This window comes from Enterococcus haemoperoxidus ATCC BAA-382, from assembly GCF_000407165.1.
Taxonomy (GTDB): Bacteria; Bacillota; Bacilli; order Lactobacillales; family Enterococcaceae; genus Enterococcus_L; species Enterococcus_L haemoperoxidus.
This window is the reverse complement of sequence record NZ_KE136480.1, coordinates 865,073-922,743: the sequence shown is the minus strand read 5'-3', so window position 1 is coordinate 922,743 and position 57,671 is coordinate 865,073. Positions and strand designations below refer to the sequence as shown.

General features: G+C 36.0%; 50 protein-coding genes and 2 pseudogenes (2 of these 52 running past the window's edge). 19 read left to right on the top strand and 33 right to left on the bottom strand.

The features are described 5' to 3' along the window. Positions 1 to 258, bottom strand: partial view of a VOC family protein gene (locus tag I583_RS14910; RefSeq protein WP_010762242.1) — the 5' portion only. Its footprint begins 723 nt before the window's first position; the window shows 258 of its 981 coding nt (coding positions 1–258); it begins with the start codon at positions 256 to 258; the stop codon falls past the left edge of the window. A 40-nt stretch (positions 259 to 298) separates the two neighbouring features. On the opposite strand from I583_RS14910, the gene I583_RS14905 reads away from it, so the two are divergent. Then, the gene (locus I583_RS14905; protein ID WP_010762241.1) at positions 299 to 910 is read left to right on the top strand and encodes an alpha/beta hydrolase; all 612 of its coding nucleotides are present in this window, start codon (positions 299 to 301) and stop codon (positions 908 to 910) included. A gap of 23 nt (positions 911 to 933) precedes the next feature. On the opposite strand, the gene I583_RS14900 is transcribed toward I583_RS14905, so the two are convergent. Genes I583_RS14900 through I583_RS14890 form a run of 3 tightly spaced genes read right to left on the bottom strand, consistent with a single transcriptional unit; the run spans position 934 to position 3,052 of the window. Further along, positions 934 to 1,500 carry an NADPH-dependent FMN reductase gene (locus I583_RS14900; protein ID WP_010762240.1) on the bottom strand — a complete coding sequence of 189 codons (567 nt, stop codon included), beginning with the start codon at positions 1,498 to 1,500 and terminating at the stop codon, positions 934 to 936. A 12-nt stretch (positions 1,501 to 1,512) separates the two neighbouring features. Next, entirely contained in the window at positions 1,513 to 2,592 is a 1,080-nt protein-coding gene (locus I583_RS14895) for an LLM class flavin-dependent oxidoreductase (RefSeq protein ID WP_010762239.1), read from the bottom strand. A 34-nt stretch (positions 2,593 to 2,626) separates the two neighbouring features. Beyond that, a complete protein-coding gene (locus I583_RS14890; protein ID WP_010762238.1) occupies positions 2,627 to 3,052 on the bottom strand; it encodes a MarR family winged helix-turn-helix transcriptional regulator in 426 nt (141 codons plus the stop codon). Positions 3,053 to 3,275: 223 nt separating this feature from the next. Between I583_RS14890 and I583_RS14885 the strand changes: the two genes are divergently transcribed. Next, positions 3,276 to 4,271 carry a tRNA dihydrouridine synthase gene (locus tag I583_RS14885; RefSeq protein ID WP_010762237.1) on the top strand — a complete coding sequence of 332 codons (996 nt, stop codon included), beginning with the start codon at positions 3,276 to 3,278 and terminating at the stop codon, positions 4,269 to 4,271. A 347-nt stretch (positions 4,272 to 4,618) separates the two neighbouring features. On the opposite strand, the gene I583_RS14880 is transcribed toward I583_RS14885, so the two are convergent. From I583_RS14880 to I583_RS14850, 5 genes are all read right to left on the bottom strand, one after another. Then, positions 4,619 to 6,109 (bottom strand): helix-turn-helix domain-containing protein, encoded by a 1,491-nt coding sequence (locus I583_RS14880; protein ID WP_010762236.1) that lies wholly within the window; start codon positions 6,107 to 6,109, stop codon positions 4,619 to 4,621. Between the two features lie 984 nt (positions 6,110 to 7,093). Next, on the bottom strand, positions 7,094 to 7,804 hold the full coding sequence (locus tag I583_RS16935) for a DUF6287 domain-containing protein (protein WP_244264888.1): 711 nt from the start codon (positions 7,802 to 7,804) through the stop codon (positions 7,094 to 7,096). Positions 7,805 to 7,953: 149 nt separating this feature from the next. Continuing rightward, positions 7,954 to 8,763, bottom strand: a complete 810-nt coding sequence (locus tag I583_RS14860) for a phosphatase PAP2 family protein (RefSeq protein ID WP_010762234.1) — start codon at positions 8,761 to 8,763, stop codon at positions 7,954 to 7,956. Between the two features lie 3 nt (positions 8,764 to 8,766). Further along, the gene (locus tag I583_RS14855; RefSeq protein WP_010762233.1) at positions 8,767 to 9,876 is read right to left on the bottom strand and encodes an alpha/beta hydrolase; all 1,110 of its coding nucleotides are present in this window, start codon (positions 9,874 to 9,876) and stop codon (positions 8,767 to 8,769) included. A 26-nt stretch (positions 9,877 to 9,902) separates the two neighbouring features. After that, positions 9,903 to 10,820 (bottom strand): ROK family protein, encoded by a 918-nt coding sequence (locus I583_RS14850; RefSeq protein ID WP_010762232.1) that lies wholly within the window; start codon positions 10,818 to 10,820, stop codon positions 9,903 to 9,905. A 130-nt stretch (positions 10,821 to 10,950) separates the two neighbouring features. Here I583_RS14850 and I583_RS14845 point away from each other — a divergent pair, with 130 nt between their 5' ends. Together I583_RS14845 and I583_RS14840 are read left to right on the top strand one after the other, a co-directional pair. Beyond that, positions 10,951 to 12,051: a helix-turn-helix domain-containing protein gene (locus tag I583_RS14845; protein WP_010762231.1), complete on the top strand. Its 1,101-nt coding sequence runs from the start codon at positions 10,951 to 10,953 to the stop codon at positions 12,049 to 12,051. Positions 12,052 to 12,063: 12 nt separating this feature from the next. Then, positions 12,064 to 12,933 (top strand): AraC family transcriptional regulator, encoded by an 870-nt coding sequence (locus I583_RS14840; protein ID WP_010762230.1) that lies wholly within the window; start codon positions 12,064 to 12,066, stop codon positions 12,931 to 12,933. A gap of 951 nt (positions 12,934 to 13,884) precedes the next feature. Here the strand turns inward: I583_RS14840 and I583_RS14830 are convergent. Both I583_RS14830 and I583_RS14825 read right to left on the bottom strand, forming a co-directional pair. After that, entirely contained in the window at positions 13,885 to 14,982 is a 1,098-nt protein-coding gene (locus tag I583_RS14830) for an ABC transporter permease (protein ID WP_010762229.1), read from the bottom strand. A 1-nt stretch (position 14,983) separates the two neighbouring features. Then, entirely contained in the window at positions 14,984 to 15,673 is a 690-nt protein-coding gene (locus I583_RS14825; RefSeq protein WP_010762228.1) for an ABC transporter ATP-binding protein, read from the bottom strand. 221 nt (positions 15,674 to 15,894) lie between these two features. On the opposite strand from I583_RS14825, the gene I583_RS16345 reads away from it, so the two are divergent. Beyond that, positions 15,895 to 16,293: a hypothetical protein gene (locus I583_RS16345; protein WP_010762227.1), complete on the top strand. Its 399-nt coding sequence runs from the start codon at positions 15,895 to 15,897 to the stop codon at positions 16,291 to 16,293. A 283-nt stretch (positions 16,294 to 16,576) separates the two neighbouring features. Further along, positions 16,577 to 17,143 (top strand): annotated as a pseudogene (locus I583_RS14815) (tyrosine-type recombinase/integrase); the annotation flags it as partial. Between the two features lie 146 nt (positions 17,144 to 17,289). Here I583_RS14815 and rpsI read toward each other — a convergent pair. Together rpsI and rplM are read right to left on the bottom strand one after the other, a co-directional pair. Next, positions 17,290 to 17,682 (bottom strand): 30S ribosomal protein S9, encoded by a 393-nt coding sequence (rpsI, locus tag I583_RS14810; RefSeq protein ID WP_010762225.1) that lies wholly within the window; start codon positions 17,680 to 17,682, stop codon positions 17,290 to 17,292. Positions 17,683 to 17,695: 13 nt separating this feature from the next. Beyond that, a complete protein-coding gene (gene rplM / locus I583_RS14805; RefSeq protein WP_303393681.1) occupies positions 17,696 to 18,142 on the bottom strand; it encodes a 50S ribosomal protein L13 in 447 nt (148 codons plus the stop codon). A 364-nt stretch (positions 18,143 to 18,506) separates the two neighbouring features. On the opposite strand from rplM, the gene I583_RS14800 reads away from it, so the two are divergent. Beyond that, the gene (locus I583_RS14800) at positions 18,507 to 19,709 is read left to right on the top strand and encodes an argininosuccinate synthase (protein ID WP_010762223.1); all 1,203 of its coding nucleotides are present in this window, start codon (positions 18,507 to 18,509) and stop codon (positions 19,707 to 19,709) included. Between the two features lie 290 nt (positions 19,710 to 19,999). Continuing rightward, positions 20,000 to 21,385 (top strand): argininosuccinate lyase, encoded by a 1,386-nt coding sequence (gene argH, locus I583_RS14795; protein ID WP_010762222.1) that lies wholly within the window; start codon positions 20,000 to 20,002, stop codon positions 21,383 to 21,385. Between the two features lie 52 nt (positions 21,386 to 21,437). Here argH and I583_RS14790 read toward each other — a convergent pair whose 3' ends face one another. The 3 genes from I583_RS14790 to I583_RS14780 all read right to left on the bottom strand — a co-directional run bounded on the left by I583_RS14790 (position 21,438) and on the right by I583_RS14780 (position 24,375). Further along, positions 21,438 to 21,926, bottom strand: coding sequence for a Dps family protein (locus tag I583_RS14790; RefSeq protein WP_010762221.1), 489 nt, complete (start codon positions 21,924 to 21,926; stop codon positions 21,438 to 21,440). 120 nt (positions 21,927 to 22,046) lie between these two features. After that, entirely contained in the window at positions 22,047 to 22,784 is a 738-nt protein-coding gene (locus I583_RS14785; protein WP_010762220.1) for a DUF5105 domain-containing protein, read from the bottom strand. 61 nt (positions 22,785 to 22,845) lie between these two features. Beyond that, a complete protein-coding gene (locus I583_RS14780) occupies positions 22,846 to 24,375 on the bottom strand; it encodes a gluconokinase (RefSeq protein ID WP_010762219.1) in 1,530 nt (509 codons plus the stop codon). A 101-nt stretch (positions 24,376 to 24,476) separates the two neighbouring features. Here I583_RS14780 and I583_RS16595 point away from each other — a divergent pair, with 101 nt between their 5' ends. Continuing rightward, positions 24,477 to 25,166: a prepilin peptidase gene (locus tag I583_RS16595; RefSeq protein WP_010762218.1), complete on the top strand. Its 690-nt coding sequence runs from the start codon at positions 24,477 to 24,479 to the stop codon at positions 25,164 to 25,166. A gap of 883 nt (positions 25,167 to 26,049) precedes the next feature. On the opposite strand, the gene I583_RS16340 is transcribed toward I583_RS16595, so the two are convergent. The 9 genes from I583_RS16340 to msrA form a co-directional block, all read right to left on the bottom strand. Beyond that, complete coding sequence (locus I583_RS16340; protein WP_010762216.1) at positions 26,050 to 26,454, bottom strand: thioredoxin family protein; 405 nt, start codon at positions 26,452 to 26,454, stop codon at positions 26,050 to 26,052. Beyond that, on the bottom strand, positions 26,451 to 28,499 hold the full coding sequence (locus I583_RS14770) for an ATP-binding cassette domain-containing protein (RefSeq protein ID WP_010762215.1): 2,049 nt from the start codon (positions 28,497 to 28,499) through the stop codon (positions 26,451 to 26,453). The genes I583_RS16340 and I583_RS14770 overlap by 4 nt, the downstream gene beginning before the upstream one ends. A gap of 19 nt (positions 28,500 to 28,518) precedes the next feature. Then, on the bottom strand, positions 28,519 to 29,064 hold the full coding sequence (locus tag I583_RS14765) for a hypothetical protein (protein ID WP_010762214.1): 546 nt from the start codon (positions 29,062 to 29,064) through the stop codon (positions 28,519 to 28,521). 27 nt (positions 29,065 to 29,091) lie between these two features. Then, entirely contained in the window at positions 29,092 to 29,607 is a 516-nt protein-coding gene (locus tag I583_RS14760) for a thioredoxin family protein (RefSeq protein WP_010762213.1), read from the bottom strand. A 13-nt stretch (positions 29,608 to 29,620) separates the two neighbouring features. Beyond that, complete coding sequence (locus tag I583_RS14755) at positions 29,621 to 30,349, bottom strand: ABC transporter permease (RefSeq protein WP_010762212.1); 729 nt, start codon at positions 30,347 to 30,349, stop codon at positions 29,621 to 29,623. 1 nt (position 30,350) lies between these two features. Further along, the gene (locus I583_RS14750; RefSeq protein ID WP_010762211.1) at positions 30,351 to 31,253 is read right to left on the bottom strand and encodes an ATP-binding cassette domain-containing protein; all 903 of its coding nucleotides are present in this window, start codon (positions 31,251 to 31,253) and stop codon (positions 30,351 to 30,353) included. Between the two features lie 27 nt (positions 31,254 to 31,280). Further along, positions 31,281 to 31,487 (bottom strand): hypothetical protein, encoded by a 207-nt coding sequence (locus tag I583_RS14745; RefSeq protein WP_010762210.1) that lies wholly within the window; start codon positions 31,485 to 31,487, stop codon positions 31,281 to 31,283. Between the two features lie 723 nt (positions 31,488 to 32,210). Further along, entirely contained in the window at positions 32,211 to 33,122 is a 912-nt protein-coding gene (locus I583_RS14740) for a helix-turn-helix domain-containing protein (protein ID WP_010762209.1), read from the bottom strand. Between the two features lie 197 nt (positions 33,123 to 33,319). Continuing rightward, entirely contained in the window at positions 33,320 to 33,859 is a 540-nt protein-coding gene (msrA, locus tag I583_RS14735) for a peptide-methionine (S)-S-oxide reductase MsrA (RefSeq protein ID WP_010762208.1), read from the bottom strand. A gap of 137 nt (positions 33,860 to 33,996) precedes the next feature. Between msrA and I583_RS14730 the strand changes: the two are divergent. After that, positions 33,997 to 34,717: pseudogene (locus tag I583_RS14730) on the top strand (glucosamine-6-phosphate deaminase). 46 nt (positions 34,718 to 34,763) lie between these two features. Here I583_RS14730 and rpoC read toward each other — a convergent pair. The 3 genes from rpoC to I583_RS14715 form a co-directional block, all read right to left on the bottom strand. Then, positions 34,764 to 38,417 (bottom strand): DNA-directed RNA polymerase subunit beta', encoded by a 3,654-nt coding sequence (gene rpoC / locus I583_RS14725; protein ID WP_010762205.1) that lies wholly within the window; start codon positions 38,415 to 38,417, stop codon positions 34,764 to 34,766. A gap of 159 nt (positions 38,418 to 38,576) precedes the next feature. Next, positions 38,577 to 42,194 carry a DNA-directed RNA polymerase subunit beta gene (gene rpoB, locus I583_RS14720; RefSeq protein WP_010762204.1) on the bottom strand — a complete coding sequence of 1,206 codons (3,618 nt, stop codon included), beginning with the start codon at positions 42,192 to 42,194 and terminating at the stop codon, positions 38,577 to 38,579. A 365-nt stretch (positions 42,195 to 42,559) separates the two neighbouring features. After that, complete coding sequence (locus tag I583_RS14715; protein ID WP_010762203.1) at positions 42,560 to 43,132, bottom strand: hypothetical protein; 573 nt, start codon at positions 43,130 to 43,132, stop codon at positions 42,560 to 42,562. Between the two features lie 492 nt (positions 43,133 to 43,624). Here I583_RS14715 and I583_RS14710 point away from each other — a divergent pair, with 492 nt between their 5' ends. The 3 genes from I583_RS14710 (at position 43,625) to I583_RS14700 (ending at position 46,437) form a co-directional block, all read left to right on the top strand. Next, on the top strand, positions 43,625 to 44,602 hold the full coding sequence (locus tag I583_RS14710) for an ABC transporter substrate-binding protein (protein ID WP_010762202.1): 978 nt from the start codon (positions 43,625 to 43,627) through the stop codon (positions 44,600 to 44,602). 81 nt (positions 44,603 to 44,683) lie between these two features. Then, positions 44,684 to 45,634, top strand: coding sequence for an ABC transporter permease (locus I583_RS14705; RefSeq protein WP_010762201.1), 951 nt, complete (start codon positions 44,684 to 44,686; stop codon positions 45,632 to 45,634). Next, complete coding sequence (locus I583_RS14700; RefSeq protein ID WP_010762200.1) at positions 45,634 to 46,437, top strand: ABC transporter ATP-binding protein; 804 nt, start codon at positions 45,634 to 45,636, stop codon at positions 46,435 to 46,437. Before I583_RS14705 ends, I583_RS14700 begins: the two co-directional genes overlap by 1 nt. A gap of 63 nt (positions 46,438 to 46,500) precedes the next feature. On the opposite strand, the gene I583_RS14695 is transcribed toward I583_RS14700, so the two are convergent. Beyond that, positions 46,501 to 46,713: a zinc ribbon domain-containing protein gene (locus I583_RS14695; protein ID WP_010762199.1), complete on the bottom strand. Its 213-nt coding sequence runs from the start codon at positions 46,711 to 46,713 to the stop codon at positions 46,501 to 46,503. 195 nt (positions 46,714 to 46,908) lie between these two features. Here I583_RS14695 and I583_RS14690 point away from each other — a divergent pair, with 195 nt between their 5' ends. Together I583_RS14690 and I583_RS14685 are read left to right on the top strand one after the other, a co-directional pair. Then, complete coding sequence (locus tag I583_RS14690; protein ID WP_010762198.1) at positions 46,909 to 47,895, top strand: biotin--[acetyl-CoA-carboxylase] ligase; 987 nt, start codon at positions 46,909 to 46,911, stop codon at positions 47,893 to 47,895. A 134-nt stretch (positions 47,896 to 48,029) separates the two neighbouring features. Beyond that, positions 48,030 to 49,001, top strand: a complete 972-nt coding sequence (locus I583_RS14685; protein WP_010762197.1) for an LPXTG cell wall anchor domain-containing protein — start codon at positions 48,030 to 48,032, stop codon at positions 48,999 to 49,001. Positions 49,002 to 49,083: 82 nt separating this feature from the next. Here the strand turns inward: I583_RS14685 and menA are convergent, their stop codons facing one another. The 3 genes from menA to pplA all read right to left on the bottom strand — a co-directional run bounded on the left by menA (position 49,084) and on the right by pplA (position 52,590). Next, positions 49,084 to 50,037 (bottom strand): 1,4-dihydroxy-2-naphthoate polyprenyltransferase, encoded by a 954-nt coding sequence (menA, locus tag I583_RS14680; RefSeq protein WP_010762196.1) that lies wholly within the window; start codon positions 50,035 to 50,037, stop codon positions 49,084 to 49,086. Positions 50,038 to 50,048: 11 nt separating this feature from the next. Continuing rightward, the gene (locus tag I583_RS14675; RefSeq protein ID WP_010762195.1) at positions 50,049 to 51,122 is read right to left on the bottom strand and encodes an FAD:protein FMN transferase; all 1,074 of its coding nucleotides are present in this window, start codon (positions 51,120 to 51,122) and stop codon (positions 50,049 to 50,051) included. Positions 51,123 to 51,660: 538 nt separating this feature from the next. Next, positions 51,661 to 52,590, bottom strand: coding sequence for an extracellular electron transfer flavoprotein PplA (gene pplA, locus I583_RS14670; protein WP_010762194.1), 930 nt, complete (start codon positions 52,588 to 52,590; stop codon positions 51,661 to 51,663). A gap of 265 nt (positions 52,591 to 52,855) precedes the next feature. On the opposite strand from pplA, the gene I583_RS14665 reads away from it, so the two are divergent. From I583_RS14665 to I583_RS14650, 4 genes are all read left to right on the top strand, one after another. Beyond that, positions 52,856 to 54,763 (top strand): NAD(P)/FAD-dependent oxidoreductase, encoded by a 1,908-nt coding sequence (locus I583_RS14665; RefSeq protein ID WP_010762193.1) that lies wholly within the window; start codon positions 52,856 to 52,858, stop codon positions 54,761 to 54,763. Positions 54,764 to 54,871: 108 nt separating this feature from the next. Continuing rightward, entirely contained in the window at positions 54,872 to 55,294 is a 423-nt protein-coding gene (locus I583_RS14660) for a NusG domain II-containing protein (RefSeq protein ID WP_010762192.1), read from the top strand. A 16-nt stretch (positions 55,295 to 55,310) separates the two neighbouring features. Then, the gene (locus tag I583_RS14655) at positions 55,311 to 55,871 is read left to right on the top strand and encodes a Gx transporter family protein (protein ID WP_034683622.1); all 561 of its coding nucleotides are present in this window, start codon (positions 55,311 to 55,313) and stop codon (positions 55,869 to 55,871) included. A 39-nt stretch (positions 55,872 to 55,910) separates the two neighbouring features. After that, on the top strand, positions 55,911 to 56,897 hold the full coding sequence (locus tag I583_RS14650; protein ID WP_010762190.1) for a polyprenyl synthetase family protein: 987 nt from the start codon (positions 55,911 to 55,913) through the stop codon (positions 56,895 to 56,897). A gap of 38 nt (positions 56,898 to 56,935) precedes the next feature. Here the strand turns inward: I583_RS14650 and gor are convergent, their stop codons facing one another. After that, positions 56,936 to 57,671: the 3' portion of a glutathione-disulfide reductase gene (gene gor / locus I583_RS14645; protein ID WP_010762189.1), read on the bottom strand. Its footprint extends 617 nt past the window's final position; the window shows 736 of its 1,353 coding nt (coding positions 618–1,353); its start codon lies off the right edge, out of view; it ends in the stop codon at positions 56,936 to 56,938.

Here is a 57,671-nt window from a genome sequence, read left to right as displayed (position 1 = left end):
CACCGTTGGTACTTTTAAAACTGTTCGTTCAATCGTATTCGTTCCAAATGTCTGCTCTACACCTTCTCTGATTTCAAAAAAGGTCAGTTCTGTACCTACTCTTTGACGGTCATCTGAAAAAAATAAGTGATACATCTTATGGTCATCTTGATTGATCGTTTTTAATAGTAATTTCAATCCAAGTATATTATGATAAAAGTTAAATGTTGGCTCGATATAACGGTTTATAATCGAAATATGATGAATACGTGCAGGCATAGATTATTTTCCTTTCTATTACATAATCGGAGGTTTTTTAATGAAGTATTTTTTTCAAAAAGGAGCAGACTCAAAACAATTAATTGTGGCTTTTCACGGTACTGGTGGAAATGAATATCAGTTACTTACAACTGTTGCAAAATTGTTTCCTGCAGCAAGTTTACTAAGCTATCTAGGTTCAATTGGAACAGATAAAAATAGACGATTTTTCCCACCGTTAGAAAACGGGAAACTAAATAGAGAGGCATTTGATCAAGCGGTCTCAAGTTTTCTAACAGAAGATTGGGCAACGGTTGTTACACACGAGTATGAAGAAATCATCTTTCTCGGCTATTCAAATGGAGCCAATTTTATTTTAGGGCTTTTAGAGCAACAACCTACCATAGCAGATACAGTTATTCTACTTCATCCAAGTAACTTAATCTACCAATATACACAAGCTTCAGCTGACACAAAACTGATCTTAACAACAGGTGCCCAAGACACGCTAAGCATTGCTGGGGACGTCTTAAAACTATCTTACCAACTCGAAACAGCATTTACTTGGGTAAAACTTCTTCTTGTAGACGGTGGACATCAACTTTCTCCACAGGAACTAGACGACGTTCAAGCAACGTTAGCAGAAATAAATGACTCAACACCAACTCTTTAATTAAAAAGAAGTAGCGTATGATTTTAAAAATCATACGCTACTTCTTTTTGCTGAATCATTGTTTGATACGTATCCAGCAATAAGAAAAAGTCATCCACAAATCGATCCAATCGAAATTCAATATCGGGATTCTTGATTTCTTGGCGAATAATATCTTGATCGGTAATAAACACATAATTTGGCACTAAATTAGCTTTCATATAGCTTAGTACAGGACGGATTTGTTGCTCAGGAATCAAAAAATGTTTCTCAGACCCCGCAGTGACGATCATTCCTGCTACCTTATTTCGGAAAGCGTTAACTGGCAATATATCAAACAAATTCTTCAATGTTCCTGGCATCGATGCTTGGAAAATCGGCGTGCCAATGATCAAGCCATCTGCCTCCATGATTTTTTTCAAGGCTGCCCCAACTTCGCCTTCATGCTGAAGGTATTCCCGTCCGTCAGCGAAAGGAAATTGTATTTCTGAAAAATCAATAACATCCACAACAGCCTCTTTGCGCACTTCTTTTATTTTATTGACCGTATAATTAACAGCCACTCTTGATTTACTACCAAAAGCGGATCCGATTATTGCAACGATTTTCATAAAAATCCCACCTTATTCTTTGGTATACTTTTTAACTTCCGGCATCACTTTTGTCGCAATCAATTCAATATTTTTCTTCACTAGATCAAGCGGCACACCACCAAAATCGATTTGCGCCATAAAACGTTGATGTCCGTATAACTCGTATTGATAAAGCATCTTCTCGATAATTTCATTGACGCCTCCAACCATTAGCGTATCTCTGGTATCTTGTGATTGAGCAAAATGTTGTTTTGGATACGTTCCACCACGAATCGCTGACCAACCGGCATTTAAGAATGGATACATTTCTTTCCGCGCTTGGCTACCAGTCTCTGCAACATAAAATAAACTTGTTGTTGCAAGTGGAAATTCTTTTTCATCATACCCTGCTTCTGTTAGAGATAAACGATACGCATCCACTGCCCGCTTGAAAATCGGTGCAGGTCCTGCTAATGTCGTCAACATCATTGGAATACCATCTAATCCAGCCTTGATAGCACTATCTGCTGGACCACCCACTGCACGCCAAACAGGTAATTGGCCACGAAGCGGTTGAGGTAAAATTTCTGCATTTTGTAGCGGCGCACGAAATGCACCTTCCCAGTTCATTCGTTCATTTGGTGCCGCTTCATTCAATAATTTTAACAAGTGCATTTTTTCTTCAAACAATTCTTCATAATCTTTTAAATCAAATCCAAGAAGTTCATAAACACCCACACGTGAACCACGACCAGCCACGATTTCAGCGCGACCATTTGAAATTAAATCTAGCGTGGCATATTCTTCATACACTCGGACTGGATCGTTAGTACTTAAAACTGTCACTGAGCTAGAAATTTTAATATCTTTTGTTTGCGCTGCGATTGCCGATAAAATCACTTGGTTCGCTTGTCCGATAAAATGACTTTGATGACTTTCGCCAACACCAAACACGTCGATACCTGCTTCATCAGCAAATTTTGCCGCTTCGATAATGTCATTGATTCGTTGTTGCTCGCTGATCAGCTTCCCTGTCATTGGATTTTTAACGTGATCTCCTAATGAATATAACCCGATTTCCATGCCTTTTGAAGAATCGATTCCGAATTTTTCGTTCATTTTTTTATTCATTTTCCTACACTCCTTTTTTATTCTCTAACTATTGTTATGATTTCATCAATTTTTTACTGATTTTTGCTAATTGAAGGACTTCTTGTTTCGTTAAATTATCAAATGCGGATGCTTGCAGCTTACTTTGGGCAATAAAACAATTATCTAGTTGTTCTTGCCCTCTAGCGGTCAAGGAAATGTATTTTTCCTTCCACTCCTGTTGGCGTGTGATCCAGCCATCCGCTTCAAACTGTTTGATCATTTGCGAAACACCACCCTTGGAGATAAGTAATTTCTCTCCTAGCTCCTTTTGCGTGATTGGTTGATTTTCCTGAATCTGATGAAGCATATCGAATTTTGAAGCATTTAGGTCATATTGTTTTAGAAACTCATTGGACTGAAGATTACTCTTTTGAACAAACTGCAAGATGGACATCCAACAACTTAATTTTACTTTTTCTGTAAGTGATAGTTTTTCCATTTTTCTGAACCTCTCTTTAGTTTAGAACTAAACTGATAACGCTAGTATAATATACTTACTAAAAATAAGCAAACTATTTTTACTTTCTATCTTTAACTTGTATTACGACTAACACTAACCTTAGCTGAAGTACAGTTCTTCCCTTTGATTCTTTCTAGTATTATTAGTATAATGAGTATGTTTTTCAGAACATAACCGAAAGCAATAGAGTGGAGAGTATAGAATGATGAATAATTTTTGGGCAGAACTACCAAAGCCTTTTTTTATTTTAGCACCGATGGAAGATGTGACCGACGTTGTCTTTCGCCATGTTGTCAAAGAAGCAGGCGCACCTGATGTCTTTTTTACTGAATTTACGAATTCGGATAGTTATTGCCACCCAGATGGTAAGGAGAGCGTGCGTGGACGTCTCATTTTTACCGAAGATGAACAGCCGATGGTCGCTCATATTTGGGGTGACAAACCTGAGTTCTTTAGAGAGATGAGCCTTGGATTAGCCGAAATGGGTTTTAAAGGTGTCGACATCAATATGGGGTGTCCTGTCCCTAATGTAGCCGGACGCGGAAAAGGGAGCGGTCTTATTTTACGACCAGAAGTAGCAGCTGAACTGATTGAAGCAGCCAAAGCTGGTGGATTACCTGTTAGTGTAAAAACACGGATCGGCTATGCGGAAATTGCTGAAATGGAGGATTGGATCACACACCTATTAAAGCAGGATATTGCCAATCTTTCTGTTCACTTACGGACACGGAATGAAATGAGTAAAGTCGATGCCCATTGGGACTTGATTCCTCAAATCATGGAAATCCGTGATCGCATTGCGCCACAAACACTGATTACAATCAATGGTGATATTCCTGATCGTCGAACAGGATTAAAGCTGGCAGAACAATATGGTGTAGATGGCATTATGATCGGCCGCGGAATTTTTAAGAATCCATATGCGTTTGAAAAAGAACCAAAAGAGCATTCGCCGAAAGAGTTGCTTGGATTATTAGAGATGCAACTTGATTTACAGGATCATTATGCAGAAATGGTTCCACGCTCGATCGTTGGTTTGCACCGTTTCTTTAAGATTTATGTGAAGGGATTTCCTGGCGCTAGTGATTTGCGTGTTAAATTGATGGGGACGAAATCGACGGATGAAGTTCGTGAGATTTTGGGGGCATTTTACATGGATGACTCAAGTGATTCGTTGCCCGAGCAACTAGAGAATTAATTCTTGTTATGATGAAAGTTCATACACTTTTCAGAAATGGAGAGTGTTTTTTTATCTACATAGATTGATTCAAAAAAGCTTATCAAAAGACTTTAAGGACTTTTGATAAGCATAGAATTAAACAAATATAGAGTAAGAATAAGTTGGTCCAAAGTTCAATCATAATACTTGATTTAATTTTTACGATTCTCTTTATCAGGCATACTTAGCTAACTTGCTCTATTTAATTTTGATCGCTTCAAATAAATTTTTTCCTTGCATTGTACTTATTTAACAATTCAAAATAATCGACGGCTCAATAAAGAACTATATTTCTTTTAAAAATGAATGATCATTTCTTATGTATTTTAAAGTTCCCTCTTTTCCTTACTATGTTTTTCTAGTATCTTTCGTTCTATATTTTCTACCAAAAAATCAAATTCTGATACCCTATTAATATAAACTTGTTCTACTTGCTTGTCAGCAAAGACTATATTTGTATCTGTAATTATAAGATCTGGATTTAAATCTAATCGATCTACACACTTTACTTTACTCCCAAAAAAGCAGCTGATTTTTTGTTTTAGCAAATTACTCATAGTAATATCTGCATCTTGAACAAAAATTTTAATAGACTGGGATTCTGAATTTTTCAACTCAACAAACAATGCGTAAATGGAAAAATATATGTAATCAATCAAAGCTGTTTCTGTGATATATTTAGGAATCTGTTTAAAAAATTCACTATAATGTGTTTTTTTTAACTGCTGAAAAATCCTTATTGTTTTTTCTCGTATTGTTTTTTCAAATTGATCCATGTTCGTATATACTCTTTCATCATAAACATAATCAAACTTTTTTGAGTCGATAAAGCAAGTTTTTACAATCAGATGATATAAATCGATCTCTTGCCTGACTCTTAAATATAAATATCTATCAGTCGATTCATCAAAAAAAGCATTTATAATTTTTTTGACAAAAATATTACTATGTTCTATGAAAGAAAAGTGCTCTTTTGAAAAAAACATTTCATACTGCTCTACTTCTAAAGGGTCGTTAAAAATTTTTTCCTTATAAAGAATAAACAATGTTGCACTTGCTTCAGACCAAATTTGTTCATTCGTTTTATTTTTACTTTTTGAGAAATAATCAAATAGCGTTTTTAAATTAGGAGAGTTTATCCTTTTTTTTGAGAGTTCTATTAATTTTTTATTATTCGTAAAATTTCGTTGTTTGGATCGAACAATACTAATATACGTAATTAAACTAATATGATACTGTTGAATCACACTTTTGTTTTCCCATTCAACAATTCTTTGAGAAAAGTAATCATTTAATTCGTGAAACTCTTGTGGCCTAAATAACCATGTGTTTGACGCTTTAGAAAAAAATTGAAAATAAAAATTTCTTATCCGTAATTCCTCTCCGATAATTCTATTTTCCCTGGATAGATTTAATCCACACTCTTGAAGAATTTTTTTTAATTTTTTTCTACGCCTTGAAAAAGTTGGCTGACTTATATACTCTGTCTCACAAAATTTGCTAACATCAATTTTTTCATAAAGAAATATTTGTTCAATGATTTTGTACATTATTGATTGTAGTAGGTACTTACGTCCTATCGCATTTATATCTATATTCGTAGCGTAAACATTTTTAATTATGTTATTCGTGTAGTTAACTTTAAACACATCTTCATCCAGCTCTTGTTCAAATTGCTTAACTATCATTGAAACCGTTCTTGACACTAAACCCGTTTCATTTACAATATCTTTAATGCTTACTTCTTGTTTACTATTGTTAATCATGCTAAGTATTTTCATTTTTCTATCATAAATATCATCTAAAAATAATCTCATTTTCTAGTCACCTTCTTTATTATATCCATTTTCCAAACACACTATACTAAATATACACATTAGATTTTTAAACGAATTTCTTTTTTTTCACTCTAAGAATACTTTATTGAAAAACTTATTTATCATGATACAACATTTCTTTATTTAAAAATCCTTTTTTTTTAAAATTTTTTCTAAAAAAAATAATAATCTCTCTATACAACTTATCTCAACAAGGAATCTAAGCTATTCGATTTTAAAACTGACAAAAAAACCTTCAAGTAATTGAAGGCTTTTTATTTTCCTCATTCATTTTGATGCATTTATCTGAAATAGTATATTATTCGTTTGATTGAATAACTACTTTTTATTCTAACAACTGTGCTCTTTATCCATTCCTCACATGACTATGCAATTTCAAATACGCTTTCCATAACCATGGATGAACTACCTGAATGTCATGATTTAATAGATAGTCGATATAACAATAGGCAGCCTCTTCTAAAGAATTATCTAAAGCCGTCATAAGTTGAGTAAGATGTTGAAATATTAATCTCATAATACCATTTTACAGGTGTTCTCGCTGCCATTTTTATACTATATAAAAGATATATTCTTTCAAAAAGAAGAGAGTACAAACTCTATCAGTACCTCTTAAAAATCATATTTGGCTTCTTTTTGTTGAATCATTATTTGATACATATCCAGCAATAAGAACAAGTCATCCACAAATTGATCCCATCGAAATTCGATATCAGGATTTTTGATTTCTTGATAAAGTGCGAGAGATTTTAGGGACGTTTTATAAAGTGAAACCAAATGAGCCTTTATCAGAATAATACGGTTATATAGTTGTTTTAAGCGCATCTAGAAATAGAGCGCTTTTTCTTTTTTACTACCGAGATTTAGTAAGTACGAAAAAAACAGTATAAAAAAAGCACCCACTTTTTGTAGGTACTTCATATAAGATATCCCACTGTTTTGTTATCAAGGTATCCTAACAACTTAGTCAGCTTTATAATAGACATACTCTGCTCGAACTGATGTCGCGGTATTTTGCGTACCCACCGCAACAATTTTATCCCTGCTTATATCTCCCTCTATTATATCGCCCATTACACCTTTGGGCAAAAATGATACATAGATTACTGCACCAGGGAGATTACTTCTTAAAGAAATAAATCCTTGATTTTCTTCAAGTCCTAATTGCTGTTCATAGGACTTAACTTTGTTACTATCGCCCATATATGATACTAAATTAGGTGTTCCATCTGCTGAGTTTAGATTGGGAATATCTACGTTTAGCCCTGTTATTTCTCCTGCTTGCTTCTGGTTAGAAATGTCTGTAAAACTCATTGTAGCGTTTTCCACAAAAATTGTATTCCCTAATCCATTTACCCAAGTTCCATTGAGGCTTGTGAAATCACCTTGTTGAATTTGAGAAAGGTCCATCGATTCAATGACTTCGTTTGTTTGCTCTTCTCCTGCTTGTTCCTGTGATGCATCTGTTTCTTTTGTCTCCTGAACTATGCTAGATTGCGTAGTTGTTCGTTCTGTGGTTTCTGTGGTTTCTTTAATACTAGTAGTCAACTCTGTAGTTTCTCTACTGCTAGATGATGTTGTAGCCGTATCCACGCTTGATTTACCGGAATTATTACACCCTACTAGCACCCCCAGAAATACCAGGCTCAAACCTAACAAAATAGTTCTCTTCATTTTTTCCACACCAAACCCTCCAAGTCTTTTGTATATCGTTATAAGTCTCATAGTAATATACATTATGAGTTCCGTCTACATTGACCGAAAGAAAACAGGTATGGCTTTGCGAGAAATGGGCAAAGGTATGCCTGTTTTCATGCAAATTTTTAATGCGTCCCAAATTCAATAGAAGGATACCATTTCTTCTTTAAATACATATTTAAAAACAACACGATCGCCGCTCCCATTAACACATCACTAGCAAAGTGAGCCCCCATAATGACACGACTTAGCATCACACAGATGATCCATATACCAGAAATAAGAGATAGCAGCGTCTCTCTCCCTTTTAATCTTTCTAGCCATAACGGTAACCAAGTGATCCAAATGATGGTAGCACTATTGGCCGAATGTCCCGAAGGAAAAGACATAAAATCATCATTCATGGTAAATCCGTTTATCACATACCAAGGCGTAAACTCGGCTGCTGGATCGAGCATTGAGCGGAAACGTTGCCGTCCCCACAGCATTTTGACTAACGTCACGATGAGGATCGGAGCAAGGGAAATCACAACACCTGCTTTGGCTATTCGCCGAACCACTTCAAAATCAGCAGGTTGAATGTTAAACCCAATTAAAGGGAAGATAATCACGCAACAAATTCCTAATAACCCCATAGCAAAAGTTGGTAATTTTAAATAATGCGTAATTAAAAAGCTTGCCATAAAGGTATCAAACAAAAATAGAGTTCCTAATAGAATAGTGCCAACAGACCATTTTTTCCCACTTGTTCTGATCATTCCAACTGTACTAAAACAACCAATCAATGCGATAATCACTTCTCCAAACGATTCAAAGAACCAACCAAACGTGCTCTTTGGATTGTAAAGCATTTCAGAAATCTGTAAATCAGTAAAAGTAAAGATAAGTAGTAAACAAGCAACGAAACCAAAAAAGATTTTTGTTTGTTTTTTCATCTTCTATCTCCTATTTTTCTTAATAAATTCACTAATATCTTGCATGCAATCTTCTGCCTGTGGATAATTTCCTACGTGATCAATGTATGCATGCCCCATACCTTTGTATAAAGTAAAAGTCGTATCCACTCCTAAATCAACCAATTTTTTAGCATATGCTAAACTTTCAAAGGTTAAGAAATCATGCTCTCCTGAAGTGATCATCGTTGTTGGCATTTTTTCACTGACTGACATATAGGGTGTTAAGTATTTATTTAAAATATCTTTTGTCCCTAAAATATCGGATAAACTGGTCGTCATTTCACCAAAAATCTCAATACCGGGACGAATAACATTGGCTTGTTTCGCGTAAATCGCTACATCCTGATCAATATCAAATTCAGTATATTGATCCTTAATCCCACCCATGTTAAGCGTCGGATAAAGTAAAATTTGACCACAGACATCGTCACGATTTTCTTCAATATTTCGGTTACTACAATAGGCTGTTAAGTTCCCACCAGCGCTATCTCCCGCGACGAAAATACTCCGTTTATCAGCTTCCCATTCTTCCACATGGTCGGCTAACCACCTTAAGCCAGTGTAACAATCCGTATGCCCAATTGGGAAAGGATTTTCAGGTGCTAAACGATAATCGATACTGACCGCAATCATATTGGTTTGACTAACAAATAACCTCAAGGCTTCTCTCACAACATCCGTACTGCCAGCAAAGAAACCACCGCCATGAATAAAATAGAGAACAGGTGAATGAGTCATCGGTTTTTCCGATTGAAAACGAGTCATGGGAATATCAAAACCATCTTCCGCTTTAATCGTAAAAGTCATTTCTTTAATGTCTGCTTCAACCATTGGTGTTGAATCTACGCTATTAAACATTTTTCGCAAACGTTTGATCGATTTTGGACTACCATCCATTTTCAGCATACTTTTGGGGATAAATTTCATCAGTAGACTCATTTTTTTAGCCCCTTTATACACCCGTGGATCCATCGCACCATCAATATCGCAATCTGGAATTGGTTTTACGATGACCGACACATCACGACGTATTTCTGTATATTGCTTATTTTTAATCGCTTCTACTAATTTTAGATCGTATTCCCGTGCCATTATGATTCCTCCCAAAAGTGAAATGATTAATTTTCTTCTAATTCTTCAAGTAAATGATACAAAGCTCCCAACAATCCAGCTTCATTTCTAAAATGACAAGGAACAATTTCTACTGGCGTCAACATCGTCTCTAACACTGGAGCAGAGGCAAGTAATTGTTGATATTGTTGCTTTATTTCTTCCACAAGAATTGGTTGTGCGCTGATACCGCCACCAATAGCGATTCGTTGTAAATCAACGACTGATTGAACATTCATGATGACAATGACCACATTGCGACAGAATTCTTCAAATAATGGATAAATCAATTCATTTTTCTTTTCTAATTCTTCGAATACTTTTTTACCATCTAAAGGGTCTTCTAACTTCAATAAGTTTGACGCTTGTCGAATGAAATTTACTGCCGAACCTTTCGCTCCCGCCACAGTCTTTAAACTGATTGGAGCATCGGTTGAAAGGAGCATGAAGCTTAATTCCCCTGCTTGGAAATGGCTACCCGAGTGAAGTGATTTATTTAAAACAAGACCGCCGCCAATGCCTGTACCAAGCGTCATCACACCGCCATTTTCGATGTCTTTTAATTGTCCTAACCACAATTCAGCAAGTGCAGCTGATTTGCCATCGTTCATTATGGCACATCGCAGGTTCATATAAGATTCAATAAATTCTTTCAAACGGAATTGATGTAAGTAAACCAACGCTCCACCATGATAGACAACTCCTTCTTTTGAATCGATTTTACCTGGACAGCTAACAGCTACCGCTTTAACTTGTCCTTTGTATTGATCAAGAATACCAGTTAAACAGCTTTTGAACTCTTCAATATTCTTTGGTGTCTCTTCTTTTTTCACAAAAATAATTTGGCCACTACGATTAATTAAGGCATGCTTAATGTAGGTGCCTCCAATATCAATACTTAAAAAATGAGTGGTTAATTCAGTCATTCGGGTTTCCTCCTATTATCTCTTGAAAAGATTTTAACAGCGCTTTCAATTGTATTCTACTCATTTCAGAGAGAAATAATAGTATAATTTTATGATTAATGGTATTTTTATATCAAAGGAGCTGAAAACGATGATAGCGCTTATAAAATTTTTGAATCATCTATCCGATATCGCTATTTTTTCTTATATTGTTGTGGATAAAACAAATGGACAGATCAGCCACCAGAAGAATCTTACGAATCATCAGTTGACAGCTAAACAAATTCAACGAATAATCACGCAAACAAGTGTCATTCATAATTATTATTTCAAAGAGCAGAAATTGCTGCTATTCGCTTACGATACCGACGAGTTAAATCAATTGGTTTGTCTATTCATTGATGATGAAGTCGGCAATTTCATTTCTCACAACGACCGGTTATTGAAGATTTCTGAAACCATTCATCTATTTATGAAGGAAAAAGAATTCACAGCTAAAGAAGTTCAGTCTCTCAATCAAAACATTCTCTACCTAAGAGAAACGATCATTGAAAAAGTGCTAAGTGAGCAAATCGAACAACAACTGTATCATCACGATTTCGAAAGCGAAGAGGCTATGTTTATCGAAGTCATGAACGGTAATGAAGAAGGATTAAAAAGATACTATTACGCTTTTCAAAAAAATAGCCAGACAGGCATACTTTCAACTGAATCAGAATTGAGAAATCAAAAAAACATCTTAATTGTAGCCGTAGCGGTTTCCACAAGATATGCGATTAAAGGCGGCGTTCCGTATGAACGAGCGTATACTTTAAGCGACAACTTGATTCAAGACATTGAACGAAAAAATCACTTTCATGGAGCCCAACCGCCCGTATTAGAAATACTCCTATTATTTTGTAAAGAGGTACGTAAATACAACTATATCAAGTACTCTACCACTGTCAAAAAAACATGTGAGTTCATCCATAAAAATATCTACTCGAATTTATCTGTCCCGATGATTGCGGCTTACACCAATTACTCTGTCCCTCATTTATCTAAATTGTTTAAAAAAGAAGTCGGGCTTTCTATCAATCAATATGTGATGAAGCAGAAAATAGAAGAAAGTAAACGACTATTGGAATTTAAACAGTACGATTTAAATATGATCAGTTCCTTGCTTCACTTTAATGATGCGAGTTATTTTATCAAAGTATTCAAAAAATATGAACATATGACTCCAAAGAGCTATTGGCATGAAAAAAATTAAAGAGGTGCAATTATGGTTTTTGAGCATGAATTTATTGAATATACACACGAATTGATCCCCGTCAATTGGATTATTCATGGCGCGGATCATTCAGCAGGAACGGTGTTACCTCATTGGCATACTTCTTTTGAAATCTCCTACACTTATTCTGGAAAAATCGAAAACTATACGATCAATAATGTGACATATCAAACAGAACCTGGCACCATTTTATTCATTAATTCAGCAGAGGTTCACGGTGCTGTTTCCAGTTATTGCGCTGATCTAGAAGCATTGACGATCCAGATTCCTTATGAGTTTTTAAGTAAGCTGATTTCTAACTTTGAGTATATGCGTTTTGATCATCTACCTTCAGGAAAACTTGCACAACTCAATCAATTACGGGAAGTTCTCAGTCAATTTTATCATCTGGTCAGACGGGAACCGGAAGCGTTTTTAGAGCTGCAATTGATCCGTTTAACTTACGAATTAATCTATTTAATGGCAAAAGATTGGATGCACCGCGAAAAAATGCCGATCAATTCTAATGTCTATCAGCAACATTTAGGTCAAATACAGCCAATCATCTCTTTCATTCAAAAAAATTATCAGCAAGAATTATCTGTCGGGAGCCTAGCTGATCATTTTCACGTATCGACAAATTACTTAAGTAAACTTTTTAAGAAAAGTCTTGGATTAAGTGTTATGAAATACGTCCAGTTGGTTCGAATCAATCGAGGACAAGAACTATTACTTCATAGTGACAAACCAATTCATGTGATTTCTGATATCGTTGGGTTCCCCAATGAGAAATCATTCAGAAGAACCTTCGAAGATGTTTTTCATCAAACACCAAAAAAATATCAATTGGACTATCGAAAAAAACAAAATGGCAGAAAATGACCTTTTTTCCGATAGCTTCCGCCCTTTTTAATGAGTAAATTCGTGATATCCTTTCCTTGTAATCGATTACAATAACCTTTCGGAGGAGCTATCATGAATAAAAACAGCTTTTTATTTAAACCGTAGGATGACATAAAGACAAGATCAAGGATTGAACCTGATTCCCAGATTAAAAGTCTCGTGCGCTACCGTTTACGCTCTTAGCTATGATTATCAAGAGAAACATTAGATAGACGATTATTTTTGTGTGAATAGTCTAACTTTTTTAACCCTCTCGTAGACAAGCGGGAATGGTTTACAAGATTTCAGATTTTTAGAAAAGTGAAATTTGATGTCCGAATTCAAAATACCGATCAATTTTATTTTTTATTCTTTGAGACATAGATTTTACAGTTCCAACTTCAATTTTCATTTCTTTAGCAGCTTCCCCATAGGTCATGCCAACAGTATGAATATAATAAAATAAGTCTTCTTTTCTTTTGCTAAAAATTGAAAAAATCTCTCTTACTTGAACCCATTGATCTTTTTTCTTTCACTATAAACTTCCTGTAACTGAAACAAAGTCTAAAAAAACAGTGGATGATTTTGCAAAATTTATGGATATTTAGAAGAGTTACATTTTTTATGCATTCAATAAACTTAAAATGATAAAAAAAAGGCACCCTCTCTTAATGAGAAAGCGCCTTGAAATGTTGATATATAAAGATATATTAACGTTTAGAGAACTGTGAAGCTTTACGAGCTTTTTTAAGACCTGGTTGTGTGTCAGAGATTTTGACAGAGTTGAAAAATCCTTTAGTAGAAATGGATTGAGTAATATTTTAATAGGTACAGTTTTAATGGATTTCAGCACATTTTAAAACTCTCGTACCTCAAGACGTACCCAAAAATACACGTGAATCAGAACAAGACTATTTTTATAATCATGCCTCATCCTCGTTGAAAATACATTTAGACAGTCTCTTTTCTTAATTTCAAAGTAATACCGATAAGAACACTAACCACAGCAATATAACAAACAATACTCATCACAGAAAATCCAAAAGTAATTTCTGTACTTGGTAGCGGGGAATACGCAGTTCCTCCAATAACTATATTAGGAAAGTTCATAAGATTTGTCAGACTGTACTTACTTGAAGTGATATTAAAGTTTGAAATAAAAACAAATGAAATCAGCAAAAATATATTGATTATAAGATTTCCAGTGAATAACGAGACGAAATAACTAACCAGGGAAAAGAAAATAACCAATATAGAAAAAAGAAAAACACATTGGAAAATGAACGTTGTAATCGAAATTATCTCAACATTTCCAGTCTCAGTAATTTTTGATACTGGATAATTAAAATTACCAATTCCATTCTTTAATGCCGAGACAACAAAAGAAATAGCTAAGCTAATATAAATCAACAATAATGCGCTAAATATTGTTCCTACAATTTTTACTAACAATTTTTTTGAAGTAGCGAGTGGGGAAACATTGAAAAAATCAATCGTTTTTCTTCTTTTTTCAAATGTTGAAAAATTGGCAATGATAATAAAAGATACAAATAAAAAATACATATAGGGCAGTAAATCAGAAAATACATAATATAGATAGTTCATCGCTGGAATTTTATTAAGCGAATAATCAACTTGTTCAATTTTATGGGAAATCAAATAATCAAGTTCACTAACCTTTTTTTCCTGCTCTATTTGGGGAGCAGCCACTACAGATCCTTCTTTCATTGAGTTTAGTAAAGCAACCTCTAATTTATATTCTACTTGTAACAGCTTTTCGTTATCGTTGTTTTTTAATGCACCTAAGGCTTCTTCAAAATAACTATTTTCTTGCTTTGCTTCAGCAATAACTTTACGGGCTGTGGGATCATTTTTTGTTTGTTCTAAAAATACCTTATTGTTTTGTAATCGCTGTTCGTACTGACTATTTTTAAAAGACTGATCACCATTCATAAAAAAAATAGGAGCAATCAAGATTATTAATAATAACAAAAACAGTAAATAGAGGCTTTTTTCCCTAACAATTTTTATAATTTCAAATTTAATCATTCTATAAAAGACCTCCTTTTTCAAAAATTTGTTTATACAACAAATTTAGATTACCTAAATTTTCAGTATCATAAACAATCTTTTTCTCATTCATAAAAACGACTCTTGAACAAATTTGTTCTATATTGTACAAATCATGTGAAGAAATCAAAATAATCTTCCCTTCTGTTTGAATTTCCTTCATGACCTTAATCATTATAGAGACGCTAGAAGGGTCAAGTCCATTTAAGGGTTCATCAAAAATAAGAACGGGACAATCACTGACCAAATACATTGCAATAATAAGATGTTGCTTCATGCCTAAAGAAAGATTCTTTATGCGTTTTTTCGCATACTCTCTCATTTTTAATTTATCAATGATTGTTTCGACAGAGATGTCACTCTTCCATACCTCCTTCACATAAAAAAGATGTTCATTAACTGTCAAATTTTGGTACAAACTTTCAGCGCTCTCAAAATAAAAGAATTGTTTTAAATAATTCACTCTTTCTTTAGTAACTTTAAAATTATTAATCGTTATACTCCCTCTACTATGGTTAATAAGGGTTGCAATTGATCTAAAAAGCGTTGTTTTTCCTGTACCATTAGGTGCAATGACACCAACCACTTCGTTTTTTAAAACCTCTAAGTTCAGTCCAGAAATAATTTCATTTTTCGATAGTTCAACAGATAAATTTTCTATTTTTAACATAACTTCCTCCTTCCTTAAAACAGAGATAAAACAACTACCCAAACAGCTACATGAAGAAAACTTAAAAAAATGTTGCAAAGAAAAAATAGAGTTTCATTCAAAAAAATATCTTTAAAATCATTTTTGCCAAAAAGCTATTTATAAAAACATTATATATGTTATACTTTACATAATAACATATATGATGAAAAATCTTAAACTATTTTTAAGGAGGAAAAAAAATGAAAAAAAAGGTAAATGCATTGGCAATATCAGCTATGTACGGCGGGGTATTCTTATTTGGATTATGTAGTCAGACAGAAGTACATGCTTCTACAGAAATACCTAACAAACTCTCATCATTGGAAAAAAACTATTCTAGTCCAGAGGAAGCTATGAACGATTTTAAAATCCCTAAATCACAAGGTCCAATTTCAAGAGCTTGGGTTGAAACAGTTCCAAACATTGCAGATCAAGATCGTTATGGGAGTAATACTTGGAGCGGTCTGTATAATGTTCAGTATAGAACTATAAGAGTTCCTAACAACTATAACCGGACTTATAATGAACGAAAACCATCAAGATGGTGGCCTATTAACAATAGAACATACTATTGGCAATTTTTCTACAGAGTCTGGTAATACTTTAAATTTAGAAAGTTTAAAAAAATTCAATAATGAAAGACAATGGCTAAAAGCAAGTTGCTTCTAGCCCACTCATTCGTAGTCGCAAAGAATGCAAAAGAAAACCACTCTATTCACCATAGAGTGGTTTTTGTGCTTCATTGATAAAAATATAGTATCGTTTTGCACAATCATCATACCAAAGATAAGATTAAAAATCAAATTTAGTATCACTTGAGTATTTTTTATTGCAATGATTTCAGCATAGCTAAAATATTTTCTAACTTTTCAAGATTATGTTTTATTTACACTCACATTGAATCTAGGTGACCGAAAAAGTGAAAGTTATGCCTTACAGTGGAAGCACATTGATTTAAAAGAAGGGACAATTCTTCTTGTTCAGAGTAAAGACAAAATCGGAAATTTAACTGCTACAAAAGGACGAAAAAATACTAAATTCCATTTACCAACTTCACTGATTGAGCTTTTAACAAGGTGGAAAAAAGAGCAAGCAAAAGAATTATTAAAAGTTTGTATTAAGCAAACTTCTGACCAATTTCTTTTTACTTATACAGATAGAAAAGGCAATATCAACGTTCCTGTTCACATTGATTATCTCAATTATCGTATCAATTCCGTGAAGCGTAGACATCAACATTTAGCTCATGCGACACCTCACAAGTTGCGACATACCTTTAGTACCTTAGCATATGAAGGTGGGGCTTCAACGGAACAAATTTCAAGAGCTTTAACACATTCAGATACCAAAACAACAGAGGTTTATGTGAATACGCCAAATATTGTTGATTTATCTACTTATGAGAAATTTGAACAGCGATTGCAACAAGCCAATGTACAAATTAAATAACAGGTCTAAGATAGCACACTTCACACCTTTCGCTTACGAGAATAATTGATTTGAAAAAGTCGTACCCATTTTCGTACCCAAAGGCATAAAAAAAGACACTCTCCAAAATTTGGAAAGTGCCTTGAGACGTTGATATATAAGCAATATTAACGCTTAGAGAATTGTGAAGCTTTACGGGCTTTTTTAAGACCTGGTTTTTTACGTTCTACCATACGAGCATCACGAGTAAGAAGTCCAGCGCGTTTTAAAGCAGCACGGAAATCAGGATCTACTTCTAATAATGCACGAGCGATTCCGTGACGGATCGCACCTGATTGACCAGAGTAACCTCCACCATTAACGTTTACCATTACATCATAAGCGCCTTTAGTTTCAGTTACGCCAAATGGTTGGTTGATAACTTCACGCAAGTCAGCGTGTGGAATATATTCTTCAACATCTTTTTTGTTTACAGTAATTTTACCAGTACCAGGTACTAAACGTACGCGGGCAACTGCATTTTTACGACGGCCAGTGCCGATATATTGTACTTGAGCCAATGAATTTCCCTCCTTAAATTAGGTTAGTAATATCTAATACTTCTGGTTGTTGTGCAGCATGTGGATGCTCAGCTCCACCGTATACGTTTAACTTAGTAAATTGTTTACGGCCTAAAGTGTTTTTAGGAAGCATACCTTTTACAGAAGTTTCGATTAAACGACGAGAGTTTTTATCGCGTAATTCACCAGCAGTAACAGATTTCAACCCACCTGGGTATTGGCTGTGACGGTAGTAAATTTTATCACTTGCTTTGTTACCAGTTAATTTGATTTTATCAGCATTAATTACAATTACGAAATCTCCAGTATCCACATGTGGTGTGAATGTTGGTTTATTTTTTCCACGTAAGATAGAAGCAACTACAGTTGAAAGACGTCCCATTGGGATATCTGTTGCATCTACTACATACCATTTACGTTCTACTTCGCCAGATTTGGCCATATATGTTGTACGCACGATTCTTTCCTCCAATTTTCTATTCGATGTTTGACATTCACTTGAGTTTCCGGGGCTCATTGTGGGGCAAACAATACCATTTAATATGATACCTTCTATCACTAGTAAAGTCAATGAATTTCTAAGGTTTTCCACTATTTTTCTTCTAATTTTTTACGATTAAAAAATTTTACTTCTAATTTCAAAATGGAAAATACCTAAATATGCGTAATGTATATTACGCGCCTTTTAAAAACTAAAATGTATATTATTCCTAAAATATTTAATTTTATGTATATTTATTTATAAAAAGTGTTGATTTTTGCATTTTCAAGTGATATGATGAGAACAATCAAAAAAGACAATTAGAAAATAAGGAGTGTTACTCATGAAAGAAAAAGTTGTTTTAGCCTATTCTGGAGGACTAGATACCTCTGTTGCTGTCAAATGGTTAGTGGATGAAGGCTATGATGTTATCGCTTGCTGTTTAGATGTTGGTGAAAAGAAAGATTTGGATTTTATCAAAAATAAGGCATTAGAAGTTGGTGCTTCTGCTTCTTATACGATTGATGCTAAGGAAGAATTTGCACAGGAATTCGCTTTGATTGCATTACAAGGTCATACCTTTTATGAACAATCTTACCCACTAGTATCGGCTTTATCCCGCCCGCTGATTGCTAAGAAATTAGTAGAATTAGCTCACGAAACTGGCGCAACCACAATCGCTCATGGCTGTACAGGAAAAGGGAATGATCAAGTCCGTTTTGAAGTCGCGATCAACGCCCTTGCACCTGAGTTAAATGTGATTGCACCAGTTCGTGAATGGAAATGGTCACGTGAAGAAGAAATCAATTATGCCAAAGAAAAAGGTGTACCTGTCCCTGCGGACTTGGACAATCCTTATTCTGTCGACCAAAACCTTTGGGGCCGTGCCAATGAATGTGGCATTTTAGAAGATCCTTGGGCAACACCTCCTGAAGGTGCATATGAGCTAACTGCTAGCTTAGAAAATGCGCCTGATGAAGCTGATATTATCGAATTAACTTTTGTTGAAGGCGTTCCTACAGCAATCAACGGAAAAGAAATGCTGTTATCCGATTTAATTTTAGACTTGAATGATTTAGCTGGTAAACACGGCATTGGTCGGATCGATCATGTGGAAAATCGTTTGGTTGGGATCAAATCACGTGAAGTCTATGAGTGTCCAGCAGCGATCACACTAATGACTGCGCATAAAGAGTTGGAGGACTTGACCTTTGTTCGTGAAGTAGCCCATTTCAAACCAATTATTGAAAATCAATTATCACAAATCATTTATGACGGATTATGGTTCAACCCATTAACTGATGCCTTGATTGCTTTCTTAAAATCTACCCAAAAATACGTAAATGGCACAGTACGGGTCAAACTATTCAAAGGACATGCAATCGTTGAAGGTCGTAAGTCTGAAAACAGTTTATACAACGAAAACTTAGCGACTTATACTTCTGCCGATACCTTTGACCAAGACGCTGCTGTCGGATTTATCAAACTATGGGGGCTTCCAACCAAAGTCAACGCAGAAGTCCAAGCATCGCTACACAAAAAATAATCACTGATACGCTTATTTTTTCTAGGTTGAATCTATACGTGAGTTAACTTTTACAGTGTTGTAAATAAGGTTATCCGATTCACCTATTTTAAATGACTTATCCGAGGAGAATTTCTTTTTGGTCTGCGGATCGAAATAAGGGAATCGATACGTCTTCATTTTAGTCTCAAGAAATCAGAACAAACGGTTGGTACAGAAACCACTACTTCTTATTTTCTCGGAGTAAAACACTTCTGTCCAACTTTCTTTCTTATCATAATGAATAATAATACATAAATGAGGTGTACAGCATGGAAAAATTATGGGGTGGACGTTTTGAAGGAAAAAGTGAAGCATGGATCGATGCGTTCGGCGCTTCGATTCCTTTTGATCAAAAATTAGCCAAACAAGATATTATCGGGAGCTTAGCTCATGTAAAAATGTTAGCTAAGACAGGGATTTTAACGGCAGATGAAGCCGAACAAATCAGTTCAGGACTTACGACGATTCAAGAAAAACTGTTTGCCAGTGAACTGACATTCAGTATAGAAAATGAAGATATCCATTTAAATATTGAAAAACTGCTCCATGATGAAATCGGTCCAGTTGCAGGAAAATTGCATACAGGCCGCAGTAGAAATGATCAAGTCGCTACAGACATGCATCTTTATTTAAAAGAAATCGTTCAAGAAGTCATTAGCAAGATCCACTTATTCCGCCAAGTTTTAGTCCACAAAGCCGAAGACAATATTGAGACCATTATGCCTGGCTACACCCATTTACAACATGCACAACCGATTTCGTTTGCTCACCATATGATGGCTTATTACGGTATGTTGACACGTGATCAAGAACGTTTTTCTGAAAGTCTGAAGCGAATCGATATTTCCCCCTTAGGCTGTGCAGCACTTGCCGGCACGACTTTTCCAATCGATCGTGCTTATTCAGCTGAATTACTAGGTTTTTCTTCCATTTACGAAAATAGTCTAGACGGCGTAAGTGATCGGGATTTCATTTTAGAATTCCTTAGCAATAGTTCCATTCTAATGATGCATCTTTCCAGATTTTGCGAAGAACTCATTTTATGGTGCAGTCATGAGTTTCAATTTGTTGAACTAACAGATACTTTTTCTACAGGCAGCTCGATCATGCCACAAAAAAAGAATCCAGATATGGCAGAATTGATTCGGGGAAAGTCAGGTCGCGTATATGGCAATTTATTCAGCCTTCTAACGGTTTTAAAAGGATTACCGCTAGCTTATAACAAAGACCTGCAAGAAGACAAAGAGGGCATGTTTGATACGTCTCATACAGTTTTAACTAGTTTAGAGATCATGGCTGGCATGGTAGCGACGATGAAACTGAATCAAGAGATCATGGAACAATCCACTGAAAAAGATTTTTCAAATGCAACAGAACTAGCAGATTATCTAGCAAGCAAAGGAATGCCCTTTAGACAAGCTCATGAAGTTGTTGGAAAATTAGTTTTAGATTGTACAAAACAAGGCATTTATTTACAAGATGTTCCATTAGAACAATACCAAAAAATTACACCTTTGATCCAATCTGATATCTACCAAACCCTATCGTCAAAAACCGCCATTGAGCGTCGACATTCGTATGGCGGAACTGGGTTCGATCAAGTCAAATCCGCAATTGAACGCAGTAAGCGCAAATTAGAAAGCGAAGAAAACTAAAAAATCTTCTGAAAGATAGTATGCTATCTTTCAGAAGATTTAACTTTTTTGATTAACGAGTTTTTGCACGTGAATCTGCATCAATACCAGGTGCTTTACCTAATTTTGCTTGCAACATCCAAATATTTTTCTCGATATCTGTTTTGTTTGCAATAAAAATATCTTGTGTAGAATCGTCGCCTTCTTCACCAGACACTTCAATTCCTTTTTGGTATAAGTCAGCTAAATAACGGTAGCCTTCAACTAATTTTTCCATACGCTCAGGAATTGTACGTTCATATGTGCCGATTTCATCTGAAATACCAGTATGATCAGCAAATTCTTGTAATGTTGAGTATGGAGCGCCATCTAATGTGATCAAGCGTTCAGAAATAACATCTAATTGATCATTGATTTGGTCCATGTATTCGTCCATTTTAGGGTGTAATGTCAAGAATTCTGGGCCACGCATATACCAGTGAGTTTGGTGGATTACCACTGAAAACTGGCTTAGATCTGCAACTAGTTGGTTCAATACTTCTTTAGTTTGTTCAAATTTCATTATACATCATCCTCCTAAATTTTTATCTATATACAATTGTAGTACGAAATCATGGAAAAGTACACTAAAATCTTCATTTTTATATCATTTCTCATTTAATAATAATTATAAACTAACTCCTTAGTCACTATCAGGTATCGTTATAGTATCCAATGAGTTGATAATTTCTTTGGCAACCTCATTCAATGCTTCCTCTAATTCTTTATTCATCGTATCTATATCTTTTGAACCTGAAATGAATGCCATAAACAAATTAGATACTGCTTTTTTTTGATTATCTGGCACAAACCATTTCCCTTTTTCTTTCTCCAAGTGCAATGTCATTTTAACTGGGTCTGTTTTGATTTTGATTGCTTTGACACGTTCTTCTAAGATAGAAAAAGTTGCTTCTAGTGTTTTTTGTTCGTCCTTCGCTATTTCCGGATCAGCCAAGGTGTCTTTCACTAGCTGCCTCGTCATTTCCTGCATTGCACTTACAAGATCAAGTCCAGTAACATAATAAGTGATTGTTGCTCCGCTTTTTGTTTCATCTATTTGAACGATTTTATAAGTTGTTTTTTGTCTTGCTTGCTGTAAAAGTTCGTTGGTCAACTGATCTGCCTCTTTTTTTGGAACTTTTGCTCCTGTAGAGGATAATCCTTTGGCAAAATTTTCTTCGAAAGTTTTGCTATTTTCATCTAGCTCTTTACCGACTTGCTCACCATCGCGAAATTCTTTAGCAAATTTATTTTCTTCTTTTTGATAAACCAAACGATCGACAAACAACGCACCCGCATCCTCCGCCGAGATCCCTTTAGATCCACAACTTGTCAGAAAAACTCCTGCTAAAAGCAAAGAGATAATCCATAACTTTTTCATTTCCTTTCCTCCGTTCTCTTACTACTAGTAAAGCAAGTTCAGCCTTATTTGTCAAAAAAATTTATTCTAAATCTGCTCTTAGTTTAGCTAACTGATGATAACTGGCAGATAATTGCTGTTGCGTTGTTATAAACAAAGGATAAACCTGTTGGTAAATTTGATTATTTTTAAAATCTGGCTCGATTGTTTTATAAATTTCTACTTGTTCACTAGCTGTATTTAAATCTGCAATTTTCCCTATACTTTGCCAGCCTAATAAAACAGCACCTAACGCCGAAGCTTCAACACTTTCTGTTAATGAAAGGCGCTGACCTAAAACATCTGCCATCACCTTTTTAAAGACTTCTGAATCAGCAAAACCACCTGTAGCGCGAATTTCTTTCACTGCTCCGCCCAAGTCTTCCAATTCGGTCAAAATCCGCTTCAGGTTCAAACAAATCCCCTCAACAACTGCACGCATCATCAACTTACTATCGTGGTTTCGCTTCAATCCAACAAAACTGCCAGTTGCTTCTGCATTCCATAAAGGTGCGCGCTCTCCTAACAAATACGGCTGAAACAATAATCCTTTAGCACCAACAGGCGTTTCTTTTACAAGATTCATCACAGCATTATATGGATTTTTTTCAGCCGAACGAGCTTCACTCTGAACTTCCGTCAATAAGTTTTCACAAGCCCAATCAAAAATCCCAGCACCATTACTCGTTGCTCCTCCAATCACCCAATGCGTCTCATCTAGCACGCAGCAAAAAGTCTCCGCTTGCGGATGGACTTGAGGTTGATCCACGATATACCTTAAAGCACCACTCGTACCAACAGTCAGTGTAGCCGTTCCTTTTGTCACAGCGCCTAAACCTAAATTAGATAATGGACCATCCGCTCCTCCTAACACAAAAATCGTTTCAGCCGGCAAACCCAGATGCTCTACCCACTTATCTTTTAAATCAGATACTTGATAAGTAGGGGGTACTAGAAACGGCAACTGCTCCACAGAAATACCCATCTCTTCCAAAGCAAGCTGATCCCAAGTCAAGTCATAGATATTCAAAAATCCCGTCCCCGAAGCAGTACTGATATCTATAATATATCGATCAAATAACTGGTAAAAAATATACTCTTTCATTCCAATAAACTTGTCTGCTTGCTCATAAATATCAGGAAATTCTTCTTTTAGCCAACGAATTTTATGAAACGGCGTCATCGGATGCATTGGCAATCCTGTATTTTGATAAATAGTTTTTCCAAGAGCAGTATCTCTTAGTTCTTCTGCATATTTTTCCGCACGATTATCAGCCCACGTAATGACTCTTGTCACAGGCTGATTATTTTTATCCATGACAATCAACCCATGCATCGCAGTAGAAAAAGATATCACCGAAATGTCTAAGGGTCGCACTTTAGTCACTACTTGTTCGATACATGTCACCACTGCTTGGAAAATCTGATCTACATCTTGTTCTGCCATTCCTTCTACTTCTTGAATAAGTGGATAACGAATATAAGCAGATGCTTGAACTACTCCATCTTCCCTAAAAGCAACAGCCTTTGTTTGCGTCGTTCCAATATCTACACCAATTGCTATTTTTTCCATATTCTCGCCTCAATTCTCACTTTCATTATTCCGAATAAAAAAAGAATTGTCTAGTTAAAAAGCCATTTATTTGCGTATTTTTTTATGAAAGGAGTTTTTATATGCTGATTATTTATTTTATCCTTGGGTGTGTAGTCGGTTCATTTCTTTGTTTAGTCGCAGAACGTGTGCCGATTAACCGATCAATATTTTTCCCAGCCTCACGCTGTTCATTTTGCCAGACTAAATTAAAGAACTTTGAGTTGATCCCGATCATTTCTATTTTATTTCTACAATTTCGCTGTCGTCATTGTAAACAACAGTTGTCTTGTCTTTATCTCTTTAGTGAGGGAATCTGTGGGTTATTATTTGTCTATAATTTCTCTGAAGGAGTCTCTAGTTTCACTATTTATCGTTTGCTTTTTTTGCTGATGGCATTTTCTCTCTCGCTAACTGACATTTACTACTTTGTTGTTGACCCGAAACTTTTTTATAGCTTTTCCCTGTTTCTATGTATTAACCATTTATATTTAGCTCAAATCTTTCATTGGCAATTGGGTTTACTTACTTTTATGAGCCTCTCACTCCTAAATCGATTAGACACATTCTGTTTAGGCGGTGGAGATGTTTTACTCATTAGTATTTGGGGAACTTTATTAGGTCTCCATTCACAATTACTCATGCTTTGTATTGCCAGCAGCAGCGGACTGATTTTTTATATTTTCTCGAACTATGTACTAAAGAAAGAAATTTACGAGATTCCATTTGTCCCTTTTCTTAGTTTTGGTTTGTTTTTTGTGTGGATTATGTAAACTATTTCATAAAGACTTGTCCTTCCTTGATTACTACAAAGTAAATGCGTCATCAAAATTTGATGACGCATTTTAAACTATTTTTAGTCTATCCCCAACATACGGCTCCCCATAATACACAAACCCAGCCTGCTTTTACTTCGTTTTTCTCTTGTTTTGTCATTTTTTTCATAGTCGTTCCTCCTTCTTTATTTAGCCCCAACATACCGCTCCCCATAATACGCAAACCCAGCCTGCTTTTACTTCGTTTTTCTCTTGTTTTGTCATTTTTTTCATAGTCGTTCCTCCTTCTTTATTTAGCCCCAGCATACGGCTCCCCATAATACACAAACCCAGCCTGCTTTTACTTCATTCTTCTCTTGTTTTGTCATTTTTTTCATAGTCGTTCCTCCTTCTTTATTTAACCCCAGCATACGGCTCCCCATAATACGCAAACCCAGCCCGCTTTTACTTCATTCTTCTCTTGTTTTGTCATTTTTTTCATAGTCGTTCCTCCTTCTTTATTTAGCCCCAGCATACGGCTCCCCATAATACGCAAACCCAGCCCGCTTTTACTTCATTCTTCTCTTGTTTTGTCATTTTTTTCATAGTCGTTCCTCCTTCTTTATTTAACCCCAGCATACGGCTCCCCATAATACACAAACCCAGCCTGCTTTTACTTCATTCTTCTCTTGTTTTGTCATTTTTTTCATGGTTATTCCTCCTTTTTTATTTAACCCCAGCATACGGCTCCCCATAATACGCAAACCCAGCCTGCTTTTACTTCGTTTTTTTCTTTCATCGTTAATTTTTTCATATTCATTCTCTCCTCTGGTATAGTTATTTTTTATATTTCCAATTCTTTTCACAATAGTATTAAAGTTTTTTTTCTTTGGTTAGTTATTTAAATCGATTCTAAGGTTTCGATTGTTTCTGCTAGTTCCATCACCCCCTCAAAACGCAATACCTCTCCTTTTTTAATAATGATCATTGTAGGTGTTCCGGTGATATTATACTTTTCACTAAATTTTTTTGTTGAAAAGTTATCCCCATCTAAAAAGTAAACTTTCTTCTTCGTTGTTTTAATCGCTTCTGTTAATGTAGGTTGAAATACTCGGCAAGCACCACACGAGTCTTGCCCATAATAAACAATCATATCCTGTTTGTCTTTGATTGCTTTCACAACCTCCTGCTCGTTGACACTTATGAACGCTTCTTTCCCTTTTGAAAAAGAAAGTTGAGAAAAACAGAAACTTCCTGCTGCAAACATTGCTAGTATGATTAATATGCCCAATATTTTTTTTCTCATGCCGCACCTCCCTCTTCTAATAAAATAATTTCATCACATTGATTTAACAACTGTTGATCGTGTGTAATTAAAATAACTATCTTATTTTTTGACAATTCTTTGATGATTTGAAGAAACTCTTTCGCCGATTCTTTATCCAAATTTGTAGTAGGTTCATCAAAGATATAAATTGATTTTTCTACTTCTAAAGCTCGAAGTAGTAGTATCTTTTGAATTTGCCCCTGAGATAGATTTCCGCCTTGAGAAAAAACAACATGATTGTCTGGCAAATCAAAGTTAAGACGTTTTTTATAACTTTCAATCATTTTATTAGAATGAGCCATTTTTTCATTCAAATTAAATTGAATATTATTTCCGATTGAGTTTTTGAATACAGACATTTCGGGAAAATAAGCGTTAGTGTACTTGGCAATGTTTGTATGTGATAGCGAAGTAAAGCTATGATCATCTAAGCTTACTTCACCGCTGTCCGGTTCTAAAATTCCTAATAATATCTTCGTTAACGTTGTTTTTCCTGAACCATTTCCTCCTGATATTCCTGTCACATGTCCCTTGCGGAAACGCAAATTTAAATTAGACAAAACCGAAGTGTCTTCGTTATATGAAAATGAGATATTCTTCAACTCAATTTTCTCAATATCTTTAGATACCCCAAGCTGTTTCGTTTCTTGATCAACTTCACTACGCTCAATATTATTTTGAATATAGGATACAGCCATTTCACTTTTCTGAACTTTTAACCACGTTTGCACAATTGGCTTTAATTTCGATATCACAATGGAAATAATAAATACACTGAGAATTAATTCTGACATCGATTGATCTTCACCAAAAATATAGGAATAGATAAATAAACCGAATGTACTAAGCATCATACACGAACTAATCAATTCAAATAAAGAATCTATCCTAGCCGACAATTCATAGCTGATCAATTTCTTATCGAAATAATCAGACATTTTATCCAATACTTTCTCTTCTGCGACTCCATCTTTCGTAAATAAACGGATATCTAAAGAGTGACTAACTTGCTCTTCAATTGTGGATGATAAACTATTTGAACTCGTCACTAAAGCTTTTTCAAAATTCTGGATTTTCTCTGCTTCTCTCATCACTAGAACCATGTAAACAACTGACCAAAACATCATCATCACTGCTAAGAATCCATTAATATTGAACAAAATCCCATATAAGAAAACGATGAATACACTATCAAATTTCAAATATAGTTTATGAAGAATTCCTGTCACCGATAAAAGCAAATTCCAGAAGTGCCCCATGATATTATCCATATTTCTCTTTTCGACAAAATTATTGGTTTTTTGCTGGTAATAATCAAACAATACTTTCTGTTGAAATTGATTTTCCAGCGCTGTTTTCAACTGGATATCTTTTTGGTTCACATAGTAGTATCCGCCCATTAATGTCAGGAAAAAGACAACCGATGCGAAAAAGTAAGGTAACGTCATGTTTTCCATTTGAAAAATCATAATATATTGCATAAAAAATGTCACACTAAGCGGTAAAATATATTTTAAAACAGTCAGGATAAACAATTCACATCGATCTTTCACTTTGACATTGCCAATAATTTCTTTGTACAGCTCTTTGACTCCATTACTTTTTTCCCGATCTATAGTTTTTATTTCCTCAACGCAAATCGCATAGCCCATAAATCGTTCCGTAAAATCTTCAATATCTTCTATCAAAATTTTGGGCTCTGCTGGATCAGAAAATGTGATTGCATTATTTTTGATTGCATGAACAACAATATAATGAGGCAAGCCATCTCGATGTATAACACAAATCAACGGAAATTGTTGTGTTAATAATTCTCGAATATTTGTTACCTGATAAGCCTCGCTGATCACACCATTGTTTTCTAATATCTGTTGGATTTCTAATAAAGATAACCCTTGTTCAATAGTATCTACTTGTTGTTCTACTTCCATCGCAACATTTTTTATTTTTAGCTGCTTGAATAGCGTTTGAATTGTAGCAAGACCACAATCATTGACCATATTTTGCATAGTATGTGCGTACATAGTTTCCCCTCTCACTTTCTTACTCGACAATATCGATATTGCCAAATCCTAATTCGACTTTGATCAACTCATCGGCATTATTTTTAACTGATTTCGGATTTGTTACCTCTCCTTTATTCGTTTCCAGTTCATATCTTCGTTCAAACTCATTAGGAACTTGAATAACTACATTTCCTTTGTTCATCTTGATATTCAGTTCTTTTAACAGCTTAGTGTCTGTAGTCTGAATAGTTACTGTTAATTTCTCCTTACTATTTTTAGCAATACTGACACCTATCTCTGTTGCAAATGAAATCAACATTTTATCTTTCTCTGGTTGGATCTCTTTTAGTTTATCTGCAAAAGAGACAGGCATTTCCCCAGCAACTTGCACCGTATTTGTATCCCCTTTTTTCAAAATAACATTTAAATCTTGACTGATTCCTTTTAACACTACATTAGATACTTGTTCATCCGTCAATGCCCATTCTTTATTTACCTTGGTATTTTCTTCATTCACGTAATTCAGGTAAAAAATACCTGCAATGACTACACCTATCACAAGAATAGCTATCTTTTTTTTCATTTGTTTTTCCTCCATTTTCAGATGTATTTAATTAGTAACTTTTTCCATGTTGTTTTCAATCCATTTTTTTACTTGCTTGATTGAAATGCCTGACTCTGGTGACCACTCAACTTTGCTAACAAGCTTTCCTTGTTCAAATTTTGCTAAAGTAGGAGTATAAAGTAAATCATAGTTTTTTTTGAACGTTTCCCACTCATTTTCCTGTGTCCTCAACTTTGCAACATTTAAATACTTGAGTTGATTTTCAATTTCATATTTTTCAATCAACTCGATCAACTCTGGCTCAAAGGCATTACAGTCTCCACAAGTCGGGCGACCAACGTAGACATAGAAATCCTCTTGTTTCTCAATTTTATTCTTAAAAGATTCCACAGTCATAGCATCGATAAAATCATAAACTTCTGGATAGTTATTTTTTGAAATGATTAACTCTTCTTCTTTTTTCTCCATCTCATTATTTAATGAATATGCCTTTGTAGCTGAGAATAAACTGCTTGCACACAGGACAAGTAAAAGAAGTCCGTAAATAACTTTTTTCTTCATATTTCCCACCTCATTATTTAAATTCTCTATTACGAAATACGTTAAAACTAATAAGTAATGCAATGACTCCATAAATGACACTACTGATTAACGCTGTCTGCAGCTGGTCGTTAGTTATCACTGCTAAATCTGTAATGTTGCGTAAATTTGAAAAGAACAATGTATCCAACAGAAAGTCGAACTTTTCAAGATAATTTGAAATGATATTAGATAAAATAGTATCTCCAATAAATGCAATGGCAATAAATGCTGCAACAGAAGTATACGAAGCTTGTAACACATTGAATAATAAAATTCCCACACAACTCGCTGCTAAATACAAAGGTAGCTGAACAAGTACAGGCTTAAGAGCTACAGTCAAAGGAAAGCTTCCTTTTAAAATAAATGCTACACTGATTAAGCTTGCTGCGTAAACAGTCACAAACAAAATAGTTAGCAGAAAAGTTAAGACTGTTTTACTAAAAAAGAATGTTTTTCTACTCATTCCTGCAATTAAAGAATTGTTGACTACTCGGTAATTAAATTCATGTCCCCAAGCAACCATGAAAACATTGGTCAAAAATACTGGTATCAGCATAGAACCATTTGACAGCCCTGATTGTATTAACTCCTCAGCAGTATCTGTGCTTGAGGCGCCTAAAAATCCGAAGAATACTCCTAAAAGAATCAAGCCTGCCATGGAGTAAAAGCATAGTGAACTTTTGATAATTCTGTAAATATCTGATTTTAGTAAATGCATCATTTTAAACTCCTCCTTCAATTAAATTTAAGAAGTACTCTTCTAAGTTTTCTTCTTTGTAATAATAATTTGTTAAATAAATACCATGGTCAAATAAGAGTTGAGCGATTGTTTCCATATTTTCCTTCTTTTCCTTGATATACAGTTCATTTTGATGAACTTCTACATAATAATCATGACTAGCTAAAATCTTATTTGCTTGATGATTATCTGAGCTTGTTAGCACAATATTTTGACCACACTCATTTTCCAATTCTTCTTTCGTCAATTCTTTGACTAACTTTCCTTCATTTATAATGCCGTATCTAGTGGCAACCAATGAAAGCTCTGTTAAAATATGACTTGAGATCAAAATTGTCGTGCTATACTCTTGATTCAATCGATGAATAATTTCCCTAATCTCAACGATTCCTTGAGGATCTAATCCATTGATGGGTTCATCTAAAATCAGAAACTCTGGTTGATCCAAAATAGCTAAGCCGATTCCAAGTCGTTGTTTCATTCCCAACGAATAATCCTTAAAAAGTTTCTTATTGTCGACTTTATCGAGTCCTACAAATGCTAGTACCTCGTCAATACGCTTTTTGTCTTTAATATTTTTTTGAATTGCATAATAATTTAAATTATCTTTGGCGGATAAATATGGATAACAAGCCGGCCCTTCAATAACCGCTCCCATCTTCAGCACATTTTCTGAGTTGAAAGACAATGACCCTGAGCTTTTTTCAATCAATCTTGTTGCTAAGCGAATAAAGGTTGTTTTTCCAGCACCATTTTTCCCGATAAACCCGTAAATATCCCCTTTATTGATAGTCATTGAAACTTCATTCACAGCCTGATACTCTTTATATTTCTTCACCAAGTCATTTGTTTTTAATAGATAGTTATTTTTTTCAATTAATTCCATTTTCAGCACTCCCGTTATTTGGATTTGTCATTTTATTTCTAAAATTTCGAGGTCTTCTACCTTTAAATGTTCAAAAATCAATTCCTTCTCTGTCTTTTTGGGAATCATCACAATCTTTAATAATTCGCCTTGATTTAATACCTTCAACAATTTGTCTTCTTTGCTACTATTCACAATGATTAATTTTCTATGCACAACTGTTTGATCTTCAATAAAATATTCTATATTAGACATTTCCTTTCCTTCCTTTCTTTTGACTTGCTTATGTATTGATCCTGTTTTCTGTTTTTCTTAATATGTCTTCTTTACAGGATATTTTTATCTTTTTAGATTTCCCACCATAATCCTAGCAATTCAAACATTTCACTCACCCGCTTTCTTTCGATTCTTATAAGTTTTTTTCCTCTTGTTTACATGTCTTACTTTACTGCTTGATCAATTTTTTCAACAGGACATTCTTGTCATCCTTTTAGATTTCCCACCATAGCCCTAGCAATTCAAGCATTTCACTCACCTGCTTTCTTTCGATTCTTATAAGTTTTTCTCCTCTTGTTTACATGTCTCACTTTACTGCTTGATCAATTTTTTCAACAGGACATTCTTGTCCAGCATCTGTTGTTGGTTTCATATATTCTTATATAGCCTATTTTTATGCACAAAAATAAACTATTAAAACATACTCATGCTTTAATAGTTTATGACTTAATTATTTACAAACTCTTCTTCCCATTGCCAATCTATTGTTTACGAGAGCTCACTCAAACTGCACCTATCAGATACTGTGTAGTAATCCATTTTGGTTTGCTAGTAATCGGATTTGTTCTTGATCCTACATTTAGCACTATTGTTTCACCTGTTTATAGAAATTTGAAATGCTATTAATAGTATCTAAATTATGTATATGATGAAGTATAGGAACGTTATTATATATAAAGCACCTTGATTAATTCTTCCTGTCTAGTCTTCAAATATACTTTCTTTTAAATCCAATTTCCATTCTTCTTCTATCTTTTTTGATAATAACTCTTCTTGATGAAGCCTCGCTAATAAACTAGCATCCTGATATTTTTGTTTTGCTTTTTCAATTTCACCCTTTTGTAACCAACATTTTCCTTCTAGCATATCTACAACTGGTTTTTTGTGAAAATCTTGCGTTGACTTCATGATAGTATTAAAAATCTTGATTACATTCATAACTTTCCCGTACTCATCTATACTGATATATACCCCCATGACAATGATTAAAATTTGACCCAGAATCAAGACACCGACATCTGAAGCATAATTAACTTGATCAAGACACTTCTCAACTAACTGTTCAAATTCCTTACTATCCACATCTGAATACCTACTGCAATGAAAGTAAAGGTTAGCAATGATCAAATCATTGTCTGTATATTTTGTTTTATTCTTTACTTGAAAAAAGTAATCACTTAAAATCCCTTCACCAAAGTCTATTTTTTCTGAATGATGAACATCAATGATTGCTTGATCAACATCAACTAACAATTGTTCCTCTTCAGGTAAAATATCATAAAATTGTTCATAGATTTCGTTAAAAATAGATTCTACTTTATCTTCCATCTCTTTATTATACTGAGGCGGCCGCCTAAACAAACTCATTTTTAATTCTAAATACCTCTTAGGTAAGGTCATTTGACTTTCATCTATCAAATGTGAAATTGGAACAAATAATCGTTGAGATATGTATGTAAGCTTGGGTAACGTAGGTAAAGATTCTCCTGACTCAATTCTTGAAAGCTGTCTGACTGTTAATTCTAACTCATCATCACAAAAAGCTTCTCTACTCATTTCTTTTTGCTCACGAAGTAAGCGTATTTTTTTTCCTAATTCTAATTTTATATCCATTTTTCACCGTCCTGCATAAAAATTATATCAATCATCATGTTAATTATATATTAATAATATTGAAATTACAACATTCTACTGATAACATTATCATTCCTCCTGCTGCCTTTGATATCTTCAAACTCGAGTTATATGCTCTTAAAAGAAGAGTTGATATTACCTACTATTCAAATAGCTGGTAATGTCAACTCACTTTTTTATTTATCTTCTTTCCAATTTTTCCGAATAAAACTAGCTCTGCCTGATCCTTCTCGATAGAGATTATAATGTATACTATGTTTCTTATAATACTCTTGATGATAGTCTTCCGCTGGATAGAACGGTTGAGCTGGTTCAATTTTAGTCACAATTGGTTGAGTAAAGCGACCACTCTTTTGTAATACATCTTTTGACTTTTCAGCGATCTTTTTTTGCGATTCATTACTATAAAAAATAACAGGACGATAGGAATCACCACGATCTGCAAATTGACCTAAGGCATCTGTTGGATCTGTTTGCTGCCAATAAGTTTCTACTAATTTTTCGTATGGAATGATTGCAGGATCATACGTTATTTCAACTGCTTCTGTATGACCAGTTGCGCCTGTTGTGACTTGCTCATAGGTTGGATATTCAACATGCCCTCCTGTATATCCTGACACCACGGAAATAATACCTGGTTGAGTATCAAAAGGTTTAACCATGCACCAAAAACAACCGCCAGCAAAAATCGCTTTTTCGTAATAATGATGTTCCATATTTACTTCACCTCATCTTTTTCCTTATCATAAGCCCAACAAAAAAATAATGACATTGATTTGCTTATACAAACTCTATTGACATGGGATGGTTCCCACATGATAAGTTAAATAAAAAGAAGGAGCTGTTAAAAAAAATGAAAATCATCATTGAAGAAAACTACGAAAAAATGAGCCGGGTCGCTGCAAATATTCTATTAGGTAAAATGTATCAAAATAAACGAGTGAATTTAGCCATAACCGCTGGATCGACACCAGTTAAAATGTATGAATACTTAGTTTCTGATGTAAAAAACAAACATTATTTTGACAATGTTCATTATTACAATTTTGATGAGATTCCATTCAAACAGAAAAAAGGATATGGTGTAACGATGACCAATCTCAATAATCTTTTCTTTAAACCAGCAGAAATTCCAGAAAGCCACATACATCCCTTGGACGAAAACAACTACAAGAATCAGGACAAGAGAATTGAACAAGATGGTGGATTAGATTTGATTTTACTAGGCATTGGAGCAGATGGACATTATTGTGGGAACCTACCAGGAACAACAAAAATTTGAAAATTTAACTTCTTATGTTGGGGAAGACGCTACTGAACATATGAAAGATATTTTATTAAGCGAGGTCGGCGGCGATGAAAATGAGCGTCCAGACTTTTACGTCACTATGGGACCAAAAAGTGTGATGCAAGCAAAAGAAATTGTGCTCTTTGCCACGGGAAAGAAAAAAGCTGCGATCATCAAACAGGCATTTTTCGGCCCTGTCACAAATGATGTCCCCGCCTCCTTATTACAAACCCATCCTAATTTAACAATTATTTTAGATCAAGAAGCTGCATTAGAACTTTATTAAATAAAAAAGGCTTGAAATCATATGATTTCAAGCCTTTTTTTTACTATTATTTATTCAACTCATTCAAAGCATCTTCAGCAGCCATTTGTGCTTCAATATCAGAGATACTGTACACATTTTCGCTCGCTACGCCAACTTCTTTTGGTTCCATGTTACGGTAACGAGCCATACCAGTACCAGCTGGGATGATCTTACCAATGATAACATTTTCTTTCAAACCAAGTAATGGGTCTTTTTTACCGCGAATTGCAGCATCGGTTAACACACGAGTTGTTTCTTGGAATGACGCAGCAGATAAGAAACTGTTTGTTTCTAATGATGCTTTTGTGATTCCTAGTAAGACTGGACGGCTTGTTGCAGGAACGCCACCAGCTACTAATGTGTCATAGTTACGATCTTTAAATTCAGCGATATCTAGTAATGTACCTGGTAAGATTTCAGTATCACCTGGATCCATGACACGAACTTTACGAAGCATTTGACGAACCATTACCTCGATATGTTTATCGCCAATTTCCACCCCTTGCATACGGTAAACACGTTGTACTTCACGCAATAGGTAGTTTTCAACAGATAAAACATCGCGAACTTGTAGCAGTTGCTTAGGATCGATCGAACCTTCTGTCAACGGCTCACCACGACGGATCGTATCGCCTTCAGCGACTTTCATACGAGCTGTATAAGGAACTGTATACGTACGTGTATCAGTTTTCCCTTTGATCGTTACTTCTTTTTGGCGTGTTGCAGGATCTTCAGAAATATCGATTACTTCACCTGTTACTTCTGTAATGACTGCTTGTCCTTTAGGATTACGTGCTTCAAAAATTTCTTGAACACGAGGTAGACCTTGAGTAATATCATCTCCGGCAACCCCACCTGTATGGAACGTACGCATTGTTAATTGAGTACCAGGTTCTCCGATTGATTGAGCAGCAATTGTACCAACTGCCTCCCCAACTTCAACACCTGAACCAGTTGCTAAGTTACGGCCGTAACAGTGTTTACATACACCATGTTTGGTATTACATGTAAATACGGAACGAATCGTTACAGTTTCAACACCAGCGTCAACGATTTCTCTTGCAAGATCTTCTGAAATCAGTTGATCTTCACCAATAATCATTTTGCCAGTTTCAGGATGCATCACTGATTTACGCGTATAACGTCCAAGTAGACGTTCTTCTAACGGTTCAATGATTTCATTACCTTCACGAATTGATTGGATTACTAGACCGCGGTCAGTTCCACAATCGTCTTCACGAATAATAACATCTTGTGCTACGTCAACTAAACGACGAGTCAAGTAACCTGAATCGGCTGTCTTCAAGGCTGTATCGGTCATCCCTTTACGAGCTCCATGGGTAGAGATAAACATTTCCAAGACAGAAAGTCCTTCACGGAAGTTCGAGATGATCGGCAATTCCATGATACGTCCGTTTGGAGCGGCCATAAGTCCACGCATACCAGCAAGCTGAGTAAAGTTGGAGATGTTACCACGGGCCCCAGAATCTGACATCATGAAGATTGGATTTTTAGCATCCATACTTTCAATCAGTTTTTGTTGGATCTCATCTTTGGCTTTGTTCCAAACAGCAATAACGCGTTCATAACGTTCGTCATCTGTAATCAGACCTCGACGGAATTGTTTCGTAATATTTTCGACTTGTTTATGGGCATCATCGATGATTTCTTGTTTCTCATGCAATACCATGATATCAGCGATACCAACGGTCATACCAGCATGAGTAGAATGTTTATACCCTAAGTCTTTCATTCTATCAAGCATCTTAGAAGTTTCAGTGATATGGAATCTCTTGAAGACTTCAGCGATGATATTCCCTAAGTTTTTCTTTTTGAATGGTAAAACTAATTCTTGCTCTTTAATGTGCGCAGGAATATCTGTACCAGCTTCTACAAAATACTTGTCAGGTGTTTGTACCGTTAAGTTGTAATCTGTTGGTTCATTCAAGTAAGGAAACTCTACAGGCATGATTTCATTAAAGATAATCTTACCTACAGTTGTGATCAAAATACGTTCTTTTTGCCAATCCGTAAACGGTTTGTCGCCAAGCAAGGTTGTTTGAACACCGATACGTGAGTGTAAATGCACGTATCCATTACGCCATGCTAAAACAGCTTCATTCATGTCGCGGAAGATCATGCCTTCCCCTTCACGTCCTTCTTCTTCCATAGTTAGGTAGTAGTTACCTAAGACCATATCTTGAGAAGGCGTTACAACTGGTTTACCATCTTTTGGATTCAAAATGTTTTGAGCAGCTAGCATTAGCATACGTGCTTCTGCTTGTGCTTCTTCGTTCAATGGAACGTGAACGGCCATTTGGTCTCCATCAAAATCGGCATTGTAGGCTTCACACACTAATGGGTGAAGACGTATTGCACGACCTTCAACTAGCACTGGTTCAAAGGCTTGGATACCAAGTCTGTGTAATGTAGGTGCTCGGTTAAGCAATACTGGATGCTCTTGAATAACTTCTTCTAGAATATCCCAAACTTCATCTTCTCCGCGTTCGATTTTACGTTTTGCATTTTTGATGTTTGTTGCGATTTCGCGTTGAACTAATTCACGCATTACAAATGGTTTGAATAATTCAATTGCCATTTCTTTTGGCAATCCACATTGGTACATTTTAAGGTTAGGTCCTACGACGATAACTGAACGACCAGAGTAATCCACACGTTTACCTAATAAGTTTTGACGGAAACGACCTTGTTTCCCTTTTAGCATATGAGAAAGAGATTTCAATGGACGGTTACCTGGTCCTGTAACAGGACGGCCACGACGACCATTATCGATCAACGCATCAACCGCTTCTTGCAGCATACGTTTTTCATTTTGAACAATGATGTTTGGTGCGTTTAAATCTAATAAACGTTTCAAACGATTGTTACGGTTGATTACACGACGGTATAAGTCATTCAAATCACTTGTTGCAAAACGTCCACCTTCTAGTTGAACCATCGGGCGCAAATCAGGTGGGATTACAGGAATAACATCCATAACCATCCAGCTTGGTAAGTTTCCAGAAGCACGGAATGCTTCTAAAATATCTAAACGACGGATTGCACGTGTTCTTTTTTGACCTTGAGCTGATTTTAAGTCTTCTTTTAAGCCAGCAACTTCGCCATCTAAATCAACGTTATCCAATAATTGTTTAACAGCTTCTGCACCCATTGCCGCTGTAAAACCTTGACCATATTGATCACGTTTATCACGGTATTCGCGCTCTGTTAATAATTGTTTTTTCTCTAAAGATGTATCTCCGGCATCAATTACTACATAAGATGCAAAGTAAATAATCTCTTCTAAGGCACGAGGACTCATATCTAAAACAAGACCCATACGAGATGGAATACCTTTGAAATACCAGATATGTGAAACGGGTGCTGCTAACTCGATATGTCCCATACGTTCACGACGAACTTTAGAGCGAGTTACTTCTACACCACAACGGTCACAAACGATACCTTTATAACGAATACGTTTATATTTTCCACAGGCACATTCCCAGTCTTTAGTTGGGCCGAAAATGCGTTCACAGAACAAACCTTCACGTTCAGGTTTTAACGTACGGTAGTTAATCGTTTCGGGTTTCTTTACTTCACCGTAAGACCAGCTTCTGATCTTTTCTGGAGAAGCTAAACCTATTTGCATACTTTCGAATTTATTTACATCGATCAAAAGGGATTCCCTCCATTTCTTGATAGGAAAAGTTAGGGTGGGAAGAAAAATACAGTACTTTTAAACACTCATTTTCTTCCACCAACTGTATCAACTCTCTTTCTACAAAGAGAGATTGAAACAAAACTAACTTGACAATTTTAATAAGACTTCAAACAATTAGTCTTTTGTATCTTCAGCAGTTTCTATTTCTTGTTCAAGAACTGCATCTGCAGCTTCTTTCGCTTCAGCTGCTTCTTTTTCTAATTGTTTCGCTGATTGTTGTTCGGCAAATTTTGTTAGGGCATCAACTGTGATCAAGTCATCATCATCGTCATCCATATCACGTAATTCGATTTCTTGTTCTTCAATGTCCAATACGCGCATATCTAATCCAAGTGATTGTAATTCTTTTACCAATACGCGGAATGATTCTGGCACGCCTGGTTTTGGAATTGGTTCACCCTTAACGATCGCTTCGTATGTTTTCACACGACCAACTACGTCATCAGATTTGTACGTTAAGATTTCTTGTAATGTGTAAGCTGCACCGTATGCTTCCAGTGCCCATACTTCCATTTCCCCAAAACGTTGTCCACCAAATTGAGCTTTACCTCCAAGTGGTTGTTGGGTAACAAGTGAGTATGGTCCAATAGAACGAGCATGTAATTTATCATCGACCATGTGGGCCAATTTGATCATGTACATCACACCAACAGAGATACGGTTATCAAATGGTTCACCAGTACGTCCGTCATAAAGAACAGTTTTCGCATCACGAGCCATACCCGCTTCACGAACTGTTTCCCAAACGTCATCATCATTGGCGCCATCGAATACTGGTGTTGCAATGTGGATACCTAACTGACGAGCAGCCATACCCAAGTGCAATTCTAGTACTTGTCCAATATTCATACGTGATGGTACCCCAAGCGGGTTCAACATGACATCGATTGGTGTGCCGTCTGGTAAGAATGGCATATCCTCTTCCGGCATAATACGGGATACAACCCCTTTATTACCGTGACGTCCGGCCATTTTATCGCCTTCGTTGATTTTACGTTTTTGCACGATATACACACGAACTAACATGTTTACGCCTGGAGATAATTCGTCTCCGGCTTCACGAGTAAAGATTTTCACATCATGAACAATCCCGCCGCCACCGTGAGGCACACGTAGAGATGTATCACGAACTTCACGGGCTTTTTCACCAAAGATTGCATGTAGTAAACGTTCTTCAGCAGATAACTCAGTTACCCCTTTAGGCGTTACTTTACCTACTAATAGGTCACCATCTTTAACTTCAGCACCGATACGGATAATGCCCATTTCGTCAAGATCTTTCAAAGCATCTTCTCCGACGTTTGGAATTTCACGCGTGATTTCTTCAGGTCCTAATTTTGTATCACGAGCTTCTGATTCGTATTCTTCAATATGAATAGAAGTATAAACATCATCTTTTACCAAACGACGGCTCATGATGATTGCATCCTCGTAGTTGTATCCTTCCCAAGTCATGAATCCGACAAGTACGTTTTGCCCTAAAGCCATTTCGCCTTCTTCCATAGAAGGTCCATCTGCTAATGTATCGCCTTTTTCAACTTTTTCGCCTAAAAGAACGATTGGACGTTGGTTGTAACTTGTTCCTGAATTTGAACGACGGAATTTTGTTACCATATATTTATCTAATGCGCCATTGTCACGGCGAACGCGTACTTCTGATGCATCCACATATTCAACGACACCATCATGTTTACATAGTAGAGCAGCACCCGAGTCATGTGCTGATTTGTATTCCATACCAGTTCCCACAAGTGGTGAACGAGGTTGGATCAATGGCACTGCTTGACGTTGCATGTTGGCACCCATCAAGGCACGGTTGGAGTCATCGTTTTCTAAGAAAGGAATACAAGCCGTCGCAACAGCAACTACCTGTTTAGGTGAAACGTCCATGTAATCGACTCTATCGATCGTCACTTCCAAGTTTTCACTTTGCAGACGAGCCATTACTAATTCTTCAGCGAATGTTCCATCTTCATTTAAGCGTGAGTTTGCTTGCGCTACAATGTAGTGATCCTCTGTGTCAGCAGTTAGGTAATCTACTTTATCTGTTACTCTGCCAGTGGCACGATCAACACGACGATAAGGTGTTTCAATAAAACCAAATTTGTTCACTTTGGCATAACTTGACAAGCTGTTGATCAACCCAATATTTGGTCCCTCAGGTGTTTCGATCGGACACATACGGCCATAGTGGGAATAGTGAACGTCTCGAACTTCATAACCAGCACGGTCACGAGTCAAACCACCAGGTCCTAAGGCAGATAGACGACGTTTGTGTGTCAACTCACCTAGAGGATTTGTTTGATCCATGAATTGTGATAATTGAGAAGATCCAAAGAATTCTTTGATACTTGCAACAACTGGACGAATATTGATCAATTGTTGTGGTGTTAGTGTTTCAGTGTCTTGAATAGACATTCTTTCACGAACCACACGCTCCATACGAGCTAAACCAATACGGAATTGGTTTTGTAGTAATTCACCAACTGAACGAATACGACGGTTTCCTAAGTGATCGATATCATCTACATTGCCGATGTCTTCTTGTAAGTTAAAGAAATAACTCATTGAAGCCACGATATCTGCTGGACGAACAGTCTTCACACTTGTATCAGGATACCCATTACCGATGACGTTCACGATGCGTTCTGGATCTTTTGGAGAAAGAACTTTGATCACTTGAACTGTCATTGGTTCAGTAACTACACCATCTTCGCTTGGGTAATACGTTACACTGTTTAAGCCGTTATCGATATGTTCACCTAATGTTTCCATTACTTGGTGAGTTAATACTGTTCCTTTTTCAACGATGATTTCGCCAGTTTCAGCATCGATCAATGTTTCTCCTAAAGTTAGGTTCAATAGACGTGTTTTTAAATCTAATTTTTTGTTGACTTTGTAACGACCAACGTTCGCTAAGTCATAACGTTTTGGATCGAAGAAACGAGCGTTCAGTAAGTTACGAGAACTGTCAGCCGTTTTCGGCTCACCAGGTCGAAGACGCTCATAAATATCTTTTAACCCTTCTTCAGTACGAGAGTCGCTTGCGTTTTTGTGTAAATCTTTTTCGATTGTATTACGTAAGCTTAATGTTTCACCGAAAATTTCAAAAATTGTATCATCAGAGCCAAAACCTAAGGCACGAACTAATACAGTCAAAGGAATTTTACGTGTACGGTCAATACGTACGTAAGAAATATCTTTTGCGTCAGTTTCCATTTCTAACCATGCACCACGGTTAGGGATCACTGTTGAACCAAAGCCTTCTTTACCATTTTTATCTACTTTTCCATGGAAATAAACACCTGGTGAACGTACCAATTGAGAAACGATAACACGTTCTGCACCATTGATGATAAATGTTCCCATTTCAGTCATTAGAGGGAAATCACCGAAGAATACTTCTTGTGATTTGATTTCTCCAGATTCACGGTTTGTCAATCGTAGAGTAACGTGTAACGGTGCAGAATAGTTTGCGTCATGTGCACGCGCTTCTTCTACCGTATACTTAGGTTCTTTTAATTCATAATCCACAAATTCCAAAGATAGGTTTCCTTGAAAATCATCGATCGGTAAAATGTCCTCAAACATTTCTCTTAGTCCTTCATCTAAAAACCATTGGTAAGAGTCTGTTTGAATCTCGATCAAGTTGGGTAATTCCAACACTTCACTGATCCGGGCGAAACTTCTACGTTCGCGGTGTTTTCCGTATTTTACTACGTGTCCAGCCAAGCTCTTCACTCCTCTAATTAAAAGTCTATCAAAACACTAACCGAAAATATTTCTTTAATATTACAAATATTAAATATCTGTAATATTGAGCATTTTTTGCAGTTTTTAGGCAAAAAAAAACCAAAAATAGAATGTGCTCTTGAAAATTTCTCGTGCGTCTCTACTTTTGTTTCCCTATTAAAAACCGGAACGGACAATATTTCGCTCCTGCTTTGTCATTTTTCAGATAGTTTTTGCATCTATACATTGTACTTCCTTCTATAATAAAAGTCAAGGTTTTTCGCAAGCTTCTAGTGCCCTGCTTTCTACAAAAAAAGACACTCGATAAACACCGAATGCCTTCTTACATATTCTACTATTTTTTCTTATTGAACTGTAGTTTCTCCAGTAATTTCAGCGCCTTCTTTATCTAGAGTAGCAGAAGTTTTGTATTCTTCTTTTTCGAAGGTTACGTTCCCTTCAACTTTTGTGCCATTTAAGACAAAACCATTGGCTTTAACTAAGATATCCCCTTTAACAGTTCCATTCACAATATTGAAGTTTTCTGTTTCAACAACTAGTTTAGGAACAGTAACTGTATACTCAGCTGTCACTTTTTTATCTGAGTCTTGTGCATATAATGCTAATTTTCTATAAATATCGTTTGAAGCTTCCCCTTTATCGTGGAACTCACCCGCTACTGTTACATCTTTATCAAAAGTCAGATCAGCTGTTGCCGCAACAATCCAGTTACCATCTTTACTCAACGCTTTTTCAATTACTTCTGGTTTGTCACTTATTGAAGCACCACTCACTGCATCAACACTTGAACTCATTGATGTTTCTGTTTTGCTATCAGAGGAACTATCTTTAGAAGCTTTATTGTCACTGTTACATGCACCCAATACTAATACAGTTGCTGCTAATGTTCCTAATGTGATTAATTTTTTCGAAATCATATACATCCTCCTAATAATTTACTATTTATTCAGTTAAATAGTAGCATGAAATCGTTTAAATTCACAAAGATATCCATTTTTATTTGGTTTATTACAATTAATTTAAAAATTTCACAAATTCATGTTCATTACATGAATGTTCAGAAAATTTAAAAAATGAGTTGACAGTAGACCTCCTTTTCCTTTATACTAAACACAATTCAATTTGCGGAGGGATCTTTTATGACATACTCAATCAACGCACAACTGAATAAAGCTTACTTTAGCTACTTTAGATAGTTTTGTATTCATGCAATCGTGGGTACAAACAGCAAAAACCTGTTTTTGTATCTATGATGGCTAGAGCGCTTTGTATTGAACAAACAGCCACCTAGACATTCCTAAGTGGCGAATAAAGAAGTGTTTACCTACGACTTTTATCAATCCATTTAGGCATATTGTCTAAATGGATTTTTTGTTTTATCAACATCAATCATAATTGGAGGAATCAAGATGAAAAAGAAACTAGTAGGACTAAGCATCATGTCGGCAGTAGCATTATTGGCTCTTGGCGCATGTGGCGATGGCAAAAAAGCAGCTAACGGAACAAATAGTGACAGTAAAAAAATCGGTGTGTTACAACCTGTTGAACATGGCTCACTAGATGCTGCATTTGAAGGATTCAAAGAAGGCTTAGCTGATAACGGATTTAAGGATGGCGAAAATCTGACGATTGAATACAGCAATGCCCAAAATGATCAAGCCCAATTAAAAAGTATGAGTGAAAAACTAGTCAAAGAAAAACCAGACCTACTTTTAGGAATCGCAACACCTGCCGCTCAGTCTTTATTGAACGAAACAACAGACATACCGATTCTAGTCACAGCAGTTACTGACTTAGTCAGCGCTAAATTAGTCAAATCCGATGAAAAACCTGGCGGCAATGTTACAGGAACTACGGATATCGTCCCAATCGACAAACAAATTGCCCTATTATTGAACATTGTGCCCGATGCTAAAATTGTGGGGATTATGTACAACGCAGGGGAAGCGAATTCTAAAATTCAAGCTGATATGGCTGCAAAAGCCTTAAAAGAAGCTGGAATCAAAGCAAAAATTTTAACGGCAAATTCAACGAATGACGTACAACAAGTAACGACAAGCTTAGCAAAAGATGTTGATGCCATTTATATCCCAACAGATAATACTTTCGCCTCAGCAGCTGCTGTTATCGGTGAAGTAGCGAAAGAACATAAGATCCCGGTTATTGCAGGTTCAATCGAACAAGTTGAAGAAGGTGGCTTAGCAACTGTCGGAATCGATTATAAATCACTAGGTAAACAAACAGGTGTTATGGCTGCAAAAATTCTAAAAGGTGAAGCAAAACCTGAGGGCATGCCTGTTGAAAAAGCGAAAGACTTAGAACTTTTTGTAAATAAAGACATGGCGAAAGCCTTAGACATCGATCCTGATACTATAAAAGCACCTTAACATCTAAACAATTGTTGAGAAAATAAGCGACTAGCTTTTTCTCAACTGTTACATACTAATTATTGAAAGAAGCTGATTTTATTGTTAGACATACTACTATCCTCAACCTCTCAAGGTCTTCTTTGGTCGTTACTTGCCATTGGAGTCTTTCTAACTTACCGTATTTTAGACATTGCTGATTTGACGACAGAAGGAAGTTTTCCTTTAGGCGGCGCTGTAGCCGCAGTTATTTTAGCAAAAGATCCGACCACTTGGCCGGCGCCTATCCAGTCTTTATTTGATATCCATTATATGATAGCGCCAATCGTGGCATTGCTTTTTGCTTTTATTGCTGGCATGTTAGCAGGTCTTGTTTCGGGACTACTGCATACAAAATTAAAAATCCCTGCTTTATTAGCAGGAATCATCACAATGACAGGTCTTTACAGTATCAACTCACGGATCATGGGCGCTCCAAATATTTCTTTGATTGGGACAGATTCGATTTTCTCTCACGCTCAGTCGTTAGGTTTCACTAAAGTCAACAGCGCGATAGTTGTCGGTTCGATCATTGTACTTTTGGTTATTGTCTTACTTGTCTTATTCTTTAAAACTGAAATCGGCTTAGCCACACGAGCTACTGGTGACAACATCGACATGAGTGAAGCCAATGGGATCAAAACAGACAATATGAAGATCATCGGATATATGCTATCTAATGGTTGTATTGCACTATCAGGTGCTTTACTTGTACAAAATAATAACTTTGCTGATTTGAATTCTGGTATTGGAACGATCGTTATCGGGCTTGCTTCGATCATCATTGCTGAGGTTCTCTTTAAAAATAAATCACTTGGTCTGCGTTTGATTACAATTGTGATTGGTGCCATCTTGTACCGTTTTATCCTCGCTTGTGTTTTAGAGCTACGCGTTGATCCCGCGGATTTGAAATTATTCTCAGCAATCATTTTGGTCATCTGTCTCTCTTCACCTCTGATTCAAAAAAAATTAGGATTTTCTAAGCTTGGAAAACGTAAAGGAGGAGCAAATTAATGGAGCCTGTATTAACAATCAAAAACTTACACCAATATTTTGAACGCGGAACAGTTAATGAAAATCACGTATTAAAAGGAATTGATTTGACCATCAACCAAGGGGAGTTCATTACAATCATCGGTGGAAACGGCGCTGGTAAATCTACTTTACTAAATAGTATCGCTGGCACATTGCCGATCGAAGAAGGTCAGTTAGCTTTAAACGGTAAAGACATCACAAAACAACGTGTCGTTGCCCGCTCAAAACAAATCAGCCGTGTTTTTCAAGACCCTAAGATGGGGACGGCTGTTCGTTTAACTGTGGAAGAAAATATGGCACTTGCTATGAAACGTGGAAAAAAACGTGGTTTAGGCAATGGCGTTCGCAAAAATGACCGAAATTTCTTCAAAGAACAATTAGCTAGTTTGAATTTAGGATTGGAAAATCGTTTAGGTACAGAAATTGGTTTACTATCTGGCGGACAACGTCAGGCGATTACCTTGCTAATGGCTACCTTGATTCGCCCAGAATTGATTTTGCTAGATGAACACACAGCAGCACTTGATCCTAAAACATCGATCACTGTCATGGAGTTGACAGAAAAATTGATCCAAGAGCAAAATCTAACGGCATTTATGGTGACGCACGATATGGAAGATGCGATTCGTTACGGCAACCGTTTGATCATGCTACATCAAGGTCAAGTCGTAGTAGATGTACCTGCTGAGCAGAAAAAGGATTTAACTGTCAATGAATTGATGGAGATGTTCCATAAAAATAGCGGTACTGAATTAAAAGACGATCAGTTATTATTAGTTTAAACAAAAAGGAAGTTCAAGTGATCCGTACACTCGAACTTCCTTTTTCATTTATTTAGTTGGCGATTAGCCACCTATTAAAAAGTCTAAAACATTCCAACCATCTGATGTTTGTCCACGGTATAATTCCGTAAAGCCGCATCTCGTACAGCTGACTGTGATAAATTTTTTATTTTGTACGTCAAATATTTTTGCGAAGTTTCCTCCTGTTGCTTGAAACTGATCGGAAACATAGTGCTCATTTCCACACTTATCACAAATATATTGTTGCTTTTCCATTTTCCCAACTCCATCTCTCTATTAACTTTCTAGTTCAATACTTTGCTTCTCATTCCTACCATTTGATTATAACAATTTTTCAAGGTGAAATCATACATCTTTAGAAGGATTTTCCTCTCCTCTTTCAGACGTATTGCAGTTGACCACTCTTCCTCACATCAGATACAATGAAACTACTATAAAGGAGCGAGGTCTATGTCTACAAAAAGTCAGGTGTTAACTTTATTAATGAAACAAGCGCCAGCGTTTATTTCAGGAGAAGAAATGGCGCAACAACTTTCTTTATCACGTACAGCGATTTGGAAAGCCATCAATGAACTGAAAAAAGAAGGTCATATTATTTCAAGTAGCCGCAATAAGGGCTATCGCTATGATAAATCAGACGTTTTATCCGCGGAGGGAATTCGTTTAGCTTTAGGTTCTGCAACTCCTAACCTGTCAATAACGGTTCTAAACTCTTCAGAGTCCACAATGAAAGATGCTAAACTGGCCGCAATAAACGGAGAACCAGATAATACATTGATCGTAGCGGATATCCAAGAAGCTCCAAAAGGACGGTTTGGCCGACCGTTCTTCTCAAAAGCAGGCAGTGGTATTTACATGAGCATGTTATTAAGACCGAATCAAAACTTTGAAGAAATGGCGCAATATACTGTGATCATGGCGGTAGCGATTGCTCGAGCAATGGACAATCTGACACCTGTACAAACTAAAATCAAGTGGGTCAACGATATTTATATCAATGGCAAAAAAGTCTGTGGGATTTTATCAGAAGCCATGAGTGATGTAGAATCAGGACAAATTTCAAACGTCATTATCGGTATGGGAATCAATTTTTCTTTAAAACAAAATGAGTTTCCAAAAGAATTAAGAGAAAAAGCAACCTCTCTATTTCCAGAAGATGAACCAATCATTACAAGAAACGAATTGATTGGAGAAATTTGGAATCAATTTTATGCCATACTAAATCAACTACCGGAACAAAGTTTTTTAGAAGAATATCGCCAAAAATCGTTTGTCCTTGGGAAGACCGTCTCTTTCACGCAGACTGGCATTGACTATAAAGGGATCGCAACAGCAATCAACGATCATGGTGAATTAGTTGTCCAACTTCAAGATAAAAAAGAAAAAGTACTTTCTTCTGGAGAAATTAGCCTGAACAGTATAAATCCAACACTTTAGGATTCATAACTAAACATAAACCTTAAGATTCCCTTAAGAAACGCGAAAGTTTTCTTACCCCTATTTGCTATATATTTCCGTTATGTTACATTTGTATTGCAAATGATACAAATATTACGAAAAGGAGAATAGTTATGAAAAGAATTGTTTTTTGTTTGGTTGCATTATCGCTTGCTCTTCCAATCACAAGTTTTGCAGAGGAAATATTATCTACCACTGAGGATTCAAAAGTTGAAAGCTCTTCAGCCTCAACACAAGACACAGAAAAAAATGATGAGAAAATTGTGGAGAACAGTTCTTCTTCCACATTAGATTCAAGTTCCTCCGAAACATCCAACACTATTGGAAATCTGTACGGTGACATTATCCACACAACACTCGTTGTCTTTCAAGGAGAAAAAGTGACGGCTGAAATGCTCTACCAAGATGGAGGTTTTCATGGTGCTGCATTTAGAGATCTTAAACTTTTAGACGAAGCTCCAACAGATAAACTAGGAAAAAATTTAGTCAACGTTAGCTTCATGCTTTATCCTTGGGAAGAGGATCAAGGAGAAAAACAAGAAGTTATCCTAAATATGGCGTATACAGTAGTAAAAACTGCCCCAACTTACAATATACAGTTTATCTCCTATGATTCTGACAACAAACAAGTTAAAGGAAAAGTATCATCAGTAGATGGCGTAGCAGCAAGTAACGTTCATATATACGGAGACAATACTGCTAACTATGATTCAGCACCTGCAAACATAACATTATTTTATCCATTTGTTGATCTAAATAATCCTGTTTCAACAGATGCTGAAGGTTACTTTACACTTTCTTACCAAGACAATTACAGTTTCTTTGCTTTTAACAGTGAAACTAACGACTATTCACCTGTCTACACATTGAACGATAAAACCTTCGCTGGTGTCTCTGCAACTACAGACACATCTAACCCTGTGGAAAGTACACAGTCCTCTTCTGAGAAAAAAGAAGAAAAGAAAAAAGATCTATTTCCAAATACAGGGGAAAAGAAAACAGTTTACGTTTCAATTGTCGGTATTGCCATTATTTTACTAGCTATACTATTTCTATTCATTAAGAGTAAAAAAAATAAAAAGTAGTGTTTGAAAAAGGGTTGTTAAAATAGAGCGTAAAAAAGAAGGAAGCAGAGTCGTTGTTGGTTACTGCTTCCTTCTTTTTTATTTAAATTTTTTCTAAAATAATCGTCAGTAATAGACCTAATAAATAACTTCCATTAAATACCATCAAATTTTTTATCGAATAACCAAAGCTTTTAGGATGCGGCAATTCCTTTTTGAACAGCTGAAGATTGTTCAAAATAACTGGCAAAGATAAAAATACAGTTAAAATCGGCCAGCGATACACGCCAAATGGCAAGCCAATCAAAACAACCACATAACACGCCATCATCAATAGTTGAAATAAAATCAAACCTTGCTTTCTACCAATATAATAAACCAATGTATAACGGTGATTCTCAATATCTGTATCTAAATCTCTCAAATTATTTGCCAGCATGATATTCGCAATCGTAAACACCATCGGTAAAGAGGCCCAAATGATCGCTAATACTGCCCACAGATTGCCAGTCAAAGCGAATATTCCACGACTCCAATCAAGCATTAGATAAAACGGAGGATTCACTTGTACATTCAAATAAATCGTCAGCGCAAAAATCCCAAGTCCCATAGTAAATCCGCTAAATACTTCACCTAAGGGCATACGAGAGAGCGGAATCGGACCAAATGTGTAAAAAATACCAATAAAACAGCACACTCCACCTATTACCAAACATAACCAACCTGTTTTAGCAGTCAAAAAAATTCCGATAACTGCTGCAAAAGCGATCATTCCAAAGATCATATTTCTAACTAAAACTGGCGCAATCCCTGAACTGCCAATAATATTCTCTTCATATTTGTATACTTGCGATTTTGCTTTCTTAAAATCCATATAATTATTGATTGCGGTCGTCGCCATATCGAATACAACCATTCCAATGAAAAATAACAGGGTATACCCTGCGTGAAACTGATTAAAATAAGCTATCGAAAATAGCACCCCAATTGCAAAGGGAAATAGACTTGCTAATTTCGTCTGAATTTCCACAACTTGCAAAAACACTTTCAAAGACATATCCGTTCTCCTTATTTCAGGTCTTTACGATCACCCATTGTATAACCTGAATCTTTTCCTAATTCAAAAATCTTTTCGATATCTTTACTTACAAATACTTTATCCTCTTTTGTAACAAAAATCACATCGACATCTTTCAGACCTTCAGCATACTCCAAGCCTTTTTTGACTCCCATAGAAAATACAGCGGTTGATAATCCATCACCATCGATCGATTCATTTGTAATCACTGTCACACCAGCAATATCATTATCAAAAGGATAACCTGTTTTAGGATCAAATAAGTGATGATATTTTTTCCCATCTACTTCTAAAAAGCGTTCATAGATACCTGAAGTTACTAATGTCTTATTACTTTCTTGAACCGTTCCGATTACGGTATTACGTGCTTTGTTAGGATCTTGAATTCCGACATTCCAATCCATATCCTTACCGCGAGGACTATGTCCAAGTACATAGACATTTCCACCTAAATCCACGATTGCAGTCGTTACACCATTGTCTTTTAAGACTTTCACAACTTCATCTGTAATAAATCCTTTTGCAATCGCACCTAAATCAAGCTGCATGCCCTTTTCTTCGAGATAAACTGTTTTTTCTTCATCATTTAATTTTACTTTATGATAATCAACTAATTTTAGCGCTTGATCGATTTCTTCTTGTGAAGGCTTACGAGCATCGTCAAAGCCAATATGCCACAATTGGGTGATTGGCCCGATCGCCATATCAAAACCGCCGGAAGAATCTTCACTGTATTCATATGCACGTTTCAACAATGGATAAATATCATCAGAAACTTTGACGGGTTTTATACCAGCTTGTTCATTGATTTCATCGATTTCTGAACCTTTTTCATTTACAGTGATTTTATCCCCTAGTTCCTTGACACGAGCAAAGGCTTTTTTCAGGACATCTTCTTTGCCATCATCATAGATTCTTACTTGTACATACGTCCCTAGAAGTGATTGTTGATCTGAATAAGGTTCTTTGTTGATTTTTGATCCCTCATTTTTTGAGTTACATCCTGCTAGAATGACTAAAAATAGTGCTGTTATTAAAATGATCAGTGATTTTTTGTTTTTCATCGTATCCCTCTTTCTAAATAGAAAAATTATCTTATTTATAGTAGCGCTTTTTCTCTTGAATGGAAAGGATTTTCTATTTGTTGATTGTGTTTTTAAATAAATGGGAGTAACTAACCTTTTACTGTTCATCATCCACTCTGGCAAAGCTCGTCAGGGTGGTTCTTTGTATTTATAAAATCACTTTTTTTGAACCCGGATTACCTTTGGTGTTTGAGATTATGGCGTTGGGTGGTTCCTAGTATGGTTACTTCTCTCCCTTTGGTCGCCAAGTACTGTTCATCATCCACTCTGGCAAAGCTTGTCAGGGTGATTCTTTGTATTTATAAAATCACTTTTTTTAAATCCAGATTACCTTTGGGTGTTTGAGATTATGGCGTTGGGTGATTCCTAGTATGGTTACTTCTCTCCCTTTGGTCGCCAAGTACTGTTCATCATCCACTCTGGCAAAGCCAATCGTGGTGATTCACAGCAAAAAGCAGAATCCAGATAAGTATCTGAATTCTGCACATCATTATCTTTCAATTTACACTATGAAAAATTATTTTTTCATTACAATATTGTCTACAACGATTTCGTTAGTATCGCCTTTTTCAGCAGCGTTGATCAATTGTTCTGCATAAGTTACAAATGAATGTGAGCTGTGAGTTGCGCCAGTTACGACTTCTACGTTTGCAGCTGAGCCGTCTTTTTCGTTCATCGCTTTAACTAATTCTTCGTTTAAAGTTTTAATATATTCAGCTGGACCTACGCCTGATTTGTCTTTCATGTTTTTGTTGTAGTCAGCATCATCTTTTTTAGATTTGCCTTCATCATTAACGTTATCGTAGTTAGATTCTGTTACTTTGCCGTCTTTAACAACGATTGAAAATTCAGTGTGGTAGCCGTTTGAATTATTTTTTTCTTTCAATGAATACTTACCATCTTTAAGGTCAGCCCCATTGTCGATTTCGATTGTTTTAGTATCTCCAGCTTGAGCTGCTTGGATCAATTGTTGTGCATAGTTTTGGAATGATTCACTAGAGTGAGTCGCACCAGTTACAACTTCTACACCGTCAGCGCTTTGTGCTTTAACAAAAGAATCGTTTAATTCTTTGATGTATTCAGCTGGGCCTACGCCTGATTTGTCTTTCATATTTTTGTTGTAGTCTTTATCATCCGCCTTTGATTTACCTTCAGCGTTGATATTGTCATAGTTAGATTCAGTGATTTTACCATCTTTAACAGTCATTTCGAATGTTGCACGGTAACCATTTGATTCATTTTTTTCTTCTAATTTATAAGTACCATCTTGTAAATCTGCACCAGCTTCTTTTTCTGTTGCTTTAGAAGATTCAGCTGTTTTTGATGTTGCAGTACTTGAATCAGATGATTTTGCTGTATCTTTCTTTTGATCTGATCCACATGCTGCTAATAAAAGAGATGAAAGTGCGATAGCTGTGAAGCCCTTTACAATTTTGTTCATTTTCATTTTTGTTCACCTTTTCCTTTTCTTAAACGTTCACAAATTAAGTTTGTGATATAATTTACATTCTATAGAAAATTTCAATTATGTCAATTAAAGTTATAAAAGAAAGACAAAATTTTACCCGTTTTTCACACTTTTTTAATAATAAAAATTTATTTCCTATATTTAAGAATTGTTATTAGACAAAACCTGAATATCGCTATATAATGAATTCGATTGTGTAATTATTATCATTTTCTATTTTATTTTTTTAAGGAGCGGATTATCAATGACAAAGCAAAAAATTGTCGTTGTGGGAGCTGGTTATGCTGGAGTTTCAGCTACTAAATTTTTAGCCAAAAAATTGAAAAAAGATTCTGACGTTGAGATTACTTTAATTGATCGTCATTCTTACCACACCATGATGACTGAGTTGCATGAAGTAGCTGGAGGACGTGTTGAGCCTTCTGCGATTCAATATGACTTGCAACGTTTATTCTCACGTAAAAAGAATGTTACTCTTGTAACAGACACTGTAACTGGTATCGATAAAGACAAAAAAGTCGTTCAAACGAAGTTAGGTTCTTATGAATTTGACCAATTGATCATCGGTATGGGTGGCGAGCCAAATGATTTTGGTACTCCTGGAGTTAAAGAACATGGATTTACTTTATGGTCTTTTGAAAACTCTCTGAAAATTCGTGAACATATCTTGGAAACAGTTGAAAAAGCTGCAATCGAGCCAGATCCAGAAGTCCGTAAAGCGATGCTGACATTTGTTGTCTGTGGTTCAGGATTTACTGGTATCGAAATGGTCGGCGAATTGATCGACTGGAAAGATCGTCTTGCAAAAGAATTTAAACTTGACCCTAATGAATTTACATTAATGGTCGTTGAAGCAATGCCAACAATCTTAAACATGCTTTCTCGTAATGATGCAGCAAAAGCTGAACGTTATTTAGAAAAGAAAAATGTGAAATTGTTGCTTAACGCACCAATCGTTGAAGTAGCTGCGGACCATATCAAATTAAAAGATGGTTCTTCTGTTGCAACTCACACATTGATCTGGACTGCTGGTGTTAAAGCAACTTCTGATGCTGCTGACTTCGGTTTAGAATCAGCTCGTGGCAATCGTTTGATTGCAAATGAATACATGCAAGCGAAAGGCTACGAAGACAAAAATATTTATATCGTCGGTGACTTGGTATATTACGAAGAATTTCCTGAAACGCCAACACCACAAATCGTTCAAGCTGCTGAACAAACTGGTCATACAGCCGCTGCAAATATCGTAGCTGACATCAAAGGTAGCGAAAAACACAAATTCAAAGGAAATTATCAAGGGTTCATGGTTTCTGTCGGCTCTAAATGGGGTGTGGCAAACTTATTTGATAAAATTCACCTTAGCGGTTTCTTAGCAATCATTATGAAGCACATCGTTAACTTGAAATATTTCTTTGATATCCGTTCTGGTTATTACATGTTCCAATACATTATGCACGAGTTCTTCCATATTAAAGACGACCGTAATGTAACACGTGGACATTCATCTCGTTATGGTAATGTTTTATGGAGCGTTCCGTTGCGTGTATTCTATGGTATGGTTTGGTTAGTCGAATCTATGAAGAAAATTGTCGGGACTGGCGATTACTTGAAGCCAAGCACTTGGTTTGGTGAGGGGTCATGGTTCACTGATAAAGTTGCCTTCCCATTCCCTTGGTTACAAGAACAAGTAACAACTGGTGCATCTGCTGCAGGTGGTGGCGCTGAGGCAACTGAAACGACAGCTAAAGCTGCTCAATTTGGTTTAAGCTATGCCTATGGTGAAGAGCCAATGCAAGTATTTGATCATATGCCTAAATGGTTTGAAAGTGTTATGAAATTTATGATGCCTAACCAAGAAGTTGCTTTGTTCATGCAAAAATTCATGACAATTGTTGAAGTGTTGATCGCTTTAGCATTGATTGCTGGATTATTTACTTGGTTAAGTAGTGCCGCTACAATTGGTTTAACGATTGCATTCTGTCTATCAGGTATGTTCTACTGGGTAAACATTTGGTTTATCTTTGTAGCATTTGCTTTGATGAATGGTTCTGGGCGCGCACTTGGTTTAGACCGCTGGGTTATCCCTTGGGTACAACGTACACTAGGTAAATGGTGGTATGGAACACCTAAATCTAGATACGGTAGTAAATAATTACTTTTATAGCAAAAATCTAAGAGAGTTCTAGGTTTACTCCTAGAACTTTCTTTTCTCATTATGATAGAATATATTCAACTAAAAACTACAAAGGAGAGGAAAGAGTTGAATTTTAAAGAATTTATTCAAAAAAGTTATATACGTCCGTGGGATATTGTTATTATTTTACTTTTAACGATCAGTTCTTTCTTGCCCCTTGTTGTTTTTGGCATACAAAATACCGCCCAAGACGATGCAGCAAAACAAGCCGTCTTGAAAGTAGATGGTGAAGTCATCAAAGTTTTTGAGCTAAAAGAAGATGGCCCAACTTATACATACAAATATGAAGCAGCTGATGGCGATTACAACTTAATCGAAGTCAGTGGAGACAGAATCCGTATGGTTGAAACTAACTGCGGAGATCAAATTTGCGTACAACGAGGATGGATATCCAAAGCAGGAGAAACACCGATTGCTTGTTTACCACATAATCTATTCATCACAGTTGAAGCTTCTGACGGGAGTGAGGATGGCAGTTTGATTTACTAAACGTTGCCAGTATATTATGAGCAAATTACAAAAAAACATCTATATTTCCATGTTAGTTGCCCAAGGTGTGATCATTGGCTTAATTGAAAACATGATTCCATATCCCTTTGCTTTTGCTCCAGGTGCAAAATTAGGATTGGCTAACTTGATTACAATTATTGCCATTTTTACCATGAGAAAAAGGGACAGTTTCTTTTTAGTCTGTATGCGTTTGATTTTAACTACTTTACTTGGAGGAACGATTTCTACCTTCTTTTACAGTGCTAGTGGTGCGTTACTTAGTTATTTAGGTATGCTCATCATCATGCAGCTAGGACCAAAACGTGTCAGTATTATTGGAATCAGTGCAGCTGGTGGCTTTTTGCATAACGTTGGGCAATTATTGACCACTTGTTTCTTTGCTCAATCGTGGGCTCCTATGCTATATCTCCCATTTCTTTCGTTTATCGGCTTATTATCTGGCATTGCGATAGGAATTGCGGCTAACTACTTGCTACGCCATGTTCAAACACTACGGCAATTCCAGTTAAACTATGAATCAACAACCAAACATAAATGGAGTCAATATTTCCAGTAACATCTTAGTCTGATCGAGTACAATCAAAGGAGTCATTTTATGAACATTCATCCAATGTGGAAAAAATATCCTGAACTAGCAAAAGATTTAAACAGCACACTAAAGCTAATGGAAAATAGTGTTAATTTAAAAAACAAAGAGGTCGAAAATGCGGTCATGTCTATGATCCATTCTGGTGGTAAATTGTTGCGACCAGCCTATCAACTTTTATTTTCACAATTTGGTGAAAAAAGAGAAGGAAAAAAAGCTGTTGCCTTGGCAGCGGCTATCGAGTTACTTCACACTGCAACCCTGATCCACGATGATATCGTAGATGATGCAGATATCAGACGCGGCTTACCAACTATACGATCTCAATTCGGCAATAGCACGGCGGTTTACGCCGGCGATTATTTATTTGTCAGCTGTTTTAAATTATTAGCTGATTACTCCTCTTCTTTAAAGAGTATCCAGCTGAACTCCAGAAGCATGGAAAAAATATTGAGTGGCGAATTGGGCCAAATGGACAATCGCTATAATCTTGGCATGACGATCGATCAGTACCTTGAAAATATTTCTGGTAAAACTGCAGAACTTTTTTCATTAAGCTGCTTTGTGGGTGCCTATGAAAGTGGAACATCAGATCGATTTGCTAAAAATTGCGGAAAAATCGGGGAAAATATTGGGATTGCTTTTCAAATCATTGATGATGTTTTAGATTATACACAAAGTCCTGAACAAATCGGTAAACCTGTTCTAGAAGATGTCCGTCAAGGGATTTATTCACTGCCACTTTTATATGCTTTAGAAGACGGTCGTGAAATGTTACTTCCTTACCTTGAAAAAGGAGAAGAACTAACTGATTCTGAAACAAATAAAATCTACGAACTCGTCCATTCATTTGGCGGTGTTGCTAAAGCACAGAAACTGGCAGAAAAATATACACAACAAGCATTAAAAGGGATTAATAAATTACCTGAAACATCTACTGATGCTAAAAATGAATTGTTAACAATCACACAGGCGATTCTTGCACGAACAAATTAAAAATAAGGATAAAACGTCAGCCGTTTTATCCTTATTTTTTATCTCATCGTCACAAATTCTTCAGAACCTGTCGGATGAATCGCTACCGTATTATCGAAATCCTTCTTCGTAGCACCCATTTTAACAGCGACTGCAAAGCCTTGCAACATCTCATCAACGCCAAGACCAATACCATGTAGTCCAACAATTTTTTCCTCTTCGCCAACACACACTAATTTCATATCGCATTTTTGGCGGTACTCTCCTAGTGCAAAATACATTGGAGTAAACGTTGATTGGTAGATCTTGATATTCTCGTCACCGTATTTTTCTTCTGCTTCTTTTTCAGTTAGACCAACCGTAGCAACTGGCGGATGAGTAAAGACAACCGTCGGAATTGTTTCATAGTCTAAATATTCGTGTTCTTTTCCATTAAATAAACGTTCTGAAAGTCTTCTCCCTGCTGCGATAGCAACAGGTGTTAAATCGATTTTACCAATCACATCTCCAACAGCATACACACCAGATTGTGTTGTATTTTGAAATTTGTCGACTTTTACATAACCTTTATCTGTTAGTTCAATATGAGTATTTTCTAAACCTAAAGTATCCGTGTTTGGTTGGCGACCCGTTCCGAATACGATACTGTCAGCTATAATTTTAGTCCCGTTTTCAAAAGTGATCATCAATTCTCCAGATTCAAACTTCTCAATCGAACGAGGAGTTGAGTGAGGATAAATATGCATACCATCTTCGCTATAATGCTCAACCACTTTTTCAGAAAGCATTTCATCG

What these genes read in the sequence shown, in the direction of transcription:
- I583_RS14745 (WP_010762210.1), bottom strand. Translation starts at nt 31,487, where the DNA reads ATGTCTAATATAGAATATTTTATTGAAGATCAAACAGTTGTGCATAGA.
- I583_RS14765 (WP_010762214.1), bottom strand. Translation starts at nt 29,064, where the DNA reads ATGAAAAAAAAGATAGCTATTCTTGTGATAGGTGTAGTCATTGCAGGT.
- I583_RS14650 (WP_010762190.1), top strand. Translation starts at nt 55,911, where the DNA reads ATGAACATTCATCCAATGTGGAAAAAATATCCTGAACTAGCAAAAGAT.
- I583_RS14675 (WP_010762195.1), bottom strand. Translation starts at nt 51,122, where the DNA reads ATGAAAAACAAAAAATCACTGATCATTTTAATAACAGCACTATTTTTA.
- I583_RS14890 (WP_010762238.1), bottom strand. Translation starts at nt 3,052, where the DNA reads ATGGAAAAACTATCACTTACAGAAAAAGTAAAATTAAGTTGTTGGATG.
- I583_RS14715 (WP_010762203.1), bottom strand. Translation starts at nt 43,132, where the DNA reads ATGATTTCGAAAAAATTAATCACATTAGGAACATTAGCAGCAACTGTA.
- I583_RS14860 (WP_010762234.1), bottom strand. Translation starts at nt 8,763, where the DNA reads ATGAAAAAACAAACAAAAATCTTTTTTGGTTTCGTTGCTTGTTTACTA.
- I583_RS14825 (WP_010762228.1), bottom strand. Translation starts at nt 15,673, where the DNA reads ATGTTAAAAATAGAAAATTTATCTGTTGAACTATCGAAAAATGAAATT.
- I583_RS14785 (WP_010762220.1), bottom strand. Translation starts at nt 22,784, where the DNA reads ATGAAAAAGTTATGGATTATCTCTTTGCTTTTAGCAGGAGTTTTTCTG.
- I583_RS16345 (WP_010762227.1), top strand. Translation starts at nt 15,895, where the DNA reads ATGAAAAAAAAGGTAAATGCATTGGCAATATCAGCTATGTACGGCGGG.
- msrA (WP_010762208.1), bottom strand. Translation starts at nt 33,859, where the DNA reads ATGGAACATCATTATTACGAAAAAGCGATTTTTGCTGGCGGTTGTTTT.
- I583_RS14800 (WP_010762223.1), top strand. Translation starts at nt 18,507, where the DNA reads ATGAAAGAAAAAGTTGTTTTAGCCTATTCTGGAGGACTAGATACCTCT.
- I583_RS14700 (WP_010762200.1), top strand. Translation starts at nt 45,634, where the DNA reads ATGGAGCCTGTATTAACAATCAAAAACTTACACCAATATTTTGAACGC.
- I583_RS14655 (WP_034683622.1), top strand. Translation starts at nt 55,311, where the DNA reads ATGAGCAAATTACAAAAAAACATCTATATTTCCATGTTAGTTGCCCAA.
- I583_RS14900 (WP_010762240.1), bottom strand. Translation starts at nt 1,500, where the DNA reads ATGAAAATCGTTGCAATAATCGGATCCGCTTTTGGTAGTAAATCAAGA.
- I583_RS14665 (WP_010762193.1), top strand. Translation starts at nt 52,856, where the DNA reads ATGACAAAGCAAAAAATTGTCGTTGTGGGAGCTGGTTATGCTGGAGTT.
- menA (WP_010762196.1), bottom strand. Translation starts at nt 50,037, where the DNA reads ATGTCTTTGAAAGTGTTTTTGCAAGTTGTGGAAATTCAGACGAAATTA.
- I583_RS14855 (WP_010762233.1), bottom strand. Translation starts at nt 9,876, where the DNA reads ATGGCACGGGAATACGATCTAAAATTAGTAGAAGCGATTAAAAATAAG.
- I583_RS14780 (WP_010762219.1), bottom strand. Translation starts at nt 24,375, where the DNA reads ATGGAAAAAATAGCAATTGGTGTAGATATTGGAACGACGCAAACAAAG.
- I583_RS14895 (WP_010762239.1), bottom strand. Translation starts at nt 2,592, where the DNA reads ATGAATAAAAAAATGAACGAAAAATTCGGAATCGATTCTTCAAAAGGC.
- I583_RS14750 (WP_010762211.1), bottom strand. Translation starts at nt 31,253, where the DNA reads ATGGAATTAATTGAAAAAAATAACTATCTATTAAAAACAAATGACTTG.
- I583_RS14710 (WP_010762202.1), top strand. Translation starts at nt 43,625, where the DNA reads ATGAAAAAGAAACTAGTAGGACTAAGCATCATGTCGGCAGTAGCATTA.
- I583_RS16595 (WP_010762218.1), top strand. Translation starts at nt 24,477, where the DNA reads ATGCTGATTATTTATTTTATCCTTGGGTGTGTAGTCGGTTCATTTCTT.
- I583_RS16935 (WP_244264888.1), bottom strand. Translation starts at nt 7,804, where the DNA reads ATGAAGAGAACTATTTTGTTAGGTTTGAGCCTGGTATTTCTGGGGGTG.
- I583_RS14830 (WP_010762229.1), bottom strand. Translation starts at nt 14,982, where the DNA reads ATGATTAAATTTGAAATTATAAAAATTGTTAGGGAAAAAAGCCTCTAT.
- I583_RS16340 (WP_010762216.1), bottom strand. Translation starts at nt 26,454, where the DNA reads ATGAGAAAAAAAATATTGGGCATATTAATCATACTAGCAATGTTTGCA.
- I583_RS14690 (WP_010762198.1), top strand. Translation starts at nt 46,909, where the DNA reads ATGTCTACAAAAAGTCAGGTGTTAACTTTATTAATGAAACAAGCGCCA.
- I583_RS14845 (WP_010762231.1), top strand. Translation starts at nt 10,951, where the DNA reads ATGATAGCGCTTATAAAATTTTTGAATCATCTATCCGATATCGCTATT.
- I583_RS14850 (WP_010762232.1), bottom strand. Translation starts at nt 10,820, where the DNA reads ATGACTGAATTAACCACTCATTTTTTAAGTATTGATATTGGAGGCACC.
- I583_RS14755 (WP_010762212.1), bottom strand. Translation starts at nt 30,349, where the DNA reads ATGATGCATTTACTAAAATCAGATATTTACAGAATTATCAAAAGTTCA.
- I583_RS14695 (WP_010762199.1), bottom strand. Translation starts at nt 46,713, where the DNA reads ATGGAAAAGCAACAATATATTTGTGATAAGTGTGGAAATGAGCACTAT.
- I583_RS14840 (WP_010762230.1), top strand. Translation starts at nt 12,064, where the DNA reads ATGGTTTTTGAGCATGAATTTATTGAATATACACACGAATTGATCCCC.
- I583_RS14880 (WP_010762236.1), bottom strand. Translation starts at nt 6,109, where the DNA reads ATGAGATTATTTTTAGATGATATTTATGATAGAAAAATGAAAATACTT.
- argH (WP_010762222.1), top strand. Translation starts at nt 20,000, where the DNA reads ATGGAAAAATTATGGGGTGGACGTTTTGAAGGAAAAAGTGAAGCATGG.
- pplA (WP_010762194.1), bottom strand. Translation starts at nt 52,590, where the DNA reads ATGAAAATGAACAAAATTGTAAAGGGCTTCACAGCTATCGCACTTTCA.
- I583_RS14770 (WP_010762215.1), bottom strand. Translation starts at nt 28,499, where the DNA reads ATGTACGCACATACTATGCAAAATATGGTCAATGATTGTGGTCTTGCT.
- I583_RS14885 (WP_010762237.1), top strand. Translation starts at nt 3,276, where the DNA reads ATGATGAATAATTTTTGGGCAGAACTACCAAAGCCTTTTTTTATTTTA.
- I583_RS14740 (WP_010762209.1), bottom strand. Translation starts at nt 33,122, where the DNA reads ATGGATATAAAATTAGAATTAGGAAAAAAAATACGCTTACTTCGTGAG.
- I583_RS14685 (WP_010762197.1), top strand. Translation starts at nt 48,030, where the DNA reads ATGAAAAGAATTGTTTTTTGTTTGGTTGCATTATCGCTTGCTCTTCCA.
- I583_RS14790 (WP_010762221.1), bottom strand. Translation starts at nt 21,926, where the DNA reads ATGAAATTTGAACAAACTAAAGAAGTATTGAACCAACTAGTTGCAGAT.
- I583_RS14905 (WP_010762241.1), top strand. Translation starts at nt 299, where the DNA reads ATGAAGTATTTTTTTCAAAAAGGAGCAGACTCAAAACAATTAATTGTG.
- I583_RS14760 (WP_010762213.1), bottom strand. Translation starts at nt 29,607, where the DNA reads ATGAAGAAAAAAGTTATTTACGGACTTCTTTTACTTGTCCTGTGTGCA.